51 protein-coding genes (2 of these 51 running past the window's edge) are annotated in these 56849 nt (G+C 72.0%); 23 read left to right on the top strand and 28 right to left on the bottom strand.

The genetic code is table 11. The features are described from left to right. The 4 genes from P8R59_RS07420 to P8R59_RS07405 all read left to right on the top strand — a co-directional run. Nucleotides 1–1066 carry the 3' portion of an ABC transporter substrate-binding protein gene (locus tag P8R59_RS07420; RefSeq protein ID WP_278103397.1) on the top strand. The gene continues 113 nt to the left of window position 1, outside the view, so only the last 1066 of its 1179 coding nucleotides appear in the window; the start codon falls outside the window, past its left edge; the stop codon is at nucleotides 1064–1066. Between the two features lie 127 nt (nucleotides 1067–1193). Then, nucleotides 1194–2525 carry an FAD-binding oxidoreductase gene (locus P8R59_RS07415; RefSeq protein WP_278103396.1) on the top strand — a complete coding sequence of 444 codons (1332 nt, stop codon included), beginning with the start codon at nucleotides 1194–1196 and terminating at the stop codon, nucleotides 2523–2525. Further along, nucleotides 2522–3301, top strand: coding sequence for a creatininase family protein (locus tag P8R59_RS07410; protein WP_278103395.1), 780 nt, complete (start codon nucleotides 2522–2524; stop codon nucleotides 3299–3301). Before P8R59_RS07415 ends, P8R59_RS07410 begins: the two co-directional genes overlap by 4 nt. A 40-nt stretch (nucleotides 3302–3341) precedes the next feature. Further along, a complete protein-coding gene (locus P8R59_RS07405) occupies nucleotides 3342–4550 on the top strand; it encodes an MFS transporter (RefSeq protein ID WP_278103394.1) in 1209 nt (402 codons plus the stop codon). A 46-nt stretch (nucleotides 4551–4596) separates the two neighbouring features. Here P8R59_RS07405 and P8R59_RS07400 read toward each other — a convergent pair whose 3' ends face one another. The 3 genes from P8R59_RS07400 to P8R59_RS07390 are packed head-to-tail and all read right to left on the bottom strand — an operon-like array spanning nucleotide 4597 to nucleotide 7809. Beyond that, nucleotides 4597–6141 carry a tripartite tricarboxylate transporter permease gene (locus tag P8R59_RS07400; protein WP_278103393.1) on the bottom strand — a complete coding sequence of 515 codons (1545 nt, stop codon included), beginning with the start codon at nucleotides 6139–6141 and terminating at the stop codon, nucleotides 4597–4599. A 1-nt stretch (nucleotide 6142) separates the two neighbouring features. Next, nucleotides 6143–6775 carry a tripartite tricarboxylate transporter TctB family protein gene (locus P8R59_RS07395; protein WP_278103392.1) on the bottom strand — a complete coding sequence of 211 codons (633 nt, stop codon included), beginning with the start codon at nucleotides 6773–6775 and terminating at the stop codon, nucleotides 6143–6145. After that, the gene (locus P8R59_RS07390; protein WP_278103391.1) at nucleotides 6775–7809 is read right to left on the bottom strand and encodes a tripartite tricarboxylate transporter substrate binding protein; all 1035 of its coding nucleotides are present in this window, start codon (nucleotides 7807–7809) and stop codon (nucleotides 6775–6777) included. The genes P8R59_RS07395 and P8R59_RS07390 overlap by 1 nt, the downstream gene beginning before the upstream one ends. A gap of 121 nt (nucleotides 7810–7930) precedes the next feature. Between P8R59_RS07390 and P8R59_RS07385 the strand changes: the two genes are divergently transcribed. Both P8R59_RS07385 and P8R59_RS07380 read left to right on the top strand, forming a co-directional pair. Beyond that, a complete protein-coding gene (locus tag P8R59_RS07385) occupies nucleotides 7931–9211 on the top strand; it encodes a sensor histidine kinase (protein WP_278103390.1) in 1281 nt (426 codons plus the stop codon). Then, a complete protein-coding gene (locus tag P8R59_RS07380; protein WP_278103389.1) occupies nucleotides 9208–9921 on the top strand; it encodes a response regulator in 714 nt (237 codons plus the stop codon). Before P8R59_RS07385 ends, P8R59_RS07380 begins: the two co-directional genes overlap by 4 nt. 42 nt (nucleotides 9922–9963) lie before the next feature. On the opposite strand, the gene P8R59_RS07375 is transcribed toward P8R59_RS07380, so the two are convergent. The 4 genes from P8R59_RS07375 to P8R59_RS07360 form a co-directional block, all read right to left on the bottom strand. Continuing rightward, nucleotides 9964–10752, bottom strand: coding sequence for an alpha/beta fold hydrolase (locus tag P8R59_RS07375; protein ID WP_278103388.1), 789 nt, complete (start codon nucleotides 10750–10752; stop codon nucleotides 9964–9966). A gap of 77 nt (nucleotides 10753–10829) precedes the next feature. After that, nucleotides 10830–11645 carry a hypothetical protein gene (locus P8R59_RS07370; protein ID WP_077050896.1) on the bottom strand — a complete coding sequence of 272 codons (816 nt, stop codon included), beginning with the start codon at nucleotides 11643–11645 and terminating at the stop codon, nucleotides 10830–10832. 136 nt (nucleotides 11646–11781) lie between these two features. Next, nucleotides 11782–13158, bottom strand: a complete 1377-nt coding sequence (locus P8R59_RS07365; RefSeq protein WP_278103387.1) for an amidohydrolase family protein — start codon at nucleotides 13156–13158, stop codon at nucleotides 11782–11784. A gap of 156 nt (nucleotides 13159–13314) precedes the next feature. Then, on the bottom strand, nucleotides 13315–14319 hold the full coding sequence (locus P8R59_RS07360) for an alpha/beta hydrolase (protein ID WP_278103386.1): 1005 nt from the start codon (nucleotides 14317–14319) through the stop codon (nucleotides 13315–13317). Nucleotides 14320–14521: 202 nt separating this feature from the next. On the opposite strand from P8R59_RS07360, the gene P8R59_RS07355 reads away from it, so the two are divergent. Together P8R59_RS07355 and P8R59_RS07350 are read left to right on the top strand one after the other, a co-directional pair. Further along, complete coding sequence (locus P8R59_RS07355; protein WP_278103385.1) at nucleotides 14522–15022, top strand: pyridoxamine 5'-phosphate oxidase family protein; 501 nt, start codon at nucleotides 14522–14524, stop codon at nucleotides 15020–15022. A gap of 184 nt (nucleotides 15023–15206) precedes the next feature. Then, nucleotides 15207–15911 (top strand): SDR family NAD(P)-dependent oxidoreductase, encoded by a 705-nt coding sequence (locus P8R59_RS07350; protein WP_077050906.1) that lies wholly within the window; start codon nucleotides 15207–15209, stop codon nucleotides 15909–15911. 84 nt (nucleotides 15912–15995) lie between these two features. On the opposite strand, the gene P8R59_RS07345 is transcribed toward P8R59_RS07350, so the two are convergent. Together P8R59_RS07345 and P8R59_RS07340 are read right to left on the bottom strand one after the other, a co-directional pair. After that, on the bottom strand, nucleotides 15996–16460 hold the full coding sequence (locus P8R59_RS07345) for a MarR family winged helix-turn-helix transcriptional regulator (RefSeq protein ID WP_278103384.1): 465 nt from the start codon (nucleotides 16458–16460) through the stop codon (nucleotides 15996–15998). Between the two features lie 7 nt (nucleotides 16461–16467). Continuing rightward, the gene (locus P8R59_RS07340) at nucleotides 16468–16902 is read right to left on the bottom strand and encodes an SRPBCC family protein (protein ID WP_278103383.1); all 435 of its coding nucleotides are present in this window, start codon (nucleotides 16900–16902) and stop codon (nucleotides 16468–16470) included. A 139-nt stretch (nucleotides 16903–17041) separates the two neighbouring features. Between P8R59_RS07340 and P8R59_RS07335 the strand changes: the two genes are divergently transcribed. The 6 genes from P8R59_RS07335 to P8R59_RS07310 all read left to right on the top strand — a co-directional run bounded on the left by P8R59_RS07335 (nucleotide 17042) and on the right by P8R59_RS07310 (nucleotide 23487). Further along, nucleotides 17042–18355, top strand: coding sequence for a M20/M25/M40 family metallo-hydrolase (locus P8R59_RS07335; RefSeq protein ID WP_278103382.1), 1314 nt, complete (start codon nucleotides 17042–17044; stop codon nucleotides 18353–18355). 240 nt (nucleotides 18356–18595) lie between these two features. Next, a complete protein-coding gene (locus P8R59_RS07330) occupies nucleotides 18596–19669 on the top strand; it encodes an amino acid ABC transporter permease (RefSeq protein ID WP_278103381.1) in 1074 nt (357 codons plus the stop codon). Beyond that, nucleotides 19666–20454: an amino acid ABC transporter ATP-binding protein gene (locus tag P8R59_RS07325; protein ID WP_278103380.1), complete on the top strand. Its 789-nt coding sequence runs from the start codon at nucleotides 19666–19668 to the stop codon at nucleotides 20452–20454. The genes P8R59_RS07330 and P8R59_RS07325 overlap by 4 nt, the downstream gene beginning before the upstream one ends. A gap of 105 nt (nucleotides 20455–20559) precedes the next feature. Beyond that, nucleotides 20560–21555 (top strand): ABC transporter substrate-binding protein, encoded by a 996-nt coding sequence (locus tag P8R59_RS07320; protein ID WP_278103379.1) that lies wholly within the window; start codon nucleotides 20560–20562, stop codon nucleotides 21553–21555. A 68-nt stretch (nucleotides 21556–21623) separates the two neighbouring features. Further along, the gene (locus P8R59_RS07315) at nucleotides 21624–22166 is read left to right on the top strand and encodes a GNAT family N-acetyltransferase (RefSeq protein ID WP_278103378.1); all 543 of its coding nucleotides are present in this window, start codon (nucleotides 21624–21626) and stop codon (nucleotides 22164–22166) included. 19 nt (nucleotides 22167–22185) lie between these two features. Beyond that, a complete protein-coding gene (locus P8R59_RS07310) occupies nucleotides 22186–23487 on the top strand; it encodes an O-acetylhomoserine aminocarboxypropyltransferase/cysteine synthase family protein (protein ID WP_278103377.1) in 1302 nt (433 codons plus the stop codon). 37 nt (nucleotides 23488–23524) lie between these two features. Here the strand turns inward: P8R59_RS07310 and P8R59_RS07305 are convergent, their stop codons facing one another. The 12 genes from P8R59_RS07305 to P8R59_RS07250 are packed head-to-tail and all read right to left on the bottom strand — an operon-like array spanning nucleotide 23525 to nucleotide 38593. Then, on the bottom strand, nucleotides 23525–24715 hold the full coding sequence (locus P8R59_RS07305) for an LLM class flavin-dependent oxidoreductase (protein ID WP_278103376.1): 1191 nt from the start codon (nucleotides 24713–24715) through the stop codon (nucleotides 23525–23527). Continuing rightward, nucleotides 24712–25584: a hypothetical protein gene (locus P8R59_RS07300; RefSeq protein WP_278103375.1), complete on the bottom strand. Its 873-nt coding sequence runs from the start codon at nucleotides 25582–25584 to the stop codon at nucleotides 24712–24714. The genes P8R59_RS07305 and P8R59_RS07300 overlap by 4 nt, the downstream gene beginning before the upstream one ends. A gap of 38 nt (nucleotides 25585–25622) precedes the next feature. Next, nucleotides 25623–26726 carry an FAD-dependent oxidoreductase gene (locus P8R59_RS07295; RefSeq protein ID WP_278103374.1) on the bottom strand — a complete coding sequence of 368 codons (1104 nt, stop codon included), beginning with the start codon at nucleotides 26724–26726 and terminating at the stop codon, nucleotides 25623–25625. Beyond that, nucleotides 26723–28747, bottom strand: coding sequence for an MFS transporter (locus P8R59_RS07290; RefSeq protein WP_278103373.1), 2025 nt, complete (start codon nucleotides 28745–28747; stop codon nucleotides 26723–26725). The genes P8R59_RS07295 and P8R59_RS07290 overlap by 4 nt, the downstream gene beginning before the upstream one ends. Continuing rightward, complete coding sequence (locus P8R59_RS07285) at nucleotides 28744–29613, bottom strand: DUF1684 domain-containing protein (protein WP_278103372.1); 870 nt, start codon at nucleotides 29611–29613, stop codon at nucleotides 28744–28746. The genes P8R59_RS07290 and P8R59_RS07285 overlap by 4 nt, the downstream gene beginning before the upstream one ends. A gap of 22 nt (nucleotides 29614–29635) precedes the next feature. Then, the gene (locus tag P8R59_RS07280) at nucleotides 29636–31012 is read right to left on the bottom strand and encodes an NtaA/DmoA family FMN-dependent monooxygenase (RefSeq protein WP_278103371.1); all 1377 of its coding nucleotides are present in this window, start codon (nucleotides 31010–31012) and stop codon (nucleotides 29636–29638) included. A gap of 11 nt (nucleotides 31013–31023) precedes the next feature. Further along, complete coding sequence (locus P8R59_RS07275) at nucleotides 31024–32232, bottom strand: LLM class flavin-dependent oxidoreductase (RefSeq protein WP_278103370.1); 1209 nt, start codon at nucleotides 32230–32232, stop codon at nucleotides 31024–31026. Between the two features lie 26 nt (nucleotides 32233–32258). Next, nucleotides 32259–33290, bottom strand: coding sequence for an LLM class flavin-dependent oxidoreductase (locus tag P8R59_RS07270; protein ID WP_278103369.1), 1032 nt, complete (start codon nucleotides 33288–33290; stop codon nucleotides 32259–32261). Then, nucleotides 33290–34906, bottom strand: a complete 1617-nt coding sequence (locus P8R59_RS07265; RefSeq protein WP_278103368.1) for an ABC transporter substrate-binding protein — start codon at nucleotides 34904–34906, stop codon at nucleotides 33290–33292. Before P8R59_RS07265 ends, P8R59_RS07270 begins: the two co-directional genes overlap by 1 nt. An 8-nt stretch (nucleotides 34907–34914) precedes the next feature. Further along, the gene (locus P8R59_RS07260; RefSeq protein ID WP_278103367.1) at nucleotides 34915–36603 is read right to left on the bottom strand and encodes a dipeptide ABC transporter ATP-binding protein; all 1689 of its coding nucleotides are present in this window, start codon (nucleotides 36601–36603) and stop codon (nucleotides 34915–34917) included. Beyond that, nucleotides 36600–37550: an ABC transporter permease gene (locus tag P8R59_RS07255; protein WP_278103366.1), complete on the bottom strand. Its 951-nt coding sequence runs from the start codon at nucleotides 37548–37550 to the stop codon at nucleotides 36600–36602. The genes P8R59_RS07260 and P8R59_RS07255 overlap by 4 nt, the downstream gene beginning before the upstream one ends. Further along, nucleotides 37550–38593: an ABC transporter permease gene (locus P8R59_RS07250; RefSeq protein ID WP_278103365.1), complete on the bottom strand. Its 1044-nt coding sequence runs from the start codon at nucleotides 38591–38593 to the stop codon at nucleotides 37550–37552. The genes P8R59_RS07255 and P8R59_RS07250 overlap by 1 nt, the downstream gene beginning before the upstream one ends. A gap of 229 nt (nucleotides 38594–38822) precedes the next feature. Between P8R59_RS07250 and P8R59_RS07245 the strand changes: the two genes are divergently transcribed. From P8R59_RS07245 to P8R59_RS07225, 5 genes are all read left to right on the top strand, one after another. Further along, complete coding sequence (locus P8R59_RS07245; protein WP_278103364.1) at nucleotides 38823–39539, top strand: GNAT family N-acetyltransferase; 717 nt, start codon at nucleotides 38823–38825, stop codon at nucleotides 39537–39539. After that, entirely contained in the window at nucleotides 39536–40561 is a 1026-nt protein-coding gene (locus P8R59_RS07240) for an LLM class flavin-dependent oxidoreductase (RefSeq protein ID WP_278103363.1), read from the top strand. The genes P8R59_RS07245 and P8R59_RS07240 overlap by 4 nt, the downstream gene beginning before the upstream one ends. Nucleotides 40562–40661: 100 nt before the next feature. Continuing rightward, nucleotides 40662–41867, top strand: coding sequence for an LLM class flavin-dependent oxidoreductase (locus P8R59_RS07235; RefSeq protein ID WP_278103362.1), 1206 nt, complete (start codon nucleotides 40662–40664; stop codon nucleotides 41865–41867). Further along, on the top strand, nucleotides 41864–43216 hold the full coding sequence (locus P8R59_RS07230) for an NtaA/DmoA family FMN-dependent monooxygenase (RefSeq protein WP_278103361.1): 1353 nt from the start codon (nucleotides 41864–41866) through the stop codon (nucleotides 43214–43216). Before P8R59_RS07235 ends, P8R59_RS07230 begins: the two co-directional genes overlap by 4 nt. Further along, on the top strand, nucleotides 43213–45102 hold the full coding sequence (locus P8R59_RS07225; RefSeq protein ID WP_278103360.1) for an FAD/NAD(P)-binding protein: 1890 nt from the start codon (nucleotides 43213–43215) through the stop codon (nucleotides 45100–45102). The genes P8R59_RS07230 and P8R59_RS07225 overlap by 4 nt, the downstream gene beginning before the upstream one ends. Nucleotides 45103–45272: 170 nt before the next feature. On the opposite strand, the gene P8R59_RS07220 is transcribed toward P8R59_RS07225, so the two are convergent. Continuing rightward, complete coding sequence (locus P8R59_RS07220; protein WP_278103359.1) at nucleotides 45273–46295, bottom strand: methylenetetrahydrofolate reductase C-terminal domain-containing protein; 1023 nt, start codon at nucleotides 46293–46295, stop codon at nucleotides 45273–45275. 106 nt (nucleotides 46296–46401) lie between these two features. On the opposite strand from P8R59_RS07220, the gene P8R59_RS07215 reads away from it, so the two are divergent. The 3 genes from P8R59_RS07215 to P8R59_RS07205 all read left to right on the top strand — a co-directional run bounded on the left by P8R59_RS07215 (nucleotide 46402) and on the right by P8R59_RS07205 (nucleotide 50764). Next, nucleotides 46402–47016, top strand: coding sequence for a pyridoxine/pyridoxamine 5'-phosphate oxidase (locus P8R59_RS07215; RefSeq protein ID WP_278103358.1), 615 nt, complete (start codon nucleotides 46402–46404; stop codon nucleotides 47014–47016). Nucleotides 47017–47019: 3 nt separating this feature from the next. Next, nucleotides 47020–47844, top strand: coding sequence for an FAD binding domain-containing protein (locus tag P8R59_RS07210; protein WP_278103357.1), 825 nt, complete (start codon nucleotides 47020–47022; stop codon nucleotides 47842–47844). 172 nt (nucleotides 47845–48016) lie between these two features. Continuing rightward, complete coding sequence (locus P8R59_RS07205) at nucleotides 48017–50764, top strand: molybdopterin-dependent oxidoreductase (protein WP_278103356.1); 2748 nt, start codon at nucleotides 48017–48019, stop codon at nucleotides 50762–50764. Nucleotides 50765–50975: 211 nt separating this feature from the next. Here P8R59_RS07205 and P8R59_RS07200 read toward each other — a convergent pair whose 3' ends face one another. The 4 genes from P8R59_RS07200 to P8R59_RS07185 form a co-directional block, all read right to left on the bottom strand. Further along, nucleotides 50976–51830, bottom strand: a complete 855-nt coding sequence (locus P8R59_RS07200; protein ID WP_278103355.1) for a PhzF family phenazine biosynthesis protein — start codon at nucleotides 51828–51830, stop codon at nucleotides 50976–50978. Between the two features lie 63 nt (nucleotides 51831–51893). After that, nucleotides 51894–52280: an antitoxin HicB gene (locus P8R59_RS07195; protein WP_278103354.1), complete on the bottom strand. Its 387-nt coding sequence runs from the start codon at nucleotides 52278–52280 to the stop codon at nucleotides 51894–51896. A gap of 10 nt (nucleotides 52281–52290) precedes the next feature. Further along, nucleotides 52291–52500 (bottom strand): type II toxin-antitoxin system HicA family toxin, encoded by a 210-nt coding sequence (locus P8R59_RS07190; protein WP_278103353.1) that lies wholly within the window; start codon nucleotides 52498–52500, stop codon nucleotides 52291–52293. Between the two features lie 89 nt (nucleotides 52501–52589). Beyond that, a complete protein-coding gene (locus tag P8R59_RS07185; RefSeq protein ID WP_278103352.1) occupies nucleotides 52590–53441 on the bottom strand; it encodes a helix-turn-helix domain-containing protein in 852 nt (283 codons plus the stop codon). A 219-nt stretch (nucleotides 53442–53660) separates the two neighbouring features. On the opposite strand from P8R59_RS07185, the gene P8R59_RS07180 reads away from it, so the two are divergent. Beyond that, complete coding sequence (locus P8R59_RS07180) at nucleotides 53661–55001, top strand: hypothetical protein (protein ID WP_278103351.1); 1341 nt, start codon at nucleotides 53661–53663, stop codon at nucleotides 54999–55001. Nucleotides 55002–55051: 50 nt separating this feature from the next. On the opposite strand, the gene P8R59_RS07175 is transcribed toward P8R59_RS07180, so the two are convergent. After that, complete coding sequence (locus tag P8R59_RS07175) at nucleotides 55052–56329, bottom strand: allantoate amidohydrolase (protein ID WP_278103350.1); 1278 nt, start codon at nucleotides 56327–56329, stop codon at nucleotides 55052–55054. Further along, a protein-coding gene (locus P8R59_RS07170) for a pyridoxal-phosphate-dependent aminotransferase family protein (RefSeq protein ID WP_278103349.1) crosses the window boundary here: on the bottom strand, nucleotides 56326–56849 show its final stretch. 706 nt of this gene lie beyond the right edge of the window; 524 of the gene's 1230 nt are visible here — the last part of the coding sequence; the start codon falls outside the window, past its right edge; the stop codon is at nucleotides 56326–56328. Before P8R59_RS07170 ends, P8R59_RS07175 begins: the two co-directional genes overlap by 4 nt.

The raw sequence follows: 56849 nt of genomic DNA, 5'->3' as shown, positions 1-56849 counted from the left end.
CCTGACCATCGGCTCGGTCGACCTGTCGGCCGACTGCCCCGCGACCATCGTCGTCCAGACCGACTGGAACCCCGAGGCGGAGCACGGTCACCTCTACGAGATGATCAAGGACGACTACACGATCGACGCCGGAACCAAGGCGGTCACCGGCCCCCTCAAGGTGGACGGCGAGTACACCGGCGTCAACCTCGAGATCCGCGCCGGTGGACCGGCGATCGGATTCCAGACCGTCTCGGCCCAGATGTACCAGGACGACAAGATCACCCTCGGGTACGTCAGCACCGACGAGGCGATCCAGCTCTCGAGCACGACCCCGACCAAGGCCGTCATGGCGCCGCTGGACATCAGCCCGACCATGGTCATGTGGGACCCCGAGACCTACCCCGACGTCAAGACCATCCAGGACGTCAAGCCGGCCCTCGAGAAGAACGGCGGCGTGTGGCGCTACTTCGACGGCTCGGCGTACATCGAGTACCTCAAGAGCGCGGGCCTGGCCAGCGCCGACATCCTCGACGGCTCGTACGACGGCACCCCGTCCAACTTCGTCGCCGCCGGCGGCAAGGACATGCAGCAGGGCTTCGCCTCCGCTGAGCCGTACGTCTACCAGAACGAGGTCTCGGCCTGGGGCAAGCCGGTGGACTTCGCGCTCATCCACGACTCGGGATGGCAGACCTACCAGTCGTCCATGTCGGTCAAGGCCGCGGACTTCGACACGCTGAGCCCCTGCCTCACCAAGCTCGTCCCCGTCCTGCAGAAGGCGGGCGTGGCGTACTACCAGGACCCGAAGGCCGCCAACGACCTCATCCTGAAGCTCGTCGAGGAGTACGACACGGGCTGGACCTACACGCAGGGCGTGGCCGACTACTCGGTCAAGACGCAGGTCGACCTCGGCCTCGTCGGCGACGGCCCCGACTCCACCTACGGCAACTTCGACGACGCACGCTTCGCGGACTTCTTCGACAAGGCCAGCAAGGTCTACACCGACCTGGGCACCCCGCCCGCGTCCGGCTACACCGCCGAGGACCTGTACACCAACGAGTTCATCGACACGTCGATCTCCTTCTGATCGACCCGGCCCGGTCCGCCTCGTGCGGGCCGGGCCGCGTCCCGCCCGCTCCAGCCCACCTCGGCAGCGACCGCACCGCGGCCCCGACACCTGGCATCCACCCCACCCGCGTCACCCGGAGACACCCATGAGCGACACCGCCACCCGCGTCCTCTCCCTCGAGGACGACCTGCTCGACCTGCTCGGTCCCGCCGCCGTCAGCACCGAACCGCGCGTGCGAGAGCGCGCCAGCGTCGACGGGTCGCCGATGTCGCCGATCATCGCCGCCAAGCTCCCCCTCGGACTCGCCGACCTCGTGGTCTTCCCCGCGGATGCCGAGCAGATCGCGATCGCGGTCGCCGCCGCCGCGCGGCACGGCGTGCCCGTCACCGTCCGCGGCAAGGGCACCGGCAACTACGGCCAGGCCATCCCGATGCAGGGCGGCCTCGTCGTCGACACCACCCGCGCCAAGGCGATCGTCGAGGTCGGCGACGGCTTCATCACCGCTGAAGCCGGAACCCCCATGGTGCTGCTCGAACAGGCCGCGTGGGCCGCGGGCCAGGCGCTGTGGATGTACCCCTCGACCGCGCAGTCCACCCTCGGCGGCTTCCTCTCCGGCGGCTCCGGCGGCACCGGCTCCATCGAGCACGGCTCGAACGACCGCGGCTTCGTCGCCGCGCTCGACGTCGTGCATGCCGACGGCAGCGCCGACATCATCCACGTCGAGGGCGACGACGCCCAGAAGTACGTGCACAACTACGGAACGGCCGGCGTCATCGTCCGCGCCACCGTCCGACTCGAGCCGCTGCGCGAGTGGCGCGGGCTGTGGGCCAGCTTCCCCGACTTCTCGGGCACCCTGGCGGTGCTGCAGACCATCGGCAACCTCGACCCCACCCCGCGCCTGGTGTCGGGCGACGGGCCCGAGATCTCGGCATCCCTCCCCGCCGACGAAGCGATCCCCGGGGGTCGGTCGAGCCTCCGCGCGATCATCGACGCGTCGCTCATCGACACCGTCACCGCGATCGTCGAGGGCGCGGGCGGCCGCGTCGAGGCGGTGCGCGAGGGGCCGCAGGCCAGCATCCGTCTGTCGATGCTCAGCTACAACCACCCCATCGAGTGGTACCAGAAGAGCCAGCCGCACGAGGTGTTCCACCTCGAGGTCGCCGGCACGCCGCTCGCCGAGGACGTCGACGCCGTCGAAGCCGTCTTCGCCGGGGGGAAGCTGCACATCGAGTCGACGAAGGCCTTCCCGATCGGCATGCTCGCCGCCCCCTACGTCAGCGAGGAGGACGTGTACCGCGGGATCGCCGACCTCAACGCGATCGGCGTCGGCGTGCACAACCCCCACCAGTGGAACGTCGACTTCAACGTCGAGCAGACCGCGGAGCTCGCCCGTCTCACCGACCCGAACGGGCTGCTGAACCCCGGCAAACTCAACCCCGACTACTCGGGCGCACGCAAGGGAGCGATCATCTCGTGAGCCGTCTCCTCGCCGAGCTCAGCGGCCCCGCCGCAGCCGAAGCCCTCACCGAGAAGTCGATCATCGTGCTGCCGACCGGCGCGATCGAGCACCACGGTCCGCACCTGCCCCTCGCGACGGATGCCATCGTCGCCGAGGCCTCGGCCACGGCCGCGGTCGCGCGCGCCGCCGCGCAGGGCATCGACGTGTGGCAGCTGCCCACGCTGTCGATCACGAAGTCCGACGAGCACTCCTGGGCGCCGGGCACGCTGTGGCTCACGCCCGAGACGATGATGCAGACCATCGTCGACATCGGCCGCTCGCTCCTGACCACGCGCGCCCGCACGCTGGTGTTCCTCAACGGACACGGCGGCAACGTCGCGCTGCTGAACGTCGCGAACCGGGAGCTCCGCCGACGCTTCGGCCTGCGGACGTTCTTCATGCCCGCCGCCCGCGTGCCCTCCTTCAACGGCACCGACGGCGGTCCCGACGAGCACGGAACCGGTATCCACGCCGGGCACGGCGAGACGAGCATGATCATGCACCTGCGGCCCGAACTCGTGGATGCCTCGAAGTTCGAGGCCACCGTCCCGGCGCACATCGGCGACTTCCGGCACATCGGCTTCAACGGCAAGCCCGTGACCTTCGGCTGGCTGTCGAACGACTTCGGCCCCACGGGGGTGCTCGGCGACCCGACGGGCGCGAACGCCGCGCACGGCGCCGAGCTGTTCGAGGACAGCGTGTCGTTCGTCGTGGAGGCGCTCGAGGAGATCAGCCGATTCGACTACACCGCGTGACGGTGCCCGCGTCCCGCGGGACACGGCGGAAGGGCACGGAATGAGCGTCGCGGCCGAGGCCACGGGCGTCCGCGCCTACGGACAGGTGCTGCGCCTGCCCGGCGCGCGGACGTTCGTCGCGGCCGGGATCCTGGCCCGGTTCCCCCGCGCGACCCTGTCGCTCGGCGTGATCCTCCTCGTCTCGGCCGCGACCGGCAGCTTCGGCTCGGCCGGGATCGTCGTCGCACCGCTCGTCGGCGGCATGGCGGTCGCGGCCCCGCTGTGGTCGTCGCGCATGGACCGGTACGGCCAGGCCCGCGTCATCCTGATCTCGCTCGGATGCCTCGTGCTCGCGGCATCCGCGCTGCTCGCCCTGGTGCTGACGGCGGCGCCGTTCTGGACGTGGCTCGTCGCCGCGTTCGCGACCGGGGCGGCCACGCCCGACCTCACCTCGGCGGTGCGAGCCCGGTGGACCGTGCTGGCACCGCCGTCGCAGCGGACCGCGGCCCTCGCGCTCGAGACCATCGGCGACCAGATGGTGTTCATCTCCGGGCCGCCGGTCATCACCGCGGTCGCGGCGGCCGTGAACCCGACGGTCGCGATGCTCGGCTCTCTGACCCTCGGCGTCATCGGAGGGGTGTGGCTGGCGTCGCAGCGCCGCACGCAGCCGGCCGCGAGCGGGGCGACGGGTCGCGCACGTCTGGTGCTGCCCCCGGCCGGGATCGTGCCCGTCGCGCTCGCGTGCATCGCCCTGGGCGGCGTGTTCGGGGCGTTCGACGTGACGCTGGTCGGATGGGCCGAGCTGGGGGGACGTCCGTGGCTCGCCGGACCCGCGTTCAGCGCGCTCGCCCTCGCGATCGCCGTGGGCTCGGTGATCACCGGGGCCCGCGCGTGGAGGCTCTCGCCGATCGCGCGGTTCATCGGGTTCGCCGGCGCGGCCGCGATCGCCGCGCTGGCGCTGCCGCTCACGCAGGGCGTGACGCCGGTGCTGTTCTTGGCGATCCTCGTCCTCGGCCTGCTGCTGTCGCCCGTGATGATCTCGGGGATCCTCGTGGCATCCGCCCGTGCTCCCGAAGGCCGTGTGACCGAAACGCTCGCCTACCCGACGGCGGCGATGTCGCTGGGCGTCCCGATCGGCGGCGTGATCGCCGGATCGGCCCTGGATGCCACGGGCCCCGCGACCGCGCTCGTCACCATCGCCGTGGCCCTCGCGTGCGCCGCGGTGATCGCCGTGGCGGGCGAGGCGCTGCTGCGGGTCGCGCGGCGCTGAGGGCGAACGGGCGTCCCGGCGCCGACGAGAGCGCCGGGACCGCCCGTCAGCGCGCGTCGACGTCCGCGGGCTCCGGCCGGGCGGCGGGGGCCGCGGCGGCGCGGCGCGCGATGACACGGTTGCGAACTGCGAAGGCCAGGACCACCGCGAGCACCGCGTAGATCGCCAGGGCGATGGGGCTCTGCACGAGAGTCGTGAGGTCGCCGTTGGCGCTCATCGCGGCATCCCGCAGGCTCGTCTCCGCGAGGGGACCGAGGACCATGCCGATGATGAGCGGGGCGAGGGGGTAGTCGTTCGTCCGGAGGAGGAACCCGAGGAGCCCGACGCCGAGCAGCATGAGGAGGTCGAACGTCGCGCCCGAGGTCGCGTAGATGCCGAGTCCGCTGAACACGGCGATCGAGGCATACAGGTACGGGCGCGGGATGACGAGGAGCTTGGCCCACAGCATCGCGAACGGCAGGTTCAGGATCAGGAGCACCACCATCGCGAGGAAGAAGCTCGCGATGAGCGCCCACACCAGGTCGGGAGCCCGCTCGAACAGCAGCGGCCCCGGCTGCAGGCCGTACTGGCGGAACGCGGCGAGCATGATCGCCGCCGTGGCCGACACCGGCAGACCCAGCGCGAGCAGCGAACCCATCGCCATGCCCGTCGTGGAGTTGCCCGCGGCCTCCGGCGCCGCGAGGCCGCGGATCGCCCCGGTGCCGAACTTCGGCGTCCGCCGTCTGGCATCCAGTCGCTTCTCGATGCCGTAGGCGAGGAACGTCGGGATCTCCGAGCCGCCCGCCGGGATGACGCCGAACGGCAGACCGATCGCGGTGCCGCGGAGCCACGCCGGGGTGGCCTCGGCGAGTTCCCTGCGCGAGAGCCACGGGCGTCCGGTCGGGCGGATCATCGTCTTCCCGGAAATGTGCTGCTCGAGACAGGCGACGTAGATGACTTCGCCGAGAGCCAGGATGCCGACGGTCACGGTGATGAGCGAGATGCCGTCGAAGAGGTTCGGCGAGTCCAGCGTGAAGCGGGGCGCGCCCGAGACGCCGTCGATGCCGATGACCGCGATCCCGAGACCGAGGAACAGCGACGCGAGACCCTTCACGGCGTTGTCGGTCACGACCGACGACGTCGCGGCGAAGGCGAAGATCGCCAGGGCGAAGAACTCGGCGGGTCCGAAACTGCTCGAGAGATCGGCCAGCAGCGGCGCGAAGAACACCAGCAGCACCGACGCGATGATGCCGCCGATGAACGCGCCGATCGCGGCGGTCGCGAGGGCCTGCGCCGCGCGTCCGTTGAGGGCCATCTTGTGCCCCTCGAACGTCGAGGCGATCGCGGAGGCCTGGCCCGGGGTGTTCAGCAGGATGCCGGTGATGGAATCGCCGAACAGCCCGCCGAAGTACACGCCCGAGAACATGATGAACGCCGCGGTCGGGTCGAGCGAGAACGTCACCGGCAGCAGGAGCGCCACCGCCATCGACGAGCCCAGGCCCGGCATGACGCCGACGGCGGTCCCGAGCACGCAGCCCACGAGCACCCAGATGAGGTTCTGCCACGTGAGGGCACCGGCGAAGCCTTCGCCGAGGAGAGCGAGAACGTCCATGTCAGAAAGCCCATCCCAGGATGCCGGAGGGCAGGGAGAGTCCCAGCCCCATGTCGAACGCGATGTAGGTGAGGGAGCTGATCGTCAGACCGACGAACAGCGCGAACAGCGGCCGCGCGTGCCCGAAGCCGCGCGCGATCCCGGCGAACAGCAGGGCCGCGGCGATGATCCAGCCCAGGATGCCGAGGAGGAACGCGAAGATCAGGAACGGCCCCACGACCCACGCGAAGGACCGCCAGTCGACGCCGACCGCGCGCTCGGCTGTGGCGTCGGCCCCCGCAGGGACCTCCACGGAGGCAGCGGTGGCGGGGGTGGCGGGGGCCTCACCGGCGCCGGGGGTCGTGGCATCCATCGTCGGGTTCTCGCCCAGCGACCGCACGGCGGCGATCCCGAGGATCACGGCGAAGACGTACAGGCCCGCGGCGATGATCCCGGGGAAGAACTGCGGCCCGGGGAACGCCGCGGAGGCGGGCACCCTCATCGTCACGATGCCGTAGACGAGGTACGTCGCGAACGCCGCGAGCACCATCGGCATGACCAGCGCCTTGGCGATGCCGGACGCACCGCGTCCGCGACGGAACCGCAACTTGTCGCCCACGACCGCCGAGACGGAGGTGGGGTTGTTCGACGGCATCACAGGCCCATCTCCTCGTACAGTCGCTCGATGCGCGCCCGCTCCTCGGCGAGGAACGCCGTGAGGTCGTCACCGGTGATGAGACGTTCGGTCCAGTGGTAGCGCTCGCGCGCGTCGGCCCACTCCGGGGTCGCGGTCGAATCGAGGACGAGCTGCGTCAGGCTGTCGACCTGCTCGCCGCTCAGTCCGCTCGGGGCGGCGAGCATGCGCCAGTTCGTGAGCTTCATGTCGTAGCCCTGGTCGATCGCGGTCGGGATGTCGACGCCCTCGAGGGGCTGTTCGGCGACCAGCGCGAGGGCGCGCAGACGCCCCGACTCGATCTGGTCGATGTTGTCGGGGTAACCGCCCGCGGCGGCCTGCGCGGTACCGTTCAGCAGCGCCTGGATCGCCTCGCCTCCACCGTCGGACGAGATGTAGGTCATGTCGACGGGCGGGATGCCGGCGGCGAGCGCCAGCTCCGCGACGACGAGCTGGTCGAACGACCCGCCGCCGGTCCAGGGCAGGGCCTTGGGGTCGGCCTTCCACGCCTGCACGAGGTCGTCGAGCGTCTGGAACGGCGAGTTCGCCGGCACGACGATGACGTCGTACTCCTCGACCATGACCGCGAGGGGGGTCACGTCATCGAGGGTCGCCGCCGAGTTGAACTGCACGGTCGCGGCGAGGAGACCCGTTCCCCCGACGAGGAGGTTGTTGGCCTGGCCGTTCAGCACCGACACGTTGCCGAGGGCGATCGTGCCGCCGGCGCCCGGCATGTTCACCACCTGGACGTTGTTCACCAGCCCATTCGCCTTCTGGGCCTGCTGCAGCTCGCGCGCGACACCGTCCCAGCCGCCTCCCGCGGCGGCGGGGGCGATGATCGTCATCGACGCGTGGATGTCGTCGCCCGCGGCGGCGGAAGTGATCGATCCGTACGCGGCGGTCGCGATGGCCGCGACGCCGACGATGCCGCCGATCGTGCGGCCGACCCATCGGCGGCGGCCGGGGGGACCGTCCGCGGCATGGTCGCGGACAGCGGGAGGCGTAAGCTCCGTCATCACAGCTCCTCCTTGCGAACGTCGTCGTTTCGCAGAATGTGACGACGCTCGCAGGGGCGGGAGTGCGACGCACCCCCCGGTCGATTTGTGCTCATATTGCGCGCGAAAGAATGTCACCCCCATGTCCGACACCGCCCCCGCGGCCCGCACCCGTGGCGTCCGTCGCGCGCTCATCGTGCTGCCGAGCCTCATCGTGCTGACCGCCGTCGGCGTCACGACCTTCATCGCCGCGTCGGTGCAGGAGCGCCACATCCGCGACGACACCGCCGAGCGCGTGTACGACGTCGCGGCGAGCCTCGCCGAGCTCGACGACGTCCGCGACACCGTGGCATCCGTGTCGTCCGTCGGCACGCCGGAACGGCTCGCGGATGCCGCCGCCCTCACCGGCGCCACGGCGACGCTGCAGCCGCTGGCCGACCTGATCGAGCGCACGACCGGGGTGTTCTACGTCGTGATCACGGACGACGAGGGTGTCCGCATCACCCACCCGGCGAGCGCCCAACGCGGACGCCAGGTCGAGACCGCCAACGCGAGCGTGCTGGCGGGGGTGCCGTTCCTCGGCACCGAGACGGGCCCCTCGGGCAGCTCGTTGCGCGCGAAGGTACCCGTGCGCGACGGGGAAACCGTCGTGGGGATGGTGGCCGTCGGGGTGCTGGAGTCGAGCATCCTGTCCGACCGCGACGACGCGCTCGGCGACCTCCTGCCGTGGGCGCTCGGCGCGCTCGTCATCGGAACGATCGCGTCGTCGCTGCTGGCCGCGGCGATCGAGCGACGCTTCCGGCGGCTGGACGACCTCGCCGCCGAGCAGGAGCGGACGGCCCGCACGATGGTGGCGCTGCGCGAGCAGGCGCACGAGTTCGGCACGCGCCTGCACGTGCTGCACGGCCTCATCTCGCACGGCGACACCCGCGACGCCCTGACCTACATCTCCGACGCGCTGCCCGGACTCACTCCCCGCGAACCCTCCGACAGCCGACTGGATGCCTCGGTCGTCAGCGCGAGCATCGAGGCGCTGCGCAGCGAGGTCTCGTCACTCGGGGCGCGTCTGGAGGTGCGGATCGACCGGGACATCGCGATCGACGAGACTGTCGTGCTCGTGCTGGTGAACCTGTGCCGCAACGCCGCCGAGGCGGGCGCGACGCGCGTCCGGTGCAGCCTCGACCTCGTGGGGGACGTCCTGCACGGCTCGGTCGACGACGACGGCCCGGGGATCGATCCGCGCGACGTCGAGCACGCGTTCACGCTCGGGTACACCTCCAAGCCCGACCTCACCGGGACGGGCCGCGGCATCGGGCTCGCCGTCGTCCGGCGGGCGGTGACCGAGCGCGGCGGCGAGATCCTCGTCACCCGGTCGGCGTGGGGCGGGACGAGGTTCGAGTTCGACATGGCGGCGCCGCGATGACCGACCGGATCCGCGTCCTCGTCGTCGACGACGACGCCGCAGCCCGTGCGCTGCACGGCCGCTACGTCGCCGAGGTGCCGGGCTTCGCGGTCGTCGGCTCCGCGGCGGACGGGGCGGGGGCGATCGCTTCGGCGCAGGCGGGCATCGACCTCGTGCTGCTCGACATGCGCCTCCCCGACATCAGCGGTGTCGAGGTGCTGCACCGACTCCGGACCCTCGGCGCCGGGGCGGTCGACGTGCTCGTCATCAGCTCATCGCAGGACCAGGTCACCGTGCGGCAGGCGCTCGCCGCCCACGTCGTCGGCTACCTCGTCAAACCGTTCACGGCGGACACGCTCCGCCGGAGGCTCGAGGCGTACCGCGTCGAACGGAGCGAGAGAGCGGATGCCGACCGCGACCGCGCTCTCAGCCAGGGCGATATCGACCGTCTGCTCGGCACCGGAACCGTGCGCGTGCCGACGCGCACCGCACCGGAGGCGCGACCGAAGGGCTTGGCATCCGTGACCCTCGAGCGGGTGCGCGCGGCCCTGGACCCGGTCGCGTTCGTGTCGGCAGCCGAGGTGGCGACCGCGTGCGGACTGTCGCGCGCCACCGCGCAGCGCTACCTCGAGCACCTCGTCGCGACCGGTGTCATCGACCTCGCGCACCGGTACGGCGCCCGCGGCCGCCCACGGATCCTCTACCGGCTGGCTCCCGCCCCGCCGGAGTGAGACGCGGCGCACGTCCGGTCCTGCGAGCCGGGGCCGGGTCGGCTAGAGCGCGGCCGCGAGGTGCCGCAGCACCGAGACGTGGCCGTCGCCGGGGTGCGTCTGCAGCGCGACGTCCGGGAGCGCCTCCGAGAGCAGCCGCGCGTGCCGCGGCGGGATCACGCGGTCCCGCTCGCCCTGCACCAGCAGGACGGATGCCGTGACATCCGCCAGATCGAACCCCCACGGCCGCGCGAAGGCGAGGTCGTCGTCGATGAGCCCGTCGTCACCGAACTCGGCCGACGCCCCGACGTCGGCGCCGAGCGACGCCCACTCCCCTCGCAGTGCCGCGTAGTCGGCATCCACGAAGGAATCCGGATCGAATTCGTCGATCTCGGCGAACCGGCGCCGCGCCACTTCACCCTCCGCCGCGGCGCGGAGCGCCTGCGGCGCCTGCATCCCGGCGAACCACTCCTCGGTTCCGTCGAACGGTGCGGGCGAGGCGAACGTGACGACGCGGCGGACGAGCCCGGGCATCACGGCCGCAGACGCGAGCGCGTGCGGTCCGCCGCCCGACGCCCCGACGGAGACGACGGATGCCACACCCAAAGCCTCGAGCACGGGACGCAGCCCCACAGCGACGTCGGCGACGGTCCGACCCGGCACGCGCGGCGAGAGCGCATAGGCCGGCCGCGCCACCGACACGACAGCCAGCCCTCGGGCGTCGGCCGCCGCCTGCACGGGCGGAAGGATCGCACCGGTCTGCGGCGAGCCGTGGTGCCAGAGGAGCACGTCGCGCCCGACGACGTCGTCGTGCGAGACGTGGACGTCGAGACCCGCGATCGCCGTGCGCATACGCCCAGGCTCGCACAAGCCGGGTCGAGTATCCCGGACACGCTGCCTCAGAATGCGAATCGAGGCGCGCCGGAACGTCACCACCCGAGACGGCGCCCGACCGCGCGGGCGGCGCGGTCGGGGAAGTCCTCCCAGCCGGGTCGGAGGATGTCGCAGGCGAGGACGAACAGGGCGTGCGCCGCTTCCTCTACCGGCTTGTCGAGGGCACCGCTGATCTCGGCGGCCCACCGTGGGTAATCGTGCTCGAATCTCCGTGTCGGGTCGATACGGTCGCGCGACTCCGGTGCGGCTCCGGGGTACCGGGCTCGGATGGCGCGTACGAGGTGGTTGACAGCGTGGAGACGGATGAACTGGCCGCCGTTCAGGATCTCCCCGCGCCGGACCCGTCCCATGCCCAGCAGGATCTTGACCAGGACGAGATTCGTCTCGTTGATCGGGTCGAACGCGTCACGCGCGACCGCTTCCCGCTGACCGGCGGCGACGATCTGAGCCGTGACCTGGTCGGAGTCGACCACGACGCTGGCGTCACCCGCGACGGCCCCGGCGAGTTCCGGTGGCTCGGCGAGCGCGAATTCGAGGACGTGCCCGTCGTCGTACATCGCCACGAACCCGATGCCCCCTTCTCTCGCGAGGAGGACCATGCGGTGCGGGTCGGGGAGCCAGGTGAGGTCCGCGCGTGCCGCGTCGCCTCGCCCTGTCTGCGCGATGACGAAGAAGTCGTGGTCCGACCACTCGTCACGACGATGTGCGCCCGCATCGGAGGCGGAGCCCAGGAGGACGAGACCCGCCAGGTCGTCGCGCGACCTCACTCCCGCGATCAGTCCGGATGTGACCGCGGCGAAGCGCTCATCGGAGGATGCCGGTGGTGAGATCGCGGGGTCGGGTGCGGTCATGATGGCCCTTTCGTGCGTGCGTGTCCGAGAGCACGTCCTCACGACGTCGTGACGAGCCTCAGCCCTCGACGTTACGGGACCGACCCCCGTGAGTCCTGACGCCTCTCGTCTCGACGTCTCTCGTCTCGACGTCGTGTCAGAGGATGACGCCGAACTCGTCCGCCAGCGCCGGGAGCTCCGTGTGCAGCACGTGCGTCGCCTCCGCGGCGAGCGGGTTCGTCGAGACGCCGTTCTCGTTCACGAGCTTGCCGCCGACGTACACCTGCTTCAGGTTGCGCAGGCCGCACGCGAGCACGTAGCTGCGCACCGGGTTCCACAGCGGACCGACGTCGGGAAGCCGCGGGTCGACGACCACGAAGTCGGCGAACTTCCCGACCTCGAGGCTGCCCACGCGGTCGTCGACGCCCATGATCTCGGCCCCGCCGAGGGTGTGCAGGCGCAGCACGCGCTCGGGCATCATCGACAGCGGGTCGTGGGTGCGCGCGCGCTGCATGAACATGCCCATGCGCATGTTCTGCCAGGGGTCGGCGACGTCGGTGCACGCCTGGTCGTCCAGGCCCATGCCGACCTTCATGCCGAGGTCGAGCATCTCGGGCACGTGCGCGATGCCCGACGCGAGACGCCCGTTGGATGCCGGCTGCCACGACATGCTGGCACCGCCCGCGGCGGCATCCGCGATGATCTCGGGCGTCGTCTGGATGAAGTGCCCGAACATCATGCCGGGGCGCAGGGCACCGGCGTTCTTGTAGAGCTGGAACTTCGTCTGCTGGTGCTCGATGGCTTCGTACGTCTCGAGGAAGTGCGCCTGGTTGGTTACGCCGAAGCGGTCCATGACGGCGACCTCGATCTCGGCCGCGTCGGGCCGGGTCGACCACTGCACCTGTCCCATGATCGAGGCGCCGAGCGCGATGTCCGGGTCCATCGCGAGGACGTGGTCGAGGGAGGCCTCGAACCGCGCGAAGATCTCGTCGTCGGTGCCGACGGTCGCGTCCAGGGCGATGGAGTCGACGAAGCGGAGCCCTGCGTCGTGGCATCCATCCGCCTGGCGGGTGTGCCACGCGTGATCGCGCAGGACGCCGCCGCCGTCGGCGCGCTTGCCCTCGACCATCGGCTCCCACGGCAGCAGCGGGTCGGTGAAGTTGTACGCGGTCGTCACGCCGTTGGCGAGGAAGTCGAGCGACCCGTGCAGCGTCGCCCAGTAGATCTGGTCGGGCGAGGCGTTGTTGAGCACGCTGAACATCGACGTGCACCAGCCGTACAGCGTCTGGTCGACGCCGAGTCCGCGGGAGCCGCTCGTGAACAGGTGGCTGTGCGACGAGACGAAACCGGGGGCGACGAACTTGCCGTCGACGTCGAGGATCTCGTCGGCCGTGAGCCCCGGGGCGGGGTCGCCGGCGCCGATCGCGGCAATGCGTCCGTCCTGGACGAGCAGGTATCCGCGCTCGATGTAGCCGGGGTCGTCGGTGCCCGCGGGGACCGTGATGAGCCGTGCGTTCGTGACCAGAAGCGACATGTTGATGACGGTAACAATCGCGTGTTTCCGCGGTGTTCCGAGAGGGTGGCGGGCTGTTTGCGGGGGTCCCTCGTCCCACTCTCGGCAGAACATGTCCCACAAACGGTCGCTGTGAAAGTGTCAGACCGACCACAAATGGGACGAGGTTCGAGAAGGTCAGGCGAACGCCGCCCGCACCGCCGGCGCCACCGCCGCCAGCACGGCGTCGCGCGCGGGCGTCGACGGGAACACCAGGAACAGGTGCGGAACGCCCTCCCGCCGCACGAACTCGACCGGGGTTCCGGATGCCGCCAACCGCTCGGCGTACTCCTCGGCTTCGTCCGACAGCGGGTCGACGCCGGCCGCGACGATCACGGCCCGAGCCGAACCGGCGAGCTCCGGCGCGCGCAACGGCGCGGCCTCGACGGGCACCGGGGTGGCGGCACCCGCGGCGGCCGCCCCCGCGGCACCCGCCCCCGCGGCGCCCGCCCCCGCGGTATCCTGGACGTACAGCCCCCAGTACCACTGCATGCCCTTCGCGGTCAGCGGCAGGTTCTCGGTGTGCGCGCGGTAGCTGGGCCGGTCGGGATCGGGGGCGTCGAGCACGGGGCACAGCAGCACCTGGACCCGGATGCCGGGGGCCCGACCCTCGCGGGAGCGCAACGCCAGAGCGGCGGCGAGGTTGCCGCCCGCGCTGTGCCCGACGACGCCGAGGAGCGCGGGGTCGACGAGACCGCCGGCTCCCGCGGCGGCGAAGCGCAGCGCGCGGTCGAGGTCGTCGAGGCCGGCGGGGAACGGGTGCTCGGGCGCGAGACGGTAGTCGACGCTCAGCACCTGCGCGCCGGTGGCCGCGGCGAGCGCGCGGCACAGGGCGTCGTTGTTGGCGAGGTCGCCCGCGACCCACCCGCCGCCGTGGGCGAACACGAGGGTCCCGCGGTGCTCGGCCCTCGGCCGGTAGAGCCGCAGGGCGAGGTCGCCGTCGGAGGTGTCGATCGACTCGACCACGTCGTCGTCGGGCAGCCGCACCCACGACGGGTTGGCGCGCAGCTCGGCGATCCGCGCGGCGTCGTCGCCCTCGGCATCCGTTGCCCCCGAGGGGATCGTGCCCGCGCGCGCCGCGAGACGCGCGAGGTGCGCGCGGACGTCGGGGTCGGTGATCGCGGGGTGGACGCTGTCGCTCACGGCGCTCCTCGGGTCGGGCGGTGCGGTCGGGGCGGGATCGGCCCGTTCAGTGTCCAAGACACGCGGATGCCGCGCGACCGCGTCCGCGTGTCTTGGACACTCAACACCCTCGAGACACCCTCGAGCGCCGGAACCGGGCCCGCCGCGGCAAGCGTTACGGCGCGGAAACACCGCCGTCGCCCACATGCCGAAACATGGCCGCATGACCTCTCCCGTGCGGCGCGCGGCCGCGATCCTCGCGACCCAGCGTTTCGTCGTGATCGGCACCGCCGACGCCGACGGCCCCTGGACCGCGGCGGCGCAGTACCGGCTCCTCCCGCGCGGTCTGTACGTCGAGTCGGACGTCTCGTCGCGGCACGCGCGCGCGATCGCGGCGTCGGGGGTGGCATCCGGGGTCGTCTTCGACTCCACAGCCGCACCCGCCGACGCGGATGGCGTGCAGCTGGCGTTCGCGGCGCGGGAGGTGGATGCCGACGCCTCGGCGATCCGTGCGGTGCTGGCCGCGCGGCTCCCCCGCGATGCCGGCGACGACGACCCGGCGACGGTGCTCGACGTGCCGACGAAGCGGCTGTACGTGCTCGAGGTGCAGGGGGCGTTCGTGTTCGATCGCGACGCCTGGCGCTCGCGCGGGACCGATGCCCGGCTCGAGGTCGACGTCACCGAGGTGTGGGCGATGCTCGCGGCCCCCGCCGATAAACGCTGATCCCGGCGAGAAACGGGACGACCCGCCGTTTCTGGACGCGAACGCCGTTTCTCGCGAGGAGGGGCCGCCGGGACGACGCCACGGCACCCCGTTACGCCACCGAAACACCCGCGTCGCGGGGCCGTTCGCGCCCGGGCGTACGGTGACGCCGACGGGCGCTCCCGACGCCCGGGTGAGGAGAACCATGTCGCAGCGCGTCATCGTGACCGGGGGTTCCGGCGGCATCGGCGCCGCCATCGTCCAGCGCTTCACGGCCGACGGCGCGGAGGTCGCGGTGCTCGACCGGCGCGCGCCCGCGGGCTGCTCGGCATCCTTCTTCCCGGTCGATCTTCTCGACCCGCTCGACACGCGGCGCGCGGTGGGCGAGGCGATCGAGGCGCTCGGCGGCGTCGACGTCCTGGTGAACTGCGCCGGGATCTTCCAGCACGCGTCGCTCCTGGACATCACCGTCGACGATTGGGATCGCGTCCTCGACATCAACGCCCGCGCGACCCTCGTCACGATGCAGGCCGTCGCCCCCGTGATGCTCGAGGCCCGGCAGGGCTCGATCGTCAACATCGCGAGCATGGCCGCCAAACACGGCGGCGGCGGCGAGGGGCACTACGCGGCGTCGAAGGCGGCGGTCGTGGCGCTCACGCGCGCCGGGGCGCAGGAATGGGGATGCCACGGCGTCACCGTCAACGCCGTCTGCCCGGGGTACGTGCTCACCGACATGGGCGCCGACACCCGGTCCGAGGCCGACGTCGCGGCGTGGAGCGCGAAGTCCCCGCTCGGTCGCCTCGGCATCCCGGAGGACGTCGCCGGGGTGACGCACTTCCTCGCCTCGCCCGCCGGGGGCTACCTCACCGGCCAGGCGATCAACGTCACCGGCGGCATGATCATGCACTGAGCCCGGGCCGCCCGGACCGAACTCCTGAGAAACGGGCACCCTCGGGGCGCACCCGCGGAGCAAGGGCCTCGATCCGCGGATTTCTCAGGAGTTCGGCTCGCGGGAGCGGTCGAGCACCGCGGACAAGTGGCCGACGAGCGTGCCGGATGCCAGGGAGCCGGGGCCGAAAAAGGTCTCGTCGACGTCCTCCACAGCGTGATTGGCCGTGCGGGCGAGCGCGCGTCCCTCGGCCGTGGGCCGAACGCGGACCGCGCGGCGGTCGACGGCATCAGGGGTCCTCTCGACGAGTCCACGGGCGGCGAGGGCGCGGAGCACCTGCGACACCATCATCGGGTCCGCCCCCGCGCGGCGGCTGACCTCGGCCTGCGTCAGTCCCTCCTCGACGTCTCCATAGGTGAGCACGGCGAGCAGGACGAACTGCACGTGCGTCACGTCGAACGGCGCGAGCGCCCGACGGACCGCGGCCTGCCAGCGGTTCGTGACCTGCCAGAGCAGGAACCCGGGGCTCTCATCGGCCGAGGCGAAGCGAGTGTCGAGGGGCGTGGTCATTCCTCGATCATCGCGCGGACGACGCCGGCATCTCCATCACGGCGATGAGCCGATCGAGGTCCTCGATCGCGGAGCGTTCGAATCCGGAGAACGCCGTGCGCACCCAGAGCCACGCCAATGGTCCGTCGAGCGTGACCTCGACGGAGAGGGCAGATCCTTCGGCGGACGGCTCCGCGGTGTGGCGGAACGTGAGCCGCGCGCCGGGGACACGCGACACGTCGGTGTAGACGCGGTCGGTCTCGAGCTCCGAGATGGTGAACGGCGTCCGGGGTCCGCCCTTCGGCTTCAGGATGCCGTGCGCCCCGAGCCGCACCGGGCCGTCGACGCGCACCCACTCGGTGTCGGGCGACCATTCGCTCCAGGTGGCGTGGTCGATCCAGCGGGCGAAGAAGGCGGCGGGAGGTGCGGCGGCGGAGCGGCGCACGGAGGCGAGAGTGATCATGGTTTTAGTATGCGCGCTTACTACATTGATCGCAAGTGAACGCTCGCCCACTTGTGACTGCCCGTGACGGGGAGCGCCGACTCCCTCCCGGGCATCGCTACGTTGGGCGTTGTCGTCTTCCCCTTCCCACGGAGCGTTCATGACCGTGTCCGATCTCGAGACCGAGGCTCTGGACTTCGTCCGCGCCCTGATCCGCATCGACAGCGTCAACACGGGCGATCCGGCCACCATCGGCGACGGCGAGACCCGCGCGGCGCTGTTCGTCCAGGAGCGCCTGCGCGAGGTCGGGTACGAGACGCACCTCGTCGAGCCGTGGCCGGGGCGCGCCAGCGTGGTCGCGCGCCTTCCCGGGTCGGATCCGGATGCCGGTGCCCTCGTCGCGCACGCCCACCTCGACGTCGTGCCGGTCGAGGCGACCGACTGGACCCACCCCCCGTTCGGCGCGGAGATCCACGACGGAATGCTCTACGGCCGCGGCGCCGTCGACATGAAGGACTTCGCCGGCATGCTGCTCGCGATCGCGCGGGCGTTCCGCCGCGACGGCATCGTCCCGCGCCGCGACCTCATCTTCGCGTTCTTCGCCGACGAGGAGGCGGGCGGCGTCTGGGGTGCCCGCTGGATCGTGCAGAACCGTCCCGAGCTCTTCGCCGGCGCCACCGAGGCGATCAGCGAGGTCGGCGGGTTCTCGCTGCCGCTTCCGGGCGACCGCCGCGCGTACCTCGTCGCCACGGCCGAGAAGGGCGTGACAACGGCGACGCTGACCGCGAGAGGGCACGCCGCCCACGGCTCGCGACCGACCGACGACAACGCGGTCGTGCGCCTCGCCCGCGCGGTCGTCGCGATCGGGGAGCACCGGTTCCCCCTCGTCCGCACGGCGACGTCGGAACGGTTCCTCGAGGTCTACGGCCGCGCCAGCGGACAGCCGTTCGACGGCGACGACCTCGACGTCGACCTGCAGCGCCTCGGTTTCGCCGCCTCGGTGATCGGCGCGGGGACGCGCAACACCGCGTCGCCGACGGTCCTCACCGCCGGAGGGAAGGCGAACGTCATCCCCGCCGCGGCGAGCGCCACGCTCGATGTCCGCGTCCTCCCCGGCCAGGGCGAGGCGGTGCGCGCACAGCTGGCCGAGGTCGTCGGCGACGACATCGCCGTCGCGTGGGCCCGGGACATCCCGGCCATCGAATCCCCCGTCGACGCGCCCCTGCTGGACGTCCTGCAGGATGCCATCACCGCGGAGGACCCCGACGGAACCGTCGTGCCCTACCTCCTGCCGGCCAGCACCGACAACAAGCACCTCGCCCGCCTCGGCATCCGGGGATACGGGTTCGTCCCGCTCCGCGTGCCGGCCGACTTCGACGTGTTCGGCCAGTTCCACGCCGCCGACGAGCGCGTCCCCGTGGATGCCGTGTACTTCGGCGCCCGCGTGACGGCGCGGATCCTCCGCGACGCCTGACCCGCGCCCCCGCCCGCCGCCGCGCCCGCCCCCGCCGCCGCCCCACCGCCGCCCGCCGCCCCGCCGCATAGCGCGCCGGCGCCCCGCGCGTCCATCGTGTTACCGCTCGTGGCTCCCGATTTCGGCGCGTGGCGGAGCGTTTCGACGCGTGAATCCGCGCCTCGCGAGGCCTCCCGCCCGGCCGTACCGTGACCCTCACCCGACCGGCGCCCGCCGTCGGTCGGAACCCGAGGAGCACACATGACCACCACAGCGCCGGCGACCCCCGCCCGCACCGACACCGCACCCGCGGCCGACAGGATCGATCTCGGCACGGTCGCCGTGGTCCCCACCCGCCACTGGTGGCGCTGGACCCTCAGCGGCCTGCTGCTGTTCGTCGTCGCCCAGTTCGCCTGGAACCTCGTCACGAACGACCGCTACATGTGGGGCACGTTCGCGCAGTACTTCTTCTCCGAGCCGGTGCTCATCGGCATCGGGTACACGCTCGAGCTGACCGCGATCTCGGCGGCCCTCGGTTTCATCCTGGGCACGCTCATCGCCCTCGGACGTCTGTCGCGGTCGCCGCTGGTGAGCTCGCTGGCGTGGGGCTACATCTGGTTCTTCCGCTCGGTGCCGCTCGTCGTGCAGATCATCGTCTGGTACAACCTCGGCTACCTGTACCCGACGCTGGGTCTCGGGACGCCGTTCACGACCGACTTCTGGATCGTGGAGTTCCCGACCGTGCAGCTGATCAGCGCGTTCGCCGCCGCGATCCTCGGTCTGGGCCTCCACCAGGCGGCCTACTCGGCCGAGATCATGCGCGGCGGCCTCATCTCGGTCGACCCGGGGCAGTACGAAGCGGCGGCGGCTCTCGGCATCCCCGCCTCCCGTCGCCTGTTCCGCATCATCCTGCCGCAGGCGATGCGCTCGATCGTGCCGAACGCCACCAACGAGGTGATCGGGCTGGTCAAGGGCGCCTCGGTCGTGTTCGTCATCGCCATCCCCGAGCTGTTCTACGCCGTGCAGGTCATCTACAACCGCAACAGCCGCGTCATCCCGCTGCTGCTGGTCGCGGTGGTCTGGTACGCGATCATCACCACGATCCTGAGCATCGGGCAGTACTACATCGAGCGGTACTACGCCCGCGGATCCGCGCGGGCGCTCCCGCCGACACCGCTGCAGCGCGCTCGCGCCTGGGTGAGCACGCAGTGGGCGCGCTTGGGCGACGGCCCCGTCCCGCCCCCGGAGCGACCGCGGTACGCCCCCGCGGACTCCGTGTCCGTCGGTCTCACATCCAACGGAAACGACACCAAGTTCGGAGGAACGGGCGCATGAGCACCACGACCGAGGCCCCCACGCGCGGGCTCATCGAGATCCACAACGTCCACAAGAGCTTCCACGGCGTCGAGGTGCTCAAGGGCATCGATCTGACCGTCCATCCGGGCGAGGTCATCGCCCTCCTCGGCCCGAGCGGTTCGGGCAAGTCGACGCTGCTGCGCACCATCAACCACCTCGAGACGGTGGATGCCGGCTCGGTGACGGTGGACGACGAGTTCATCGGCTACGAGCTCCGTGGCGGCAAGCTGCACGAGCTGCGGGAGCGCGAGATCCTGCGCCGTCGCACGCAGGTGGGCATCGTGTTCCAGAACTTCCACCTGTTCCCGCACCTCACGGCGGTGGAGAACATCACCGAAGCGCCGTTGGCGCTCAAGCGGCTCAGCAAGAGCGACGCGCGGGAACTGGCGTTGAGCCTCCTCGACCGCGTGGGCCTCGCGGACAAAGCCGACGCCTACCCGCGGCAGCTGTCCGGCGGCCAGCAGCAGCGCGTCGCGATCGCCCGCGCCCTCGCACTGCAGCCGAAGGTGCTGCTGTTCGACGAGCCGACGAGCGCCCTCGACCCCGAGCTCGTGGGCGAGGTCCTCGACGTCATCCGCGACCTCGCGAAGCTCGGCACGACGCTCGTCATCGTCACCCACGAGATCGGCTTCGCCCGCGAGGTCGCCGACCGGGTCGTCTTCCTCGACCAGGGCCGCATCGTCGAGCAGGGCACCCCCGCGGAAGTCCTCACCCGCCCGAAGAACCCCCGCACGCAGGAGTTCCTCGCGAAGGTCCTGGGCTGAGCCCACCCCCTGCCCGGACGGCGCCGCCGTCACCCCCGGGCACCCGTATCGTCCCGGCGCCACCCGTCGCCGCGGCACCCCACCCGCACCACAAGGAGTCACAGCATGGCACTCAGTAAGAAGCAGGGCATCGCGATCGGAGTGATCGCCGCGGCGGTCGTCGCCGTCGCCGGCGTCGGAATCGCGATCGGCCTCAACCGCCCAACCGAAGCGGCCGCCGCACCCGAGCCCTCGGCATCGGCGTCCGCGTCGAGCTCGGAGATCGAATGGGTCCACACCGACCCCGTCCCCGAGGCCGTCGCGGCGCTCAAGGCGAGCGGTTTCACCCCGATCACCCCCGGCAAGCTCACCGTCGCAATCGGCGCGTTCGTCCCGCCGCTGAGCTACCAGCCCGACGGGACGACGGCGGCGACCGATGTCGCCGGCACCGAGCCCAACTTCGGCGCCCTCATCGCCGAAGGCCTGGGCCTCGAGTACAACCCCGTCGTCGTGGCGTGGGCGGACTGGCCGCTCGGCATCCAGTCCGGGAAGTACGACCTGATCACCTCGAACGTCACCGTGACGGAGGAGCGCAAGGAGCTGTACGACTTCGCCAGCTACCGCCAGGACGTCCTCGGGTTCTACGTGCGCTCGGACAGCAAGATCTCGAAGATCGAGAAATCCGACGACATCTCGGGTCTGAAGGTCATCGTCGGCTCGGGCACCAACCAGGAGAAGGTGCTGCTCGCCTGGAACCAGGAGCTCACCGACGCCGGCAAGGCGCCCGCCGAGCTGCAGTACTACGACGACAACGCCGCCGCGACGCTGGCGCTGCAGTCCGGTCGTGCCGACGCCAACTTCGGCCCCAACGCCACCTCGGCGTGGGCCGCGAAGGAGACCGGTGAGACCAAGCTCGTCGGCCTCATCCCCGGCGGATGGCCCCTGCAGGCCGACATCGCCGCGGGCACGAAGAAGGGCAACGGCCTGATCGAGCCCGTGAACATCGTGCTGAACGAGATCATCAAGGACGGCAAGTACGCCGACCTCCTGAAGGTCTGGAACCTCGAATCCGAGGGGATCACCTCCTCCGAGATCAACCCGCCGGGACTCCCCAAGTCCTGAGCGTCCCGCGCGGCCCGGTCCCCACGGACCGGGCCGCGTCGCGTTCGCCCACCGGAAGAATGGATGCCATGACCACCCCGCTCCCCACCGATTCGGACGTGCGCTCGAACGACGCGCCGACGATCCGGCTCGTCACCCCGGACGAATACGCCGAGGCCGGCCGTGTGACGGCGGAGGCCTACCGCCACAGCTACGACGGCCTCACCGAGGCGTATCTCGCGTCGCTCACCGACGTCGCGGGACGCGTGGTCGAGGGAGACGTGTGGGTCGCCGTCGACACCGACGGGACGATCCTCGGCACGGTGTGGGTGCCCCGGCCCGGCGAGCGGCTGTCGCCGCTCGCGGAGGACGGCGAGCTCGACTTCCGCCAACTCGCGGTCGCACCCGCGGCGCGCGGACGCGGGGTCGGCGCGGCCCTCACCCGGCACGTCATCGACCTCGCCCGCGCGCGCGGCGCGCACCGCGTCGTGATGAACAGCGGGCCGGAGATGACCGGCGCCCACGCGCTGTACCTGAAGCTCGGCTTCCGGCGTCTGACCGAGCGCGAGCACCCGATCGAGGTGGAGCCGGGACACTGGATCGATCTGCGCGCCTTCGCACTCGACCTCTGAGCGGATCGAGGACGGACCAGTGACACGGAACGACGACGCCACCCGCGGATTCGAGACCCGGCAGATCCACTCCGGGGCGGATGCCACCCACGAGCAGGGATCGCGGATCACACCGATCCACCAGACCGCGGGGTACCTCTTCGACTCCTTCGACGAGGGCTCCGACCGTTTCCAGGGTCGCTCCGCCCGACTGGTGTACTCGCGGGCCGGCAATCCGACCAACCAGGTCGCGGAGCGACGGCTCGCCGACCTCGAGGGCGGCATCGACGCCATCCTCACCGGAAGCGGCCAAGCGGCGATCTTCTCCGCGCTCCTCGGTCTCGCCGGCGCCGGCGACACGATCGTCGCCACGTCGAGCCTCTACGAGGGCACGAAGCAGCTGTTCCGCAACAGCCTCACCCGTCAGGGCCTGACGTTCCGCTTCGTCCCGCAGGATGCGGACGACGCGACGTGGGATGCCGCGATCGACGACCGCACGAAGGCGATCTACACCGAGACGATTCCGAACCCCAAGATCGACGTGGTCGACATCCCGCGGATCGCCGGCATCGCGCACCGGCACGGGCTCCCGCTCGTGGTCGACTCCACGGTCAGCACGCCGTTCCTCCAACGCCCTCTCGAGCACGGGGCGGACGTCGTCGTGCACTCGACGTCGAAATGGCTCTCGGGCCATGGGGCGGTGCTCGGCGGGGCGATCATCGCCGGGTCCGCGTTCGATTGGAGCGCGCACCCCGAGCGCTACCCCCACCTCCACGCCCCCTTCCGCGCATCGGGCGAGACCTACGTGGAGAAGTTCGGCGCCCGGGCCTACCCGACCTTCCTGCGCTCGGTGGTCGTGAACGACTACGGTCCGACGCTGAGCGCCCAGAGCGCGTGGCTGCTGCTGCTCGGTCTCGAGACGCTCTCGCTGCGGATGGAGCGCCACATCGCCAACACCGAGGCGATCGTCCGGTGGCTGGCGGAGCAACCGAACGTCCGCTCGATCGACCACCCGAGCGCACCCGGCAACCGGTACGCCGAGGTGGCGGCTCGACTCCTGCCCCGCGGAGCCGGTTCCGTCGTCTCCTTCGACCTCGCCGGCGGCTACGAGAGCGCCCGGCGGTTCATCGATTCCCTCGAGCTCGTCAGCCCGATGACGCACATCGGCGACGTCAGGTCTCTGGCCATCCACACCGGCAGCACGATCCACGGGCGTCTCACGGAGGAGGAGCGGCTCTCGATCGGGATCACCCCGGGTCTGATCCGCCTCTCGGTCGGTCTGGAGACGGTCGACGACATCATCGCCGACCTGGACCGGGCGATCCGCGTGGCCCACGCCTGACCCGCGCCGCTCGCGGCGGGAGCGCGTCGCTCCGCGGTCACGGGCGGGGCGCGACCGCCTCCGCGAGGGATGCCGCGGTGTACTCCCGCTGCACGAGTCCCCGTGCCTGCAGCAGCGGCACGACCTCGTCGACGAACGTCTCGAGACCGGCGGGATACCTGTCGAGCATGAGGTTGATGCCGTCCGCGGCGAACGTCTCGTACCACTCCTCGATCTCGTCCGCGACGCGCTCGGGCGTGCCGATGACGATGCGGGCGCCGTAGCCGCCGAACTGCCGCAGCACGGCGCGCACCGGAAGATGGCGTCGGGTCTGGATCCAGTCGAGGAACGTGAGGCGATAGCCCACGCTCGCGGCGTGCGTGGCCGGGTCCCAGGGGGCGTCGAGCAGTTCCGCGGGGAGAGGCGCGTCCAGGTCGAGGCCCGTCGCGTCCGCGCCGAGCACGGCGCCCAGCGACCGCAGCGCGTACCCGTCGGCGACGCGCGACTCCATGTCGTCGAACGATCGCTGCGCCTCCTCCTCGGTGCTGCCGATCACCAGCGACAGACCGGGAGTGATGCACGGCCGTCCCGCCCGCCCCGCGGCGGCGGCCGCCCTCTTCAGCTCGGCGTACTTGCGCTCCGCCGCGGCCCGGTTGAGCTCCACGGTGAACACGCCGTCGGCACGCCGTGCGGCCAGGTCCCGGCCCTGATCCGATCCGCCCGCCTGGAACAGCACGGGCTCGCGGTCGGAGGACGCGTGCCACAGGTCGAGGACCTCGTCGACGACGCGCTCCGCCCGCGCGTACCGCTCCGCGCGGGGCGGCAGGGGGAGGTGGCCGAAGTTCGCCGCCGACGATGTCGAGTAGGTCGTGACGACGTTCCAGCCGATCCGACCGCCGCTCAGGGCGTCCAGCGTGAGCAGCCGCCCGGCGAGGTCGGGAGCGTCGTTGTACGTGGTCGAAGCCGACACCACGGCGCTCAGGTGCTCGGTTCCGGCCAGGATGGTCGCCGCCACCGAGAACGGCTCGGCCAAGCCCAGCGGACGAGGATTCGGATCGTCGATGTTGGGATGGTCCGCGAAGAAGACGGCATCCAGGCACCCGCGCTCCGCGACCGCCGCGATGCCCGTCCAATGGTCGGCGCGCAGCTGGGCGTCGGCCGCCAGGTCCTGCACCTGCCATGCCGCCGGCCGCTGCCCCACGCCCTGCAGGTTGACGTTCAGGAGGACGCGTCCGCCGCGGCGGCTCATCGAACACCCCCGAACGCGCGCGGACGGTCGGACAGATCGAGCCGGCGCGGACGCAGGCCCAGCCGTTCGCGGAGGCTCCCCGCCGGGAGCCCGCGCGGAGGTTCGACCGCGCCCACGGCCGCTCGGATCGCCGACGCGCCGAGGAGGCGGAGCGGGCGTTCCCCGGGAACCGCCTCGGCTCCGACGATCCCGGAATCGTCCCCGCGGAGCAGTACCTGCGCCCCCGCGGACCGCGCGGCCGACCGCAGATCGTCCGCGTCACCGCCGTCGAGGTCGACGATCACGAGGTCGACCAGCGACCCGACGGCGGCGACCGCCCCGGGCGACCGGGGCACCCAGGCGCTCACGGGTTCTCCCTGCCGACTGCTGGGGGTGGCCAGGGCACCGGCGACGGGGAAGCGAGGTCCGGCATGCGAGATCGCGCGGATGCCGTCGGTCTCGGCGAAGACCCCGCGCTCGCGGTCGGCGATCAGGCTCTCGACCGGCCACGAGTTCCACAGGTCCCGGACCACGCGGATGCGTTCCTCCTCGGGGTCGTCGGGCAGCGCTCCGAAGACGACCCCGGCCCGTGCATCCGACAGGTGGTCGAGCGTGAGCGAGCGTCGCGCGAGGTTGTAGGGGAGGTCGCCGGGGGTGGCGGTCCACAGGATCCCGGTGGCGGGGAGCAGCCGCGCGAGCACCGCGGCGACGGCGTGCGCATCCGGTGCGAGCGGAGGCCCGTCGCCCTCGCGCGGCTCGCCGATCACCAGGACCGAGAACCTCGACAGCACGGACAGGATCCCGCGCCGGTCGTCCCGGCCCGCGAGTGCCGCCACCACGAGATCGAGAGCACTCGCGTCGAGCGCGACGGCCGAGGATCCCCCGCTCACGTGCCCCTCCCCCTCGAGGCTGGGCGACCGTCCCGCCGTCACCCGCGGTCTCCGGCCAGCTCGGCGAGCGTCCGTCCGACGACCGGCGTGAACTTGAAGCCGTGACCCGAGAACCCGGCGCCGATGACGATCGGCCCGACCCGTTCGAGCACGAACCGGGCGTCGACCGTCGAGGTGTAGGTGCACGTGATCTCGGTGAAGGCATCGGCATCCACGCCCGGCAGCCACTCGCGGGCGTATCGCACCAGCGCATCCGTCAGACGCGGGTCGGGCACGAAGCTGCGGTGGTCCGGATCGACCTCCGGGCCCGCCGCGTGCCACCCGGCCTTCACGCCCTGCCCCGGCGTCAGCATGCCGTAGACCGGCGCCGCGAACCACGACGTCGCGGGATCATCGGCGTCGCGGTGGTGGTTGAAACCCGGCCACACCGCGGCGGCATCGTGCGGCCGGAAGTGCGCCGGCTGCTCCTGCGTGACCCGCAGCGCGGGCAGGGTGACCCCGCGGACCCCCGCGAGGGTCTTGGCCGTCCACGCCCCCGCGGTGCTGACGAGGCGCCGGGCGCGCACGCGACGCGGGCCCGCGGCATCCGTCACGGTGAAGCGGACGTCCTCGTCGCCGTGCACGACCACGTCGGTCACGGCCGTGCGCCAGGCAAGGCGGGCTCCGGATGCCACGGCCCCGGCGAGGAACGCGGACACCGAGGCGTCGGCATCCAGGCGTCCCGCCCCGGGGGTGTGGAGGACGTCGGTCGCGAAGCGGAAGCCCGGCCACCGCGCGGCGGCCGACACCGGGTCGACGACCTCGGTGTCGAACCCGCCCGCAGCGATCGCCTCCGCAGCCGCCGCGACGTCGAACCCCGGACCGTGCGTGACGATGCCGGTGGTCTCGAGCAGCCGTGCGCCGGACTCCTGCTCGAGCTCGCGCCACAGGACCCGCGCGTCGCGCAGCCACGCGAGGTACTCGGGCTGGGGGTAGGCCACGTTGAAGTTGCGGGAGGCTCCGTGCGAGGCACCGCGGACGTGTCCCGGTTCGAACTGCTCGAAGACCGTGACGTCGCGTCCGGCTCGGGCCAGGTGCCACGCGGTCGCGGACCCCATGGCGCCGGCCCCGACGACGGCGACGTCGACCCGCTCCTCGCTCACGCGCGGACCGCCTCGAGGGGCTTCGCGAAGCACCGCGATGCGGGGAAACGGACGTAGGGCGGGAAGATGTCGATCGCGTGATACCCGATGTGCTCGTAGAGCGCGATCGCCTCCGGCTGGCGGTCACCGGTCTGCAGGATCAGGCGCGTCGCACCGCGGGCGGCGCCGAGCCTCTCCAGCTCGGCCATGAGCTCACGGCTCGCGCCCGTCCCCCGCGCGCGTCGGTGCACGAACACGCGCTTGACCTCGAGCTCGCCGCCGAGCGCGCGCAGAGCGGCATGCCCGATCGGTTCTCCGGCGGCATCCAGGATCAGCACGACATCGACGATCGTCGCCGGATCGACCGCGAAGTCCTCGGCGAGCACGGCCGCGGTGTCGTCGTCGAACGCGGCGAAGACCTCGGCGTACCGCGGGCTGATCTCCGCGTCCATCGCCGCGCGCAGCGCGACCGCGCGCTCGTCGTCCCAGTCGACCCGTTCGATCGTCCATCGCCCGTGCGCCGCCGTCATCGGGCCAGTATCGCGGGGCGGGACGTCACCGGCGGCGGCGCCGGAAACGGCGGGTAACACGCGCGCATCGCGGCCCTCCCCGACCGGTCCGGGAGTCGTCGGGCCGGCGCGGAACGCGGAAGAGGCGAGGGCCACCGCGAGGGCCACCAGGACGGCTCCCCCGCACACCGCGACGGCGATGCGCAGCGTCGACAGCGAGGGCGCGGCGGTGGCGCCGAGGAGGATCCCCGTGGTGAGGGCCACGAAGAACGTGGCCGAGAGCCGTTGGGTCAGCTGGAGGAACGATGCCGCCACGCCGTGGAGCGTCGGTGGGGCGTAGCCGAGGGTGACCGCCCGCAACGCGGGTTCGACGAGCCCGCCCCCCACCCCCATCACGATCTGCAGGAGCACCACCGCCAGCAGCAGCGGCCACGAACCCCACACGCTGCTCGACCCCAGCAGGAGCAGCAGCGCCAGGAGCTCGACGAGGAGCCCGCCGATCACCGTCAGGGGTCCGAACCGGGCGAAGATCGCGGAACTCGCCCGCGACGTGAGGAGCCGCGCCAGCGAACCGGGGATGAACGCGACGGCGACGAGGAACGCCGGGAGGTGTGCCGCCTGCAGGAAATACACCGTCACGGCGGTGGAGAGCGCGAGCAGGCTCCCGAACCACAGGAGCGCGACGACGTTGCCGGCGAGGAACCCGCCCGAGCGCAGGAGGGCGGGAGCGAACAGCGCGAGCCGGCCCCGCCGCGCGTATCCGCGCTCCCACACGGTCAGCACGACCACGAGCACCGCCACGGCGCCGAGGGTGCCCGCGACCTGCGCGGGCGGCATCCCGGGATCGATCACCGGGAGGGTGACCAGCACCACGACCGCGCCGAGCAGAGCGATCCCCGGGAGGTCGAGACCCGTGGTCAGCCGGGACGGGCGCGCGGGCGGGAGGGAGCGCAGGCCCCGCCAGATCGCGACCGCCGCGAACGGCACGGGGGTCAGGAGCACCAGCCGCCATCCGATGTCGGCGGGGAACAGCCACAGAAGCGCGCCCGCCGCGAGCGGACCGACGATGGCGGCCAGCGCGCCGATCGCGCTGTAAGCGCCGAGCGCGCGCACACGCTGCGAGCCGCGGGACGTGTCCTGGATGAGGCCCAGGACCTGGGCGCTGACGAAACCCGCACCCAGCCCCTGCACCAGTCGGCCGACGACGAGCAGCCACACCGACGGGGCGAGTGCCGACGCGACGGCTCCCCCGAGAAAGGCGAGCATCCCCCCGACGAACAGCTCGCGACGGCCGAACGCATCGCCGAGGCGACCCGCCGGCACGAGCCCCAGACCGAACGTCAGCGAGTACGCCGCGAGGAACCACTGCACCCCCGAGGTCTCCGCGTTCAAGGACACCGCGACGGCGGGGGCGGTGTAGGCGACGGAGGTCGCGTCGAGCAGGGTCGCGAATCCGGCCGCCAGGCAGCACGCGAGCGCCGCTCGGGCGGCGGCCGAGTCCGCGCCGGGAGCCTCGGCCGCCGCCGGGCTCACCGGGCGGTGCCCGTCGGCTCGATCCCGCGGGCGGTGACCTCCCCCTCGGCTCGGGCGACGGGGGTCTTCTCCCCCGCCTCGACGGCGACCGTCAACCGGTTCTCGGCCGGGGGCAGGGGGCACGTCGCGAAGTCAGTGTAGGCGCACGGCAGGTTGACGGCGCGAGTGAAGTCCACGACCGTGCGGCCATCGGCTCCGGGCGCGTCGACGCTCAGCGATCGGTTCGCCGCGTACGTGGTGCGACCGCTCGTGGCATCCGTGAACAGGACGGTCAGCGTGCCCTCCGCGTGCCCCGGGAAAGCCACGAGCCGGAACGTCTCGTCGTCGATGTCGAACTCGAGATACCCCGGCGACTCGTAGACGTGCGACAGCCCGTCCACAGCCGCGCCCACCTCGTGCCGACGCGGAGCGGCGTAACGCACGAACGTCGCCTCGACCCGCCACTTCGGATCGGGCGCGTAGGCGGGCGTCCCGCGGTAGGAGCCCAGGAACGGGAAGTCGGGCCGACGGGGGCGGAGGATGTCGCGGCCCCCACGGCGCGCCACCTCGATCACGCCCCCGTCGAACCCGACGGTCACTCCCCCGCGCTCGGCGATCGCCCCGAACGCGTGCCGCCCCGTGATCGTGGCGTCGCCCAGACGGAGCCACTCGCCCTCCTCCAGCTCGACCACCGGTCCGTCGAGCGACGTGCGCCACCGCCCGGGGATGCCGGGGAAGGTCTGCGACTCCTCCGCGATCCAGAACAGCGCCGTCACGGCGAGGAAGCCGTGGGGGTCTGCCCGGCGCGCTTCGTGGGCGCGATGCCAGTCCTCCCACTCCGAGGCGAATCGAGCCCGCTCGAGGGTCTCGTGCGCGGTCGTGGTCATCGTCCGGTTCCTCTCTCGATGCTCAACGTCCGACCGCGCCGACGAGGGCGGGTTCGACGAGGCGATCCGGGGCCGGGAGGCCCAGGTTGTCCCGCAGGGTCGTGCCCTCGTACTCGGTACGCAGCGATCCGCGCTCCTGCAGCAGCGGAACCACGAGGTCGACGAACTCGTCGAGGCCCGAGGGCACCACGTGCGAGCCGAGCACGACCCCGTCGCCGCCGCCCTGCTGGACGAAGGCGTCGAGCTCCTCGGCAACCTGCGCGGGGGTTCCGACGTACTGCGGGCCGCGGGCGACCGCGCGGGCGAGGCCCCGGAACGTGAGGCCCCGTTTCGCTGCGAGCTCGCGCCACGCGCGGACGGTCTCGAAGCGGTCCTGGAAGATGAACGCCCGCCCCTGGATGAAGGACGGAGCCTCCGGATCGGGGTCGACGTCCGGAACGGGGCCGTCGAGGTCGTAGGCCGACAGGTCGCGGTTCCAGACCTGCTCGAAGGTGACCTGGATCGTGCGGTCGCTCAGCTGCTGATCGAGGATGTGCCGCGCCTTCTCCTCGGCGTCGGCCCGGCTGTCGCCGAGCACGAACCCGGCCGACGGCAGGATCTTCACGTGCTCCGGATCACGACCGAAGCGCGCGGCGCGGGCGCGGATGTCCTCGCGGAACGCCCGTCCCTCCTCGAGGGTCGAGAACGGCGAGAAGATCGCATCGGCGGTGGATGCCGCGAAGTCGCGCCCCTGGGGCGACACCCCCGCCTGCACGATCACGGGTCGACCCTGGGGGCTGCGGGGAACCGTGAAGCGGCCCTCGATGTCGAACTGGCTGCCGTGATGCGCGAACGCACCCGCGCGCGGGTCGCGGAGGAACGTCCCGGCATCCTTGTCCGCGGCGATGGCATCGGCCGCCCAGGAGTCCCACAGCTCCCGCACGGTCGCCACCGTCTCCTCGGCGCGGACGTATCGGTCGGCGTGCGGCAGGAAACCGCCGCGGCGGAAGTTGGCGCCCGTGAAGGCGTCGAACGAGGTGACGACGTTCCACCCGGCGCGGCCGCCCGACAGATGGTCGAGGCTCGCGATCTGGCGAGCCAGTTCGTACGGCTCGTTGAAGGTGGCGTTCAGCGTGCCGACGAGCCCCAGGTGCTCGGTCACCGCGGCGAGCGCGGCCAGCACGGGCAGGGTGTCGGGGCGCCCGGCGATGTCGTGATCGAAGATGCGTCCGTCGCGCGCCCGCAGGGCGAGGCCCTCGGCGAGGAAGAAGTAGTCGAATCGGCCGCGCTCCGCGGTCTGCGCGACGTGCCGGAAGGTCGAGAACGCGATCTGGCTCCCGGCATCCGGGTGCTCCCACGCGGTGTGCTCGTTGACGCCGCCCACGTAGGCGGCGAGGATGATCTGCTTTTTCGTGGTCATGGTCGGTCCTCTCAGGCGACGGGGGTGGCGTAGCGGCTGGGCAGGCCCTCGGGCAGACCGAGGCGTCCGCGCAGCGAAGTTCCCTCCGGGGCGACGGCCGTCCGCGCACCCCGTCGGCGCAGTTCGGGCACGAGGTCGTCGACGATCCGGGCGAGGTCGTCGGTGGCGACGCCGGGACGCAGCCGCACCCCGGCGTAACCGGCGGCGACGAGGTCGTCGATCACGTCGGCGACGGTGGATGCCGGACCGGTGACGATCCGAGCATCCGAGACGAGCGGGCGGCCGAGGGCGTCCAGCCGTCGGCGGCGATCCTCGCCGGTCTCGCCGCCGTCCGCGTCGAGCAGCACCACGAGATCGGCGATGACGCGGAGGGGCTCGCCCTCGCGCTCCACGACGCGTTCGGCGGCGCGCACCTCCTCGAGGATCGCGCGCGCGTGCACGGCATCCGCGGGCGTGACGAAGACCACGTCCGCCGACCGTGCGGCCAGGCGGTAGGGCACAGCGGCATGCGCGAGAGCGGCGACGACGGGCTGACCCTGCGGCGGGCGCGGCGTGATCGACGGTCCGCGCACCGAGAAGAAGCGACCCTCGAAATCGATGGCGTGCACCTTGTCGGCATCCAGGAACCGGTCCGTCTCGACGTCGCGGATCTCGGCGTCGTCCTCCCAGCTGTCCCACAGCCGGCGGACGACCTCGACCACGTCCGCCGCCTCATCGAACGCGTCCTGGATGAACGCCTGGACCGCGGGGTCGTCGAGCGCCACGTCGCCCGGGTGGGTCCGGCGGCCGACGTGCGCGGCCTCGTCGACGCGCCCGGACACCTTCACCTGCACGCCGGCGCGACCCTCGCTGACGTAGTCGAGCGTCGCGATCGCCTTGGACACGTGGAACGGCTCGGTGTGGGTCACCGTCGCGACCGGGATCAGCCCGATCCGCGACGTGAGCGGCGCGACGCGGGAGGCGATGAGGACGGCGTCGAGTCGTCCGCGGACCTCGTCGGTGCGCTCGTCACCGGTGAGGAACCGCGACGACTGCAGGGCGAGCGCGTCCTCGACGGTGACGAAGTCGAGGTCTCCGCGTTCGGCGGTGCGCACCAGGTCGGCCCAGTAGCCGGAGGTGAACAGCTCGTCCGGGCGCGAGGACGGCTCCCGCCAGGCGGCGGGATGCCACCCTGCGCCCTCGAGCGCGACTCCGAGGTGAAGGGGATGCGATGAACTCATGAGTGCTCCTTGTCAGGGGATCGCGGTCAGGCGGCGACGGCGCGCGTCGCGGCCGGGCGCCAGCCGAGGCGCGGCAGCACGCCCTCGGCGATGTCGGTCAGGATCTGTCGGTACTCGTCATGGTGGAACGCGTAGGGCAGCGCCACGCGCACCCGGGTGCGCCCGTCGATGGCCGGGTCGGCGTGCAGGCGTTCGACGATCTCGTCGGCCGTGCCCACGAGGTCCTTCTGGAACACCAGTCCGCGAGTGGGCGCCAGGGTGCGTTCCTCCCGTCCGGCCGCGAAGTCCGCGTAGTGCGCGCGCTGGGCGGCGGTGGCGCTGTCGGTCGTGACGATCACCCGTTCCACACCGACCGCCGGCTCACCGCTGCCCGTGAACGCCGCGTAGTACTCGTCGATGCGCGCCCGCTGCACGGTCTCGAACGGCGCGTCGCCGTCGGCCGCGGTGAGGTTCCCCAGGAAGAGCTTCAGCCCGTGCTCGGCCGCCCAGCGGACCGACCGCGCCGAACCTCCGCCGAGCCACACCCGGTCGCGCAACGACGGCACGTGCGGCTGGATCCGCGGGATCTGAGGACCGTACGGCGTCAGGATCGCCTCGTCGGACAGATCGCGCCCCTCGAGCGCTTCGAGGAAGCGGGCGATGAGCGTGTACGGTTCGACGCCCGCACCGTCGTCCGCACCGCGTCCGAGCGGTCGAAGGACGTCCAGGTGCGGGGCCGACGAGCTGATTCCCACGTTGAGACGGCCGCGGGAGAGCACATCGACCGTGGCGAAGTCCTCCGCCAGGCGGAACGGTGTCTCGTAGCCGAGGGGGACGACGGCGGTCTCCAGGCGGATCGTCGACGTGCGTTGGCTGGCCGCGGCGAGGAACGGGAGGGCCGACGAGAGCCCCCGCTCCAGGTGACGCTGGCGGACGCCCGCCACCTGGTAGCGGAGCTCTTCCGCCAGGGAGAACAGCTGCAGCGTCTCCTCGAGTCCGCCCGACGGGTCGGTCTCGTCGTAGTTCCCGGGCAGGGTGAGGCCCACCTCGGGGATCGTGGGCGCGGAGACGGTCGACATCAGTCCGCCTGCTTCCAGGCGGCGACGAGCGAGTCCAGACGGGAGTCGGCGCCGAGGCTCACGCCGTGCACCGTGTCGCGCGTGCCGATGATCGAGGTCAGCTCGTGCACGGGGATCTGGTAGTACTGGCTCGCGATGCGCGCCTGCGCCTCGGCGAGGACCTCGTCGCGCGCGGACGCGTCGCTGAGCGTGAGCTGCTTCTGCAGGAGATCCTCCAGCGTCGGGTCGTCGATGCGGTAGCGCGTCGTGCTCTTCGAGAACGTCGTGCGCAGGACGTCGCCGTCCGCGCGGGACAGGTTGCCCCACACGAGATCGAAGTCGCCGTTCTTCTGCGCCTCGAGGAAGTCGGGCACCGGTCCGCTCTGCAGCTGCAGGTCGATGCCCACGGCCTTCAGCTCCTGCTGGATCAGCTCGAGCGAGGTCTGGTTGGGCCCGAAGTTCGTGATCCACCAGAGCTTGAGCTGCAGCTTCTGGCCGTCCTTCTCGCGGATGCCGTCGGCCCCTGCGCTCCATCCGGCACCGTCGAGCAGCTCGGCGGCCTTGTCCGGGTCGAAGCCGAAGGCGGCGCTCTGGTCGGCGTAACCGGGGGTGGACTGCGCGAGCGAGCTCGTGGCGACGGCGAAGTAGTCGTTCAGCGCGGTGTCGCGGACCGTCTCCGCGTCGATGGCCGCAGAGATCGCGTGGCGGACGGCGAGGTCCGCGACGACCGGATGCGACAGGTTGGACGAGAGGCCGAAGGTGATCCCCGGGTTCGCGCGCCACACGAGCGGGTATCCGCTCTGCTCCAGGGACGCGACGTCGTTCGGCTGCACGCCGCCGGCCACGTCGACCTGGTCGGACGTGAGACTTCCGGTGCGCACCCCCGCCTCCGGCACGATCTGGAACGTCACCGTGTCCAGGCGCGCGCGGCCGGTGTTGCCGAGCGCCTCGGGCACCCACGCGTAGTCCTCGCGAGCGGCGAGCACGGTGGCGGTGTCCTTCGTGTAGCTCTTCAGCGTGAACGGACCCGTCCCGACGACGGCCTTCCCATCCGCCCTCTGGTCGTAGGGAACCGCCAGCGTGGCGTCCCCGACGATGCCGAGGGCGACCGACGCGGTCGAGTTGGGGAAAGCGGCGTTGGGGCTCGAGAACCGCACCCGCGCGGTGTGCGCGTCGACGACGTCGGTGCCGACGTACCCGACGAAGGAGCTGACCGCCTGACTCAGCGCGCCCGCCGCGATGATGTCGTCGAAGGTCGCCTTGACGTTCGACGCCGTGAACGGCGTCCCGTCCGAGAACGTCACGTCGTCGCGCAGGGTGAAGGTGAACTCGGTGGCATCCGCGTTGGACTCGTACGAGGTCGCCAGCCACGGGTCGAGGGCACCCGTGTCGGGGTTCTGGTAGAGCAGCGAGTCGACGAGTTGACGCGTGACGTACAGGGTGTCGTTGCCCGAGCCGGTCCCCGACGGGTTCAACGAGATGGGGTCGTTGGCCACCGCGAAGGTGAGGTCTCCGCCCTGCACGGGTGTCGCCGACACGGAGGCCTCGGGGGCCGCGGTGGTGCCCCCGCACGCGGACAGGACGAGCGCCGCGGCGACGCCGAACGCCGCCGCGAGAGAGATACGTCGGATGGACATGCTGCTCCTCAGAGAAGAAGGGTGGAGATGGCGGAGGGTGCGGTCGGGGAACGTCGGCCCGGGATGGCATCCAGGAGCGTCCGCGTGTAGTCGTGGGCGGGACGGGCGAACACGTCGTCGGCCGTCCCCAGCTCGACGAGGTGTCCGCGGCGCATCACGCCCACGGTGTCGGCGATCTGCCGGACGACGGCGAGGTCGTGCGAGATGAAGAGGTAGCTCAACGCCTTCTCCCGCTGGATCTCGGTGAGGAGGGTGAGGATCTGGTGCTGGATCGACACGTCGAGCGCGGAGACCGGCTCATCGAGCACGAGCAGCGCGGGCTCGAGGGCGAGGGCCCGCGCGATCGCCACACGCTGGCGTTGGCCGCCCGACAGGTCGGCCGGTCGACGCGACAGCGCCGTCGACGGCAGTGCCACGAGATCCAGCAGCTCGGCGGCGCGCTTCCGACGCTCCGCGCGCGACCCGACCCCGAACGCGCGGAGGGGATCGGCGACGATGGTCTCGACTCTCCATCGGGGATTCAGCGCGGCATAGGGGTTCTGCTGCACCAGTTGCACGCGACGGCGCACCCGCCTCAGCCGCCGCCCGGAGAGCGCGGTCACGTCGGCGCCGTCGATCCGCACGGTCCCGGCCGTCGGGTCGACCAGGCGCAGCGCCAGCCGGGCGGTCGTCGTCTTGCCCGACCCCGACTCGCCGACGAGGGCGAGGGTGCGGCCCCGCTCGAGGCGGAATCCGACGCCGTCGACGGCGCGCGTGCGGCCGCCGCCGGGCAGCGCGAATTCCTTGACCAGGCCCTCGACCTCGAGAACGGGCGTCTCCCCCGGCAGCCCGCGACCCGCGTCGGACACGGTCCGTGCGGGTACGGCGTTCGAGAACGGTTCCGATGTGCGGACGGCGTCGGTGGCGCGAAGACTCGGCGCCGCCGCGATCAAGCGGCGGGTGTACGGATGTCGCGGGTCGCCGAGGATCTCGTCGGGGGTGCCCTGTTCCACGATCCGGCCGTCGCTCATCACGACGATGCGATCGGCGCGGTCCGCGGCGACGCCGAGGTCGTGGGTGATCAGCAGCAGGCTCGCCCCGCGCTCGCGCTTGAGGACGTCGAGGTGATCGAGGATCTGGCGTTGGACGGTCACGTCGAGTGCGCTGGTGGGTTCGTCGGCGATGAGGAGGGCCGGGTCGCCGATGATCGCGATCGCGATGAGCACGCGCTGCCGCATGCCGCCCGACAGCTCGTGGGGGTACTGGCGCGCCCGCACGGCCGCGTCGGGCAGGCCGGCCCGCTCCAGCGCCTCGATCGCCCGCGCCTGCGCGGTGCGCCGATCGGCGAGACCGTGCACGCGCAGCACTTCGGCGACCTGATCCCCGATGCGCACGACGGGGTTGAGGCTCACGGTGGGGTCCTGCGGGACGAAACCGATGCGTCGGCCCCGCACCGATCGCAGGTCGCGGTCGGTCGCCGCGACGAGGTCGCGCCCCTCGAACCGCACGGACCCCGCCGCGATGTGGGCGGCCGCCGGCAGCAATCGGATGATCGCGTGCACCGTCGTGGACTTGCCCGATCCGGACTCGCCGACGACGGCGACGGTCTCTCCCTGGGCGACCGAGAGGCTCACCTCCCGCACCGCGTCGACGTCTCCTCGACCCGTGCGGTAGGTCACCGCCAGACCGTCGATCTCGAGCAGGTTCTCGGCGCTCATCGGCGTGCCCTCCCGTCGGCGTCGAGCCCCCGGGAGAGGCGGTTGGCCGCCAGCACGGTGACGGCGATGGTGAGTCCCGGCAGAGCCGTCAGCCACCACGCGTTCCGGAGGTAGTCGCGGCCGCCCGAGACGAGTGCGCCCCACTCGGGAGCGGGCGGCGGTGCCCCGTATCCGAGGAAGCTCAGCGCCGAGACCGCGAGGATCGCGGTCCCGAACTCCAGCACCGCCAGCACGACGACCGGTCCGATCGAGTTGGGCAGCACGTGGCGCAGCAGCACCGCCGTCCAGCCGTTGCCCGAGGCCCGGGCCGCCTCGATGTACGGCGCCGTCCGCACCCGCAGCACCTCCGACCGCAGCACGCGCGCGACCGCCGCCAGGCTCGCGATCCCGACGGCGATGGCGACGTTCACCGTGCCGAAACCGAGCGCCGTGATGATCGCGAGCGACAGCAGGAGACCCGGGATGGCGAGCAGGACGTCGGCGACGCGCATGATCGCGGCATCCGTCCGTCCGCCGACGAAGCCGCTGAGGAGGCCGAGGAGCGACCCGGCCACCACCCCGACGCCGACGGCGATCGCGGCAGCGGACACGGTCAACGCGGTGCCGTGGACGACCCGCGTGTAGAGGTCCCGGCCGAGCTGGTCGGTGCCGAACCAGTGCGCCCACGACGGCGCCTGGAGATTCTCGGTCGGGGTGCCGCCGAGCGGATCCCCGGGCGCGAGGAGCCCGGGCCAGAGCGCGGCGACGAGGACCACGACGATCCACGCCGCCGACGCGAGGACGAGGGGACGGCGGAACGCCGCGGGGAGGGCGCGTCGACGCGTCGATGTCCGGCGTTCGGCGGCGCGGGCGACGACGGCGTCATCGAACCGGTCGGCGGCGGTGGCGGCGAACGGGTCCTCGGAGTGCTCGCGTCGCTCGGGGACGAGGGCGGTGGTCTCGGACATCACTTCACCTCCGTTCCGGCGGCCTCGGGATGCCGGCCGGCCGCGGACGCCGCGGAGGCGTCACGGCGACGGCGGGCCGGCGCGGTGCCGAGCACGATCCTCGGGTCGAGGACGGGATACACCAGGTCGACGGCGAGCGTGGTGAGGACGAAGACCAGGGCAGCGAACAGCACGACCCCCTGCACGACGGGCACGTCCTGCTGCTGGACGGCGAGTGCCGTCACCCGGCCCACGCCCGGACGCGAGAAGACGGTCTCGGTGACCACGGTGCCCGAGAGCAACTGGCCCACGACGAGACCCGTCACCGTGAGCGCCGGAAGGGCCGCGTTGCGCAGCGCGTGGCCCAGGTGCACCCGCCATCGCCCCGCGCCCTTCGCCCACGCGGTGTCGATGTACGGCTCGCCGAGGGTGGTCGCCAGGCTCTTCGACAGCAACTGCGCGATCGCGGCGCTCGTGGGGACGGCGAGGGTGACGGCCGGAAGGACGAGGGAGGCGAAACCCTTGTCCCCCATCGCCGGGAACAGGGGGATCTGGAACGAGAACCACTGGATGAGGACGAGTCCGAGCCAGAACGAGGGCACGGCGACACCGAGCGGGGGCAGCCCGAGCAGCACCGCCGAGAGGCGACGCGAGCGCGTGAAAGTCGCGACGATCGCGATCCCGGCGCCGAGCACGACGGCCACGACGAGCGCGAACCCGGCGAGCTGGACGGTCGGCGGGATCGCTTCCCCGATCACCTGCGCCACGGGGCGGCCGGTCGAGATCGACGTGCCGAGGTCGCCGGTCAGGATGCCGCGCAGGTGCAGCAGATACTGCACCCACAGCGGCTGGTCGAGGCCGTACCGCGCGCGCAGGTCGTCGAGCTGTGCGGCGGAGATGTCGGTCGCGTCGCCGCCCGCGAGGAGCGCCACGGGGTCGCTCGGCAGGGCGTAGAGCACGAGGAAGGACAGCGTGTAGGCCGCCCAGAGCACCAGGAGCGCCTGCGCCAGTCTCAGCGCGATGTACCGCGCGATCGAGGCGCGAAGTGCGGGGGTCCCACTCATGCCGACGTCCTCAGTTCCGTATCGGGGGCTTCCGGGCCGCGGGGGATGGCGGACCGGTTTCGAACGAGGATGTGCCCGGATGCCGACCGGGCGGGACGCGCGCGAAACCCGGTGTCGCCGAGCGTCACGGACCGACGCCGGACTTCACGCGCTGTCACATAAGCGCGCGCCCGTTGCGAACCGCGGCCCTCGGCTTGCACGCGTGGCGCGGGCGGCGCACAGTGGGCCGGTGACCTCCTCCGCAACGCTCGACGTTCCGCACGCCGACGCCACCGTCCTCGACAACGCGGCCTGGCATTCGCTGACCGGCCCGCACGCCTCCTTCGCGATCGGCGGCGATCTCGTGCGCCGCTATCCCGGCGACGTCGCCCCGTTCGTCGCGGTGCGCACGTGGGACGAGCCGGGCGTCTGGGACGCTCTCCGCGAGCTCGTGGGTCCCGGCAGCGAGGTCGGGCTCTCGGGCTACGAGGGCGGGTACCCGGCCGGCTGGGAGTACCTCGGCGGAGGGGAAGGCGTGCAGCTGGTCGAGACCGACGCGCTGCGCCCCCGCCCCGACGAGGAGGCGATCGAGCTTGGTCCCGACGACGCCGCGGACATGCTCGCGATCGTCGACCGCAACCAGCCCGGCCCCTTCCGGCCGCGGACGTACGAGCTCGGCCGCTACATCGGCATCCGTCGCGACGGACGTCTGATCGCGATGGCGGGCGAGCGCCTGCACCCCACCGGCTGGACCGAGATCAGCGCGGTCTCGGTGGATGCCGAACACCGACGCCAGGGCCTCGCCTCTCGACTGGTGCTCGACGTGGCCTTCCACATCCAGGCGCGCGGCGAACGGGCCCTGCTCCACGCGGCGGCCTCGAACCTCGGCGCGATCGCGGCGTACGAGCGCCTCGGTTTCGCGCTGCGCCGCCGCAACCAGTTCGCGGCCGTTCGGACGCCCGCGTGACCCGCCCGCTCCGCTCCCTCGGCTTCCTCACCATCGGTCTGTTCGACCGCGAGAATCCGCGCGCCGGGCACGAGGCGACGCTCGCGATCATCGAGCGCGCCGAGAGTCTGGGCTTCGACAGCGCGTGGCTGCGGGACCGCCACTTGCAATACGGCATCTCGTCGCCCGTCGCCGTGCTCGCCGCGGCGTCGCAGCGCACGAGCCGCATCCGCCTCGGGACCGCGGTCATCCCCCTGGGCTTCGAGAACCCCTTCCGCCTTGCGGAGGACCTGGCGACGGTGGACGTGCTCACCGGCGGTCGGCTGGAGCCGGGGTTCTCCGTCGGTCCCCCGCGCCGCCTCGACGAGATCGGCTCCGCGCTGTACCCCGGGACCGTCGAGCACGAGGACTTCGGGTACGAGCGGCTCGCGCGCCTGCGCGGGTTCCTCGCCGGCGACCGCGTGAGCGCGTTCGCGGGCCGCGAGGGCATCGAGGAGTACTCGGAGCGGATCGAACCGCATTCGCCCGGGCTCGCCGACCGCCTCTGGTACGGCGCCGGGAGCCCGGCATCCACCACCTGGGCGGCCGAGAACGGCTTCCACCTGCTCACCAGCAGCGTGATCCAGTCGGTCGACACGACCGACTTCGACACCGAGCAGCACACGCAGATCCGGCTGTACCGCGATCGGCATCCCGACGGCGAGTCCGCGCGGGTGTCGCAGGGCCTCGTCGTCATCCCGACCGACTCGGCCACGCCCGAGCAGCGCGAACGGTACTCGGCGTACGCCGCGGCGCGGAGCGCGCGCGTCGGGATCCCCCAGGGGCCGCGCGGGATGCTCTTCGCCGCCGACATCGTGGGCACGTCGGAGGAGATCGCCGACCGCCTGCGATCGTCAGCCGCGTTCCCCGAGGTCGACGAAGTCGCCTTCGCGCTGCCCTTCGACTTCGCACCCGACGACTACGCGCAGATCCTGGACGACCTCGCCGGGCGCCTCGGACCGCTGCTCGGATGGAGTCCGTCAGCGCAATCCGACGTCACATGACCTCGCGCGGCGCTGCGTTACGGAACGTGTTGTGCCGCCACCGGGCCGACGGCACAGTGGGCCTCTCGGCGGGCCGTTCCCGCCCCGGAGGGAGAGCACGATGCCCGAACGAATCCACCTCGCCGTCGCCCTGGACGGCGCGGGCTGGCACCCCGCCGCCTGGCGCGAGCCCACGGCGCGGCCGACGGAGCTGACCTCCGCGGGATACTGGCGCGACCTCGCGCGCGTCGCCGACGGCGGCGGCATCCTGTTCGCCACGATCGAGGACGCGCTGAGCCTCGGGGGTCGTTCGTTCGACGCGGATGCCGAGACCCGGCGCGACCGCGTCCGCGGCCGCCTCGACGCGGTGCTCGTCGCCTCCTTCCTCGCCCCGGCGACCGACCGCCTCGGGCTGATCCCCACGGTCACCACCGCCCACCCCGAGCCGTTCCACCTCGCGACGGGGCTCCAGACCCTCGACCACGTCAGCCACGGCCGCGCCGGCGCGCGCATCGTCGCCGGATCGTCGCCGCAGGAGCGCGCGAACTTCGGACGCCGCGTCGACGGCCCCACCGGTCTCCCGGCCTCCGGCCGCGTCGAGGACGACCCTGCGCTGCTCGCGGCCTTCCGCGAGGCGGGCGAGGTCGTGGATGCCATCCGGCGGCTCGCCGACTCCTGGGAGGACGACGCGATCGTGCGCGACCTCGAGACCGGGAAGTTCCTCGACCGCGAGCGCGTACACCGCATCGAGTTCGAGGGAGAGTTCTTCTCGATCACAGGCGCATCGATCGTTCCGCGCTCGCCGCAGGGGCAGCCGCTCATCACGGCCCTCGCGCACCAGAGCGTGCCCTACCGTTTCGCCGCCGAGCACGCCGACGTCGTGTTCATCACGCCCGCGGGGGCGTCCGCCGTCGGCGGCATCCTGGACGAGCTCGCGGATGCCGCGGACGCCGTCCGCACCGAGGGGGAGCGCCTGCGCGTGTTCGCCGACCTGCTCGTCCTCGTCGAGGACACGCCCGCCGCGGCGGCCGCGGCCTGGCGCCGCCTCGAGGACGCGGATGCGCTCGCGACCGACGCCCGGGTGGTCGTCGGCACCGCGGACGACGTCGTCGAGGAGATCCGTGCGCTCCGGGACGCCGGCGTCGACGGGGTGCGGCTGCGTCCCGCGCGGCTGCCCGCCGACCTTTCGGCGATCGCCGAGCGCGTGGTCCCGGCGGCGTCGGCCGCCGGCATCCTGTCGCCCGACGACGGAGCCGGCACCCTGCGGGAGCGTCTCGGACTCCCCCGCCTCGCCAGCCGTTTCGCCCGTCAGGAGGTCGGCGCATGAGCCGCCGTCGGATCCACCTCGCCGCCCACTTCCCCGGGGTGAACAACACCACCGTGTGGACCGACCCCGCGGCGGGCAGCCAGATCGACTTCTCGTCGTTCGAGCACTTCGCCCGCAACGCCGAGCGCGGATTCTTCGACTACATCTTCCTGGCCGAGGGGCTCCGGCTGCGCGAGCACCGCGGCCGACTCCACGATCTCGACGTCGCCGGTCGGCCGAACACGCTCGCGATCCTCACCGCCCTGGCCGCGGTGACGGAGCACATCGGTCTCGTCGGCACGCTGAACACGACCTTCAACGAGCCGTACGAGCTCGCGCGCCAGCTCGGCACGCTCGACCTGCTGTCGGGCGGACGCGCCGGGTGGAACGCGGTGACCAGCTCCGACGCGTTCCACGGCGCCAACTTCCGCCGCGGCGGCTACCTCGACCACGCCGACCGCTACGCGCGGGCATCGGAGTTCGCCGACCTGTCGAAAGCGCTGTGGTCGTCGTGGCGTCCCGACGCGATCGTCGCGAATGCCGAGGCGGGCGAGTTCCTGCGCGAGGACGCGATCGCCCGCGTGCGGCAGGAGAGCCGCCTGTTCGACGTCGACGCGGTCTTCGACGTCCCCCGGTCGCCGCAGGGGCGTCCCGTGATCGTGCAGGCCGGCGACTCCGCCGACGGACGCGATTTCGCCACCGCGCACGCGGACGTCATCTTCTCCCTCCACAACGAGTTCGAGGATGCGCAGCAGTTCTACCGCGACGTGAAGGGCCGCCTCGCCGCCCACGGCCGCAGCGAGGACTCGCTGAAGATCCTGCCCGCGGTGACCTTCGTGCTCGGCGACACCGCCGAGGACGCGCGCGAGAAATCGCGCGAGATCGCCCTCGCGCAGGTGCGGCCGCAGACCGCCATCACCTACCTCGAGCAGATCTGGAACCGCGACTTCAGCGACTACGACGCCGACGGCCCCCTCCCCGACGTCGAGCCCGACACCGGGACGGAGACGGCGCACGGCTTCGCCGGACGTCACGCCGCGATCCGCGCGCGCATCGACCAGCTCCGCGCCCTCGCGGCGGAGGAGAAGCTGAGCATCCGGGAGCTGGTGATCCGCCTGACCGCGCAGCACACGTTCGTCGGGACGCCGGAGCACGTGGCATCCGAGATCGATCGCTACGTCCAGGAGCGGGCCACCGACGGATTCACGGTCGTGGGTCACCTCACCCCGCACGGACTGGACGAGTTCACCGACCGTGTCATCCCGCTCCTGCAGGAACGGGGGTCCTACCGCCGCTCGTACGAGGACGGCGCGACCCTGCACGACCTGCTCGACCTGCCCCCGGTCGCCGACCCGATCGGCGCGCGATGACCTCCCGTACCGCCCGCCTGGTGATCGTCGGCGCCGGTCCCCGGGCCGTGATGCTCGTCGAACGCCTGCTCGCGCGTCGGACCCGCCAGGATCCGCCGCTGCAGGTCACCCTCGTCGACCCGTTCCCGCCCGGCGCGGGCCGCATCTGGCGGCGCGAGCAGTCGCCGTTGCTGAAGCTGAACTCGATGGCGCGCGACGTGACCGTCTTCACCGACGAGACGTGCACGATCTCCGGGCCGATCCGCTCGGGACCGTCCCTGATCGAGTGGGCCGAACGCGTCCGCGACCACACGCTGCCCGACGTGGAGATCGACGATCCCGCCCTGCTGGCCGAGGTCCGGTCGCTGCGCGGCGACAGCTTCCCCACGCGTCGGCTCCAGAGCCTGTACCTCGACTGGTTCTGGCGCCGCACGGTCGCGATCGCCCCGGCGGGCGTCGACGTGCACTGGCAGCCGGGCAGTGTCCAGTGGGTGGACGACACGCTCGAGGGGTGGGACGTGGCCCTCGCCGACGGGACGCGCCTGGTCGCCGACACCGTCGTGTACGCCCTCGGCCACAACGGCCGCGAGCCCGACGGCGAGACGCTCGAGCTGCTCGACGAAGCGGCGCAGGCGGGCCTGACCTACATCGAACCGGCGTTCACCGCCGACGCCGACCTGAGCGCGCTCGCCCCCGGCCAGGACGCCATCGTGCGGGGCATGGGACTGGCATCGGTGGATGCCGTGGTGTTGCTGGCCGAGGGCCGGGGCGGGCGCTTCGAGCGAGACGCGGACGGGCGGCTGCGCTACGTCGCGTCGGGTCAGGAGCCGCGCCTTCACCTCGGTTCCCGGCGCGGCGTGCCGTACCGCTCGAAGGTGTCGTCGCAGCTCCAGGGCGACCCACCCGCGCTCGAGATCCTGACGCCGCCGACGGTCGCGGGGCTCCTCGCCCGCCCGGGCACGATCGACTTCCTCGACGACGTGTGGCCGCTCCTCGCCCGCGAGCTCGTGTGGGGTCACTACCGCGAGCTGTTCACGGGACACCCGGACCGGGTGACGACGACCTGGGAGGAGTTCCGCGAGACGCTTCGCCGCGTCGACGGCGACGTCGTCGCCCTCCGGGCCGCCGTCGCCGAGGTCGTGCCCGACCCGCTCGACAGGTTCGACATCCTCACCCTCGACGTTCCGCTCGCGGGCGAGACCTTCCCCGACGCGCAGGCCGTGCACGATCGCGTCCGCCGGCACATCGTGGAAGATCTCCAGCTGCGGACGACGCAGGAGCGCAGTGCCGCCCAGGCGCTGTTCCTGACGATCCTCGGATCGTTCCTCGCTCTGGCCGACATCCCCACCGAGCGCTGGAGCGCCCGGTCCCGCGCGGTCGACCTTCCGATCACGTGGCACACGTTCTTCAGCTACGTCGCCTCGGGCCCGCCGGCGCACCGGCTCGAAGAGCTCCTCGCGCTCGCCGACGCCGGCGTCGTGCGGTTCCTCGGGCCCGACATCACGGTGCGTGTCGACCCCGCACGCGGGTTCGTCGCGGTCTCGCCGCACGTGGAGGTCGAGGCGCGCGTGCTCGTCGACGCGTGGCTCCCCTCGCCGAGCGCCGCCTTCAGCGACAACCCCGCTCTGCGGGAACTCGCGTCGCGGCACGGGCGAGAGGTGCGCGTTGCCGACGAGAGCTTCGCGGGCTCGCTCGGGCGCATCGACGTCGACCCCGACGGCAGGGTCGTCTCCCGCGAGGGGCAGCCGCACGCCACCCTCTTCGCCCTCGGCCCCTTCACGGCCGGGACCGAGGCCGGCGCGTTCACGCGTCCACGATCGGATTCCCTGGCGCTGCGCCAGACCGACCGCGTGGCGGGCGCCGTGGCCGAGGCGCTGTCGGCGGAGGTGACCGCCGTCGCACGCTGACCGGCGGTGCGGCCCCACCGGCCGGGGCCGACTCGGGCAGAACCCCGCTCTCGCGGCATCCACCCGCCTGAGAAGGACACAACGCAGGAGATCCGCACCCCGGATGCCACCACCCCGGGCCGCACCCCCACCCGGGCCGCTGTTCTCCTTCGTTTTGTCCGCGGCCCGCGTCAGCGCAGCCGACGCGCGATCTCGGCCTGGGCCTCGGCGAACGACTCCTCGCCGCCGTCGCGGCCGCCCGACAGGTTCACGCCGACGACACCCGGGATCGCGAGCATCTCCTCGGCGAGCGCGACCGCGAGCGCGATGCCCTCGGCGCGGGGTTCGGCGGCGCCGCGGATGCGCGCGAGGAACCCGTCCGGCACCGCGAGCGTCGTGAACGACTCCAGCACGTCGGCCGAGGCATGGTCGACGACGACCGGCACGCACGGGATGAACCGCACCGGGGCGGCCACGGCGTCGATGAACCGCCGCACCGGTTCCGCTCCGCCGGCGTGGTTCACGAAGCAGACGTCGGCGCCGGCGCGCAGCTTCTCGCGCAACCGCGCGGCCCGACGCTCCACCGGCGGGGCCACCGGCGACGCCGCGACCGACACGACGTGCCCCGCGGCGCGGGCGAGGGCGGCGGCCTCGGTCGAGTCGAGGTCGAACACGGGCGCGGCGTCGGGCCGGTGCCCCGTGCGGGTGTGGTCGCCGGTCACGCAGTGCACCCCGGCCACCCCCTCGACGGCCAGGGCCGCCAGCTCCCCCTCGATCGCCACGCGGTTGCGGTCGCGCATGTTCAGCCCCGTCCACACCCGCAGCCCCGCGCGCTGCAGCAGGTGGGCGCGGTAGGCCGGGGGGAACTGGACGCGCGCGGTTCCCGCGTCGCCGGCGAGGACGGCATCCACTTCTCCGGCGAGCACCGCGGCGCACGAGTCGATGGATGCCACGCTCAGCGCCCGCGCGGGGAGGTCGGCCACGACCCACGGGCGCGTGCCGAGCGAGGACAGGGTCTCCGCGGCGGCGGCGGTGCGGGGGCCTGGGGCAGGTGCCGAGACGCGGTCGACGCCCGTCCACGGCACCGTGCCGCGCGGCAGGAACGCGCACGTTTGCTCCGCGTCGACCTCGCACGATCCGTCGAAGCCGACGCCTCCGCACGGGCCGTATTCCATGCGCTTGGGGCACGCGTCCAGCAGGGGCAGCAGGGTCATGCCCGGAGTGTACGAACCCTGTGTTTCAGCGAATGTTCATGGCGGCAACATCACCGAAACGCACGATGCCTACGCTCAGCGATGACACTGCACCCCGGAGGTGGCCATGATCACGGCAGGTACCACGTTCGGTTCCGACATCGACGAGGCCGACGCCCTCGTCGCCGACCCGCTGGCGCTGATGGTGCGGTGGCTTCCGCCGCACGACAGCGAGCTGCGGCCCCTCGCCGCGCTGTCGACGATCGGACGCGACGGACTGCCGTCGCTCCGCCACGTGCTCGTGAGCGATCGGGATGCCACGGGCCTCTACTTCCACACCGATGCCGCCAGCGCCAAGGTCACCGAGATCGCGGCGAATCCCGTCGCGGCGATGGCGGTCGCGTGGCCCGAGGTGGGTCGGCAGCTCGTCGTCCGGGGGATCGTCGAGCGCGTGAGCGCCCGCGAGGCCGCCGCCGTGTACGCGCAGCGGTCGCGGTATCTGCAGCTGCTGGCCTGGATGAACACGCTCGACAACGCACAGCTCCCCGCCGACGAGCGTCGGCGCGTGTGGGCCGAGTTCGATTCCTCGCACCCGATCCTCGACCCGCCGCAGCGCTGGGTCGGCTTCCGGTTGCGTCCCCTCACCCTGACGTTCTGGCGCGGCGACCCCGCCGGGCAGAGCACCCGTCAGCACTACCGACTCGCCGATGGAGCGTGGTCGGGCGAGATCCTGGCGGGCTGACGCGTGGACATCACCACCGTCACCTCGTACCGCGCCGCTCGCACCCGGGCGGATCTCGCGCTCGCCCCCGGCGAGGTCGTCATGGCCGGCGGAACGTGGATCATGAGCGAACCGCAGCCGCACACCACCGGGTTCGTCGATCTCACCACCCTCGGCTGGCCCGACGTCGAGGTCACCGACGAGGGCCTGCGCATCGGGGCGACCTGCACGATCGCGCGGCTCCTGGCGTGGGTCGAGCGCGAAGCGCCCGCGGCGTGGACGTCGCTCGCCCTCGCGCGACCCTCGGCCGACGCGCTGCTCGCGTCGTTCAAGATCTGGAACACCGCCACCGTCGGCGGCAACGTCTGCCAGGCGTTCGCGGCGGGGGCGATGATCGCCTTCCTCTCGACCCTGGATGCCACGGCCCTGATCTGGACGCCCGACGGCGGCGAGCGCCGGATCGCCGTCGCCGAGCTCGTCATCGACAACGCCGCGACCTCGCTCGAGCGCGGCGAGGTCGTTCGCGCACTCGACGTCCCCCTCGCGGCCCTCGCCTCGCGCGTCGGTCTGCAGAAGATCGCGCTGGCCGAGCTCGGCCGCTCCGGTGCGGTGGTCACGGCCCGCGTCGACCCCGACGGATCGTCGGTGTTCGTCGTCACGGCCGCGGTGCGTCGACCGCGCGTGCTGCGGTTCGCGCGCGTCCCCGGTGCGGGCGAGCTTCGGGATGCCGTGGCATCCGCCACCGATTTCTACACCGATCCGCTCGGGAGCGCCGACTGGCGGCGCGGGGTGAGCGTGGTGCTCGCGGAGCGGTTGCGCGCGGGGTTCGTGCGCGAGGCCGCCGCATGAGTGACCGGCTCCTTGTTGCCGTCCCGCGCCCCGGCAGCTTCCGCGGCGGCCCGCGCTCCGGAACTTTCCGCGGTGCTGCGGGCCAAACGAACCACGGCCCCGCGCTTCGGCCCTCTTTCTCCGGAGCGCGGCACAGCCGCCGCCCGGCACACGTCCACCGGGAGGACACCGAGTGAAGTTCCAGGTCAACGGGTCCGCCGTCGAGGCCGACCCGCGGCCCGGTCAGTGCGCGCGCACGCTGCTGCGCGAGACCGGGCACGTCGAGGTGAAGAAGGGATGCGACGCGGGCGACTGCGGCGCGTGCTCGGTGCTGCTCGACGGTGAGCCGACGCACTCCTGCATCGTCCCGGCGATGCGTCTCGAGGGACGTTCGATCACGACGGCCGCGGGGCTCGCCCCGGGCGACGAGTTGCACCCGGTGCAGGAGGCGCTGGCATCCGGATTCGGGTTCCAGTGCGGGTTCTGCACCCCGGGGATGAGCGTCACGGCCTCCACGCTGTGCGCAGGCGACCTCGACGACCTCGACCGCCGCATGAAGGGCAACCTGTGCCGGTGCACGGGGTACCGCCCGATCCGCGAGGCGATCCGCGAGTCGGTGCTCGGTCCCGTGCGCGAGACCGGACGCGCGGCCACGGACGCCGGCCGCGTCGGCGCCTCGGTCGCCCCCGAGGCCGCCCGCCGCATCGTGCAGGGCAAGGAGCCCTTCACCTTCGACGAGCCCGTGCCGGGCGGACCGCCGCTCGTGCTGCGCGTCGTCACCTCACCCCACGCACACGCGCGGATCACCTCGATCGACACGGCCGCGGCCCTCGCAACACCCGGTGTCGTGGCGGTCTTCACCCACCTCGACGTCCCCGACATCCGCTACTCGACCGGCCGCCACGAGCACCGCACCGACGACCCTGACGACACGCGGATGCTCGACGACGTCGTCCGCCACGTCGGCCAGCGGGTCGCGGCGGTCGTCGCCGAGACGGCGGAAGCGGCGGATGCCGGCTGCCGCGCGGTCCGCGTCGAGTACGACGTGCTGCCCGCCGTCTTCGACCCCGAGGACGCGCGACGGCCCGGAGCCCCGCTGCTGCACCCCGACCGCACGCCCGACGAACGGGTGATGGACGCCGGACGCAACGTCGTCGCCGGATTCCACACGGGCCACGGCGGCGACATCGACGCGGCCCTCGAGGCGAGCCACGTCACCGTCACGGGCGAGTGGCGGTCGGCGCGGGTCACCCATGCGGCTCTCGAAACGCACGGCGCCGTCGGCTGGCTCGACGACGACGGGCGTCTCGTCATCCGCTCGTCGACCCAGGTGCCGTTCCTCGCGCGCAACGAGCTCGCGCACATCCTCGGGCTCGAGCGCGACCGCATCCGCGTGTTCGCGACCCGCGTCGGCGGTGGCTTCGGCGGCAAGCAGGAGCTGTTCACGGAAGACCTCACGGCCCTCGCCGTGCTGAAGCTCGGTCGTCCGGTCGCGTACGAGTACTCGCGCACCGACCAGTTCGTGCGGGCCTCGCTCCGGCATCCGATGCGCGTACGCACCACGCTGGGGGCGGATGCCGAGGGGCGCCTGACCGCGATGAAGCTCGACGTCCTCAGCGACACCGGCGCGTACGGCAATCACGCGATCGGCGTGCTGTTCCACTCGTGCGCCGAGTCGACGACGCTGTACCGCGTGCCGACGAAGTGGACCGACGCCGAAGCGGTGTACACGAACAACCCGCCGTCGGGGGCGTTCCGCGGCTACGGGCTCGGGCAGGTCGTGTTCGCGGTGGAGTCGGCGATGGACGCTCTCGCCGAGGAGCTCGGCATCGACCCGTTCGACCTGCGCCGGATCAACGTGGTGAAGGAGGGCGACCCTCTCCACCCCGACGAAGACGAGAAGTACGAGGAAGACCTGATCTGGGGCAGTTACGGCCTCGACCAGTGCCTCGATCTCGCGCAGGACGCGCTGCGGCGCGGCAACGGCGTCGAGGCTCCCGCGGGCTGGGCGGTGGGCGAGGGGATGGCGGCCGCGATGATCGCAACGATGGCCCCGCGCGGGCACATCGCGCACACGACGGCGACCCTGCGCCCCGACGGCACCTTCCTGCTGCGCGTCGGCACCGCGGAGTTCGGCAACGGCACCTCAACCGTGCACCGGCAGATCGCGGCGACCGTTCTCGACGTCCCGCACGACCGCCTGGAACTCTGGGCCGCTGACACCGACGCCGTCCGCCACGACACCGGCGCCTTCGCGTCGGCCGGCACGACGGTCGCCGGCAAGGCGCTCCACGCGGCGTGCACCGTGCTGCGGCGGCGCATGGTCGACATCGCCGCGCAGCTGACCGGGGGCGACGTGGTGTCGGCGGAGGTCGTGGCATCCGGGGTTCTGGCCGGAGATGAGCTCGTCTCGTGGGAACGGATCGTGGATGCCGCCCCCGCCACGCTCCGCGACGAACACGGACTCACGGCGGACGGCGCGGAGTTCGGCGACTTCCGCTCGCTCGCGTTCAACGTCCACGCGGTGCGGGTGGCCGTCGACCCCGAGACCGGGACGGTGAGAGTGCTGCAGTCGATCCAGACGGCCGACGCCGGTGTCGTGATCAACCCGGAGCAGTGCCGCGGGCAGATCGAGGGCGGCGCCGCGCAGGCCCTCGGCGGCGCGCTGTACGAAGAGGTGATGCTCGAGGACGGGGTGGTGCAGAACGCCGTGTTCCGCACGTACCGCGTGCCGCAGTTCGCCGACGTGCCCGACACCGAGGTGTACTTCGCGGAGACCGACGATGCGCTGGGTCCGTTCGGCGCGAAGTCGATGAGCGAATCGCCGTACAACCCGGTGGGCGCCGCGATCGGCAACGCCGTCTCCCGCGCCCTCGGCCGCCGCGGTTACGAGCTGCCGTTCTCGCGCGACCGCGTGTGGAGGTTGGCCGGCGGGGAGTGAGGCGTTGCTGTTCCCCCCTCGTCCCACTTATGGGGGCGCATGTCCCAGTTGTTGCTGTTTGGAGGGGCCTCAGACAGCATGAAGTGGGACATGGGTTCGGGTCGCCGACGCGGCGCTGGCCCCTCGTCCCACTTATGGGGGTGCATGTCCCACTTTTCGCCGCCTGAGTAGAGTCCAGCCAACCAGACTCGGGACATACCCCCGCGGAAGGTCAGCCCTCCAGCGGCACGGCCGTCCCGGACACCTGGATGCCACCGACCGGCGGCGCGTCCACCTCGAGGACGCTCGGGCGACCGATGTGCCGCCCCTGATGCACGGTGACGTGGAACGGCGTCGTGATTCCGACGCGGTCGCGGAGGTAGGCGCCGAGCGCGGCAGCCGCCGAGCCCGTGGCCGGGTCCTCGGTGATGTCGCCGACCGGGAACAGGTTGCGCGCCTCGATCATCGCGCCGTCGGCGACCTCGCCGTCGACGTGCACCACCGTGACGGTTCCCGTCCACCCGCGTTCATCCATCAGCACACGCAGCGCGGCCGAGTCGTATCCGAACCCGTCGAACCGCTCGATCGTGCGGACGGCGACCACCGGATGCCAGTTCCCCGCGAAGGCCTCGGCGAGCGGCATCCGCGGGTCAAGGTCATCGGCGTCGAGTCCGAGCAGCGCGAGCAAGGGTGCGGGGTCGGCGAAATCGCGGACCGTCGGCTCGACGCTCGTGAATCCCGCCGCGATCCGGCCGTCCTCGTCCCGCGTCGACACGCGCACGTCGCCCGCGGATGTCTCGAACACGAACTCCCCCGGTCCCGATGCTTCGACGAGGGCGACCGCCGTCGCGATCGTCGCGTGCCCGCAGAACGGCACCTCGGCCTCGGGCGAGAAGTAGCGCACCCGCAGCCGCTCCCCATCGCGGGCCGTGACGTACGCCGTCTCGGGATACCCCAGGTCAGCCGCGATCCGCAGCATGTCGGCGCCGTCGAGGGCCATGGCATCCAGGACCACTCCTGCGGGGTTGCCGCCGCCCGGTTCCGCGGCGAAGGCGAGCAGGTGCAGGATGCCAGGGGCGTCGGTCATGCGTCGATTCTTCCGGCCGCGGGTCGGGGCGTCGCGGGCCAGTCGGCTTCCGGTGGCCACCGGCTAGGACGCCTTCGCCTTCTCGATCTGGTACACCCGCTGCTTGCTGATTCCGAGCACTCGTCCGACGTCGGGAGCGGTGTAGTTGGCGCGGAGGGCCGTGACGACGGCGCGGCGACGTTCGGCTGCACGTGCCTGCGCGCGGCGCGCTTCCGCTTCGTCATGCTCGGCGGCGACCCATTCGGCGAGCAGCTGCTCCGCCCCGCTGACTTCGAGACGGACGGCGACCTCGGCGGGGTCGACGTCGAGCCACATCGCGGCGACACCCTGCGCCTCACGGTCGACTTCCTCGAGCGAGCGAGCTTGTCCACCTGTGCCGAGCCGGGGGATGTCGAACACCCACCACCGTCCTTCGCGCTCCACAGTCACGTCGAAGGTCTGGATACTCATCGGATTCCTCTCACTTCCAGGTCGGGGGAAGCGTGGCCCCGGCTCTTTCGATCTGTCGCAACACACCCACCGACACCTCTCGGTGCCCGACGGGAATCGATGCTCTCTGAGATCCGTCGGGGAGGCCCCAGAGTTCGTGACTCCCCTGCCCGCCGCGCAGCCGGATCCATCCGAGCCGCTTGAGGTGCTTCAGCACCGTCCGCGTCTTCTGGGCTCTCATTTCAAGAATCTACCCCGGACTTGCCTCGCGTCAAGACCGGCCTAGCCCGAGGGGCGTGCGATTTCACCCGCATATCCATCGTCGCCGCGTCAGCGGCGGGTGTCGCGGTCGCGGCGAGCGTGCGACAGAGCGCGGGTCGACGGGAAACCCGACCGCTGCGCGATCTCGGTGGACGACAAGCCCGCGGCCGCGAGGGCATCGGCGAGTTCGAGGCGACGGCTGCGAAGGGCCGAACTCGGCGTGCTGCCGTGCCGCGCGAAGACGCGCGCGAGGTACTGCCGCGAGACGTCGAGCGTGCGGGCGAGCTCCTCGACCGTGAACTCCGGGTCGGCGGCACGCTCGGTCAGCACGCGCGTCGCGGCGGCGAAAGTGGCCTGCGACGAACGGAATCCCGAGGCATCGGTATCCGCTCCGGGTCGTCCGGCGATGAGCGCGGCGCACAGGCTCTCGATCGCGTGTCCGAGCGCCAATTCCGCGGCGACGCCGAGGCGGTGATCGCCGTTCAGGATCGCGTTGACGGTGGATGCCAATGCCCGCCACGCCGGGCTGTCGTCGGCGCCGGGGAGCGGGACGGGGTGGTCGAGGAGGCTGTTCGCGGAAAAAACTTCGATGCGGGCGGTGGGGTGGCTGGTGGTCGCATGATGCAGTGCGGCGTCGGGGTAGACGAGAGCTTCACCGGCTTGAAGCTCGGCGCTCGCGCCCCTCAGCCCGAACGCAGCCGTCCCCTCGGCCTGGAGCACGAGCGTCGAACCGCCTCGGGCGGCGGGCACCGGCTCGATCGTGAGGGCGGTGTGCCACAGGCGCCGGATGGTGAGGGCGGCGACCTCTCCTTCGTCGACGATGAGGATCGTCGGGCCCTCGGCAGTTGGCGCGGCCGCGAGGGAGCGATCCGCGAACCAGGCGGTGACCGCGGATCCTTCGGCCCGGAGACTACGCGCCATGGTGCTCCGATCTGAATAGGACGTGCTCCCAGCGTCGGCGCTGTCCACCCGCCCCGCCCGCGAGAGCGCGCGCGATTCACCCGGTGAATCGCGCGCTCGCCCTAGAGTCGCCGAGCTGCGCGGTCATGTCGTCACCCTCGCCGCCACGGACAACCCGCGCTTGGCCGCGGCGATGGGCCATCGGGATGCTGACGAGACCCGAACCCGAAAGGCATCCCTATGTCTCACGAGCCCGAAACCTCAGCAGCTTCGTCCCGCACCTCCGCTCCGTCCCGCCGCACGATCCTGACCGGCGCCGCATGGTCGGTGCCCGTCATCGCAGCGGCGTCCATCGCACCCATGGCCTCCGCGTCGGGCGTGACGGCGCTCGCGTTCGACAAGGCGTCGTACAGCGGCACCGCCTGCGGCACGATCACCGGCGCGTACGTGACCGTCACGGTGGGCGGCGTGCCGACCGCCGGCCAGAGCGTCACCGTGACGCTGAGCGGGGGGTACACGTTCAGCGGTGGAGCGGCAACGTACACCGGCGCGAGTGATGGGAGCGGAAAGGTGTCGCTGCCGTCGATCAATGTGCCTGCGGTGGGCGGATCTCAAACTCTCTCAGCAGTTGCGTTGGGCGCGACTAGCTCAAGCGCGAGCGTTATCGCGCCAGTCCCGGCTTCGTCGGCCGCGCGATACTACGATTCCTTCGCACTCCGGAATCAGACTCCGGGTCAGCCACTGCGGCAGAGCTTCAGTGACGTAGCCGCAGGCGCGACAGCGGTGGGATATCTCGCATTTCTCGCGCCGAACGGTGAGCTGCGCCAGAACGGAGGGCTTGTGGCAAACGGGGTCACGAGCGCAACTGCCCACAGGTACGACGACGCGACAGGCGCCTGGCACAACACGGCCACCTACGTGGATGCCTCGGGCGCGCACTACTACGACGCAAATGGTCCGGTTCGTCTGACATTCAGCGACGTCCCGGCCGGTTCCCAGGCAATCGGTTACCTCGCCTTTCTCTCGTCCACCGGCGACCTCCGCCAGAATGGGACGCTCGTCGCCACGGGCGTCACGAGCGCGACGGCTCATCGCTATGACGACACCACCTGGCACAACACCGCCACGTATGTCGACGCGTCGGGAGGGCATTATTTTGATGCGAACGGCCCGGTGCGTCTGAGTTACAACAACGTGCCCGCCGGTTCGAAGGCCGTCGGCTACCTCGCCTTCATCACGCCGAGCGGGGATCTCGTCCTCAACGGCACTGTGGTTGACAGCGGCGTCCTCAGCGCGACGGCTCAACGATATGACGATGCGACCTGGCACAACACGACGACCTACGTGACTGCGTCGGGCGGCCACTACTACGACGCAAACGGTTCGGTGCGCCGGAGCTTCACCGTGCCCTCAGGATCGAAAGCGGTCGGTCACCTCGCCTTCCTTGCACCCAACGGAGACCTCTCCGTCAACGGGACCTCGGTGGACACGGGCGTACTCACGGCGAGCGCGCAGCACTACGACGATTCCACGACAACGACGCACAATACGGTTACCTACACGACCGCCCCGGCCTGCTGATCAGAGTTGAGAGCGACATGGTTCGCTCCCAACGCCAGCGGCTGAGGGCGTCACCCCCGCTCCGCCCCCAGCCCCAGCACCGCCTCGGCGAGTGCCCGGATCCCCGCCGCGACGTCGGCGCCGGAGACGGCCTCGTCGGGGTGGTGACTGATCCCGTCGGGGTTGCGGAGGAACAGCATCCCCACCCCGGTGATGGCCCCGATCGCCATCGCGTCGTGACCGGCGCGACTGAACAAGGTCGGGGCCTCACCCCCAATACCTGCCCGCACCACGTCCTGCAGCAACGGCTCGCAGAACACCGCCGGCGCGGAGTGCACTTCGCGCGACCGCCAGCGGAGGCCGCGGCGGCCCATGATGGCATCCAATTCCGCGGAGATCTCCGACCACGTGTGGTCGCGGGTCTCGTCGAACTCGCCGCGCAGGTCGAGCGAGAAGACCGCCTCGCCGGGCACGACGTTCACCGCCCCCGGGAACGCCTCGAGCTGTCCGACCGTGCCGACGATGTGGTGCTCCGCGCGGCAGATCCGCTCCACGGCGAGCGCCGCCTCGCTCGCCCCGAGCAGCGCGTCGCGGCGCATGTCGTACGGTGTTCCGCCGGCGTGCCGGGCCTCGCCCTCGACGACGAGCTGGAACCGCCGCGCCGACGCGATCGACGACACCGCCGCAAGCGGCAGCCCCGCCCGGTCGAGCTCGGGACCCTGCTCGATGTGCGCCTCCAGGTACCCGACCAGCTCCGCAGGTCTGCGTGCGGCCTCACCGACGCGGCCCGGGTCGAGGCCGAACTCGCGGAACGCCTGCCGCAGCGTCGAGCCGTCGGCATCCGTCAGATCCCACCAGGACGGATCCCACTGCCCGGCCACGGCCGACGACCCGAGAAGCGCCTTGCCGAAACGCGTGCCCTCCTCGTCCGAGAACGCGATCACCTCGAGCGCGAACGGGAACGGGCTGGATGCCATGCCCTCGTCGTCCACGCGACGCACCAGCCGCACCACCTCGAGCGCCATCAGCACACCCACGATGCCGTCGAAGCGTCCGGCATCCGGGACCGTGTCGAGGTGCGACCCCATCAGCAGGGCCGGGGCGTCGCGGGCGCCGGCGGGGGCGAGGCGGCCGACCTGGTTGCCGGCGGCGTCCTGGCGGGTCGACATGCCGAGTTCGCGCATCCACTCGGCGGCGAGCCGGTTCACGCGCGCGTGCTCGGGCGACAGGTACACGCGCTCGATGCTGCCGGGGGTCGCGGTGACGCGGGCGAGTTCCTCGCAGCGGCCCATCACGCGGCGCGCGGCCGACGCGATGCGCTCGGGCGCGACCTGGAGTCGCGTCTTCATCCGGCCGCCCCGTACACGCCCTGCGCGGCCTCGACTCCGCCGCCCGCGCTGACCGCCGCGCCGTGACGGCGCAGCACCGTCTCGAGCGCGGCGAGGGTCGTGAGCACGGCGTCCTTCCGGGCGTTGTAGCCCATCGTGCCGATGCGCCAGACGCGCCCGTGCAGCGGACCGAACGACGTGCCGATCTCGATCCCGAAGTCGTTCAGCAGCTCGGCGCGCACAGCGTCGCCGACGACGGCCTCCGGGATCTCCACCGCCACGACGTTCGTCATCTTGTGCGCGACGTCGCCGAAGACGGTGAGCCCCAGGCCCTCGACGCCGGCGAGCATCGCGTCGCCGTGCAGCTGGTGCCGCGCGATCACGGCATCCCGTCCCTCGAGGAGCAGCACGCGCGCGCACTCCCGCGCGCCGTAGAGCATCGTGGTCGCCTCGGTGTGGTGGTTCAGGCGCCGCGGACCCCAGTAGTCCAGGATCATCGCCAGGTCGAAGTAATTCGAGCGGATGAAGTCGGATGCCACGG

It is taken from the genome of Microbacterium proteolyticum (assembly GCF_029639405.1).
Classification (GTDB): Bacteria; Actinomycetota; Actinomycetes; order Actinomycetales; family Microbacteriaceae; genus Microbacterium.
Note: the sequence above shows the minus strand (reverse complement) of the source record. Positions and strands in the feature narration are given on the sequence as shown.

Bases quoted from the DNA above. Each gene is read 5' to 3' on its own strand.
- P8R59_RS07340 (WP_278103383.1), bottom strand. From the start codon at position 16,902: ATGATCACTCTCGCCTCCGTGCGCCGCTCCGCCGCCGCACCTCCCGCC.
- P8R59_RS07415 (WP_278103396.1), top strand. From the start codon at position 1,194: ATGAGCGACACCGCCACCCGCGTCCTCTCCCTCGAGGACGACCTGCTC.
- P8R59_RS07405 (WP_278103394.1), top strand. From the start codon at position 3,342: ATGAGCGTCGCGGCCGAGGCCACGGGCGTCCGCGCCTACGGACAGGTG.
- P8R59_RS07395 (WP_278103392.1), bottom strand. From the start codon at position 6,775: ATGCCGTCGAACAACCCCACCTCCGTCTCGGCGGTCGTGGGCGACAAG.
- P8R59_RS07285 (WP_278103372.1), bottom strand. From the start codon at position 29,613: ATGACCACGACCGCGCACGAGACCCTCGAGCGGGCTCGATTCGCCTCG.
- P8R59_RS07225 (WP_278103360.1), top strand. From the start codon at position 43,213: ATGACCTCCCGTACCGCCCGCCTGGTGATCGTCGGCGCCGGTCCCCGG.
- P8R59_RS07200 (WP_278103355.1), bottom strand. From the start codon at position 51,830: ATGACCGACGCCCCTGGCATCCTGCACCTGCTCGCCTTCGCCGCGGAA.
- P8R59_RS07180 (WP_278103351.1), top strand. From the start codon at position 53,661: ATGTCTCACGAGCCCGAAACCTCAGCAGCTTCGTCCCGCACCTCCGCT.
- P8R59_RS07385 (WP_278103390.1), top strand. From the start codon at position 7,931: ATGTCCGACACCGCCCCCGCGGCCCGCACCCGTGGCGTCCGTCGCGCG.
- P8R59_RS07230 (WP_278103361.1), top strand. From the start codon at position 41,864: ATGAGCCGCCGTCGGATCCACCTCGCCGCCCACTTCCCCGGGGTGAAC.
- P8R59_RS07355 (WP_278103385.1), top strand. From the start codon at position 14,522: ATGACCTCTCCCGTGCGGCGCGCGGCCGCGATCCTCGCGACCCAGCGT.
- P8R59_RS07175 (WP_278103350.1), bottom strand. From the start codon at position 56,329: ATGAAGACGCGACTCCAGGTCGCGCCCGAGCGCATCGCGTCGGCCGCG.
- P8R59_RS07260 (WP_278103367.1), bottom strand. From the start codon at position 36,603: ATGAGCGCCGAGAACCTGCTCGAGATCGACGGTCTGGCGGTGACCTAC.
- P8R59_RS07305 (WP_278103376.1), bottom strand. From the start codon at position 24,715: ATGAGCCGCCGCGGCGGACGCGTCCTCCTGAACGTCAACCTGCAGGGC.
- P8R59_RS07380 (WP_278103389.1), top strand. From the start codon at position 9,208: ATGACCGACCGGATCCGCGTCCTCGTCGTCGACGACGACGCCGCAGCC.
- P8R59_RS07250 (WP_278103365.1), bottom strand. From the start codon at position 38,593: ATGAGTGGGACCCCCGCACTTCGCGCCTCGATCGCGCGGTACATCGCG.
- P8R59_RS07330 (WP_278103381.1), top strand. From the start codon at position 18,596: ATGACCACCACAGCGCCGGCGACCCCCGCCCGCACCGACACCGCACCC.
- P8R59_RS07195 (WP_278103354.1), bottom strand. From the start codon at position 52,280: ATGAGTATCCAGACCTTCGACGTGACTGTGGAGCGCGAAGGACGGTGG.
- P8R59_RS07325 (WP_278103380.1), top strand. From the start codon at position 19,666: ATGAGCACCACGACCGAGGCCCCCACGCGCGGGCTCATCGAGATCCAC.
- P8R59_RS07335 (WP_278103382.1), top strand. From the start codon at position 17,042: ATGACCGTGTCCGATCTCGAGACCGAGGCTCTGGACTTCGTCCGCGCC.
- P8R59_RS07370 (WP_077050896.1), bottom strand. From the start codon at position 11,645: ATGACCGCACCCGACCCCGCGATCTCACCACCGGCATCCTCCGATGAG.
- P8R59_RS07320 (WP_278103379.1), top strand. From the start codon at position 20,560: ATGGCACTCAGTAAGAAGCAGGGCATCGCGATCGGAGTGATCGCCGCG.
- P8R59_RS07185 (WP_278103352.1), bottom strand. From the start codon at position 53,441: ATGGCGCGTAGTCTCCGGGCCGAAGGATCCGCGGTCACCGCCTGGTTC.
- P8R59_RS07190 (WP_278103353.1), bottom strand. From the start codon at position 52,500: ATGAGAGCCCAGAAGACGCGGACGGTGCTGAAGCACCTCAAGCGGCTC.
- P8R59_RS07215 (WP_278103358.1), top strand. From the start codon at position 46,402: ATGATCACGGCAGGTACCACGTTCGGTTCCGACATCGACGAGGCCGAC.
- P8R59_RS07315 (WP_278103378.1), top strand. From the start codon at position 21,624: ATGACCACCCCGCTCCCCACCGATTCGGACGTGCGCTCGAACGACGCG.
- P8R59_RS07390 (WP_278103391.1), bottom strand. From the start codon at position 7,809: ATGACGGAGCTTACGCCTCCCGCTGTCCGCGACCATGCCGCGGACGGT.
- P8R59_RS07255 (WP_278103366.1), bottom strand. From the start codon at position 37,550: ATGTCCGAGACCACCGCCCTCGTCCCCGAGCGACGCGAGCACTCCGAG.
- P8R59_RS07235 (WP_278103362.1), top strand. From the start codon at position 40,662: ATGCCCGAACGAATCCACCTCGCCGTCGCCCTGGACGGCGCGGGCTGG.
- P8R59_RS07270 (WP_278103369.1), bottom strand. From the start codon at position 33,290: ATGTCGACCGTCTCCGCGCCCACGATCCCCGAGGTGGGCCTCACCCTG.
- P8R59_RS07275 (WP_278103370.1), bottom strand. From the start codon at position 32,232: ATGAGTTCATCGCATCCCCTTCACCTCGGAGTCGCGCTCGAGGGCGCA.
- P8R59_RS07400 (WP_278103393.1), bottom strand. From the start codon at position 6,141: ATGGACGTTCTCGCTCTCCTCGGCGAAGGCTTCGCCGGTGCCCTCACG.
- P8R59_RS07265 (WP_278103368.1), bottom strand. From the start codon at position 34,906: ATGTCCATCCGACGTATCTCTCTCGCGGCGGCGTTCGGCGTCGCCGCG.
- P8R59_RS07365 (WP_278103387.1), bottom strand. From the start codon at position 13,158: ATGTCGCTTCTGGTCACGAACGCACGGCTCATCACGGTCCCCGCGGGC.
- P8R59_RS07350 (WP_077050906.1), top strand. From the start codon at position 15,207: ATGTCGCAGCGCGTCATCGTGACCGGGGGTTCCGGCGGCATCGGCGCC.
- P8R59_RS07375 (WP_278103388.1), bottom strand. From the start codon at position 10,752: ATGCGCACGGCGATCGCGGGTCTCGACGTCCACGTCTCGCACGACGAC.
- P8R59_RS07220 (WP_278103359.1), bottom strand. From the start codon at position 46,295: ATGACCCTGCTGCCCCTGCTGGACGCGTGCCCCAAGCGCATGGAATAC.
- P8R59_RS07280 (WP_278103371.1), bottom strand. From the start codon at position 31,012: ATGACCACGAAAAAGCAGATCATCCTCGCCGCCTACGTGGGCGGCGTC.
- P8R59_RS07345 (WP_278103384.1), bottom strand. From the start codon at position 16,460: ATGACCACGCCCCTCGACACTCGCTTCGCCTCGGCCGATGAGAGCCCC.